Annotated in this window: 65 protein-coding genes and 1 tRNA gene (2 of these 66 only partly in view); 36 read left to right on the forward strand and 30 right to left on the reverse strand. The window is 64.6% G+C overall.

Features of this window, described 5'->3' with window-relative positions; translation table 11 throughout:
- The 15 genes from KXR83_RS05835 to KXR83_RS05905 all read left to right on the forward strand — a co-directional run.
- A protein-coding gene (locus KXR83_RS05835; RefSeq protein WP_437423994.1) for a hypothetical protein crosses the window boundary here: on the forward strand, positions 1-209 show its 3' end. Its footprint begins 691 nt before the window's first position; 209 of the gene's 900 nt are visible here — the last part of the coding sequence; its start codon lies beyond the left edge, outside the window; it ends in the stop codon at positions 207-209.
- On the forward strand, positions 209-1,363 hold the full coding sequence (locus KXR83_RS05840; RefSeq protein ID WP_437423995.1) for a hypothetical protein: 1,155 nt from the start codon (positions 209-211) through the stop codon (positions 1,361-1,363). Before KXR83_RS05835 ends, KXR83_RS05840 begins: the two co-directional genes overlap by 1 nt.
- Complete coding sequence (locus KXR83_RS05845) at positions 1,363-2,436, forward strand: hypothetical protein (protein WP_437423996.1); 1,074 nt, start codon at positions 1,363-1,365, stop codon at positions 2,434-2,436. Before KXR83_RS05840 ends, KXR83_RS05845 begins: the two co-directional genes overlap by 1 nt.
- A gap of 3 nt (positions 2,437-2,439) precedes the next feature.
- Positions 2,440-3,501 carry a hypothetical protein gene (locus KXR83_RS05850; RefSeq protein WP_437423997.1) on the forward strand — a complete coding sequence of 354 codons (1,062 nt, stop codon included), beginning with the start codon at positions 2,440-2,442 and terminating at the stop codon, positions 3,499-3,501.
- 51 nt (positions 3,502-3,552) lie between these two features.
- Positions 3,553-4,152 (forward strand): N-acetylmuramoyl-L-alanine amidase, encoded by a 600-nt coding sequence (locus KXR83_RS05855; RefSeq protein ID WP_437423998.1) that lies wholly within the window; start codon positions 3,553-3,555, stop codon positions 4,150-4,152.
- Complete coding sequence (locus KXR83_RS05860) at positions 4,152-4,733, forward strand: HNH endonuclease (protein WP_437423999.1); 582 nt, start codon at positions 4,152-4,154, stop codon at positions 4,731-4,733. The genes KXR83_RS05855 and KXR83_RS05860 overlap by 1 nt, the downstream gene beginning before the upstream one ends.
- Entirely contained in the window at positions 4,730-5,320 is a 591-nt protein-coding gene (locus KXR83_RS05865; RefSeq protein ID WP_437424000.1) for a C39 family peptidase, read from the forward strand. The genes KXR83_RS05860 and KXR83_RS05865 overlap by 4 nt, the downstream gene beginning before the upstream one ends.
- On the forward strand, positions 5,320-6,330 hold the full coding sequence (locus tag KXR83_RS05870; protein WP_437424001.1) for a DUF4185 domain-containing protein: 1,011 nt from the start codon (positions 5,320-5,322) through the stop codon (positions 6,328-6,330). The genes KXR83_RS05865 and KXR83_RS05870 overlap by 1 nt, the downstream gene beginning before the upstream one ends.
- Positions 6,323-6,742, forward strand: coding sequence for a hypothetical protein (locus tag KXR83_RS05875; protein ID WP_437424002.1), 420 nt, complete (start codon positions 6,323-6,325; stop codon positions 6,740-6,742). The genes KXR83_RS05870 and KXR83_RS05875 overlap by 8 nt, the downstream gene beginning before the upstream one ends.
- The gene (locus KXR83_RS05880; protein ID WP_437424003.1) at positions 6,742-7,089 is read left to right on the forward strand and encodes a hypothetical protein; all 348 of its coding nucleotides are present in this window, start codon (positions 6,742-6,744) and stop codon (positions 7,087-7,089) included. Before KXR83_RS05875 ends, KXR83_RS05880 begins: the two co-directional genes overlap by 1 nt.
- A 71-nt stretch (positions 7,090-7,160) precedes the next feature.
- The gene (locus tag KXR83_RS05885; protein ID WP_437424004.1) at positions 7,161-7,532 is read left to right on the forward strand and encodes a hypothetical protein; all 372 of its coding nucleotides are present in this window, start codon (positions 7,161-7,163) and stop codon (positions 7,530-7,532) included.
- Entirely contained in the window at positions 7,529-7,828 is a 300-nt protein-coding gene (locus tag KXR83_RS05890) for a hypothetical protein (protein WP_437424005.1), read from the forward strand. Before KXR83_RS05885 ends, KXR83_RS05890 begins: the two co-directional genes overlap by 4 nt.
- Complete coding sequence (locus tag KXR83_RS05895; protein WP_437424006.1) at positions 7,829-8,512, forward strand: hypothetical protein; 684 nt, start codon at positions 7,829-7,831, stop codon at positions 8,510-8,512. It abuts the gene before it with no gap.
- 37 nt (positions 8,513-8,549) lie between these two features.
- Positions 8,550-9,473 carry a hypothetical protein gene (locus KXR83_RS05900; protein WP_437424007.1) on the forward strand — a complete coding sequence of 308 codons (924 nt, stop codon included), beginning with the start codon at positions 8,550-8,552 and terminating at the stop codon, positions 9,471-9,473.
- Between the two features lie 62 nt (positions 9,474-9,535).
- Complete coding sequence (locus tag KXR83_RS05905; RefSeq protein ID WP_437424008.1) at positions 9,536-10,804, forward strand: hypothetical protein; 1,269 nt, start codon at positions 9,536-9,538, stop codon at positions 10,802-10,804.
- Here the strand turns inward: KXR83_RS05905 and KXR83_RS05910 are convergent.
- From KXR83_RS05910 to KXR83_RS05925, 4 genes are all read right to left on the reverse strand, one after another.
- The gene (locus KXR83_RS05910; protein WP_437424009.1) at positions 10,801-11,586 is read right to left on the reverse strand and encodes an SGNH/GDSL hydrolase family protein; all 786 of its coding nucleotides are present in this window, start codon (positions 11,584-11,586) and stop codon (positions 10,801-10,803) included. The genes KXR83_RS05905 and KXR83_RS05910 overlap by 4 nt on opposite strands.
- A 398-nt stretch (positions 11,587-11,984) precedes the next feature.
- Positions 11,985-12,263 carry a hypothetical protein gene (locus tag KXR83_RS05915; protein ID WP_437424010.1) on the reverse strand — a complete coding sequence of 93 codons (279 nt, stop codon included), beginning with the start codon at positions 12,261-12,263 and terminating at the stop codon, positions 11,985-11,987.
- A complete protein-coding gene (locus KXR83_RS05920; RefSeq protein ID WP_437424011.1) occupies positions 12,260-12,442 on the reverse strand; it encodes an XRE family transcriptional regulator in 183 nt (60 codons plus the stop codon). Before KXR83_RS05920 ends, KXR83_RS05915 begins: the two co-directional genes overlap by 4 nt.
- An 8-nt stretch (positions 12,443-12,450) precedes the next feature.
- The gene (locus KXR83_RS05925; RefSeq protein ID WP_437424012.1) at positions 12,451-12,681 is read right to left on the reverse strand and encodes a hypothetical protein; all 231 of its coding nucleotides are present in this window, start codon (positions 12,679-12,681) and stop codon (positions 12,451-12,453) included.
- Between the two features lie 94 nt (positions 12,682-12,775).
- Between KXR83_RS05925 and KXR83_RS05930 the strand changes: the two genes are divergently transcribed.
- The 5 genes from KXR83_RS05930 (at position 12,776) to KXR83_RS05950 (ending at position 14,573) form a co-directional block, all read left to right on the forward strand.
- On the forward strand, positions 12,776-12,997 hold the full coding sequence (locus tag KXR83_RS05930; protein ID WP_437424013.1) for a hypothetical protein: 222 nt from the start codon (positions 12,776-12,778) through the stop codon (positions 12,995-12,997).
- A gap of 311 nt (positions 12,998-13,308) precedes the next feature.
- Positions 13,309-13,656 (forward strand): hypothetical protein, encoded by a 348-nt coding sequence (locus KXR83_RS05935; RefSeq protein ID WP_437424014.1) that lies wholly within the window; start codon positions 13,309-13,311, stop codon positions 13,654-13,656.
- The gene (locus KXR83_RS05940) at positions 13,653-14,033 is read left to right on the forward strand and encodes a hypothetical protein (RefSeq protein ID WP_437424015.1); all 381 of its coding nucleotides are present in this window, start codon (positions 13,653-13,655) and stop codon (positions 14,031-14,033) included. The genes KXR83_RS05935 and KXR83_RS05940 overlap by 4 nt, the downstream gene beginning before the upstream one ends.
- Positions 14,030-14,341 (forward strand): hypothetical protein, encoded by a 312-nt coding sequence (locus KXR83_RS05945; protein WP_437424016.1) that lies wholly within the window; start codon positions 14,030-14,032, stop codon positions 14,339-14,341. Before KXR83_RS05940 ends, KXR83_RS05945 begins: the two co-directional genes overlap by 4 nt.
- Positions 14,342-14,405: 64 nt before the next feature.
- Positions 14,406-14,573 carry a hypothetical protein gene (locus KXR83_RS05950; RefSeq protein ID WP_437424017.1) on the forward strand — a complete coding sequence of 56 codons (168 nt, stop codon included), beginning with the start codon at positions 14,406-14,408 and terminating at the stop codon, positions 14,571-14,573.
- Between the two features lie 196 nt (positions 14,574-14,769).
- Here the strand turns inward: KXR83_RS05950 and KXR83_RS05955 are convergent, their stop codons facing one another.
- The 6 genes from KXR83_RS05955 to KXR83_RS05980 form a co-directional block, all read right to left on the reverse strand.
- Positions 14,770-15,873: a tyrosine-type recombinase/integrase gene (locus KXR83_RS05955; RefSeq protein ID WP_437424018.1), complete on the reverse strand. Its 1,104-nt coding sequence runs from the start codon at positions 15,871-15,873 to the stop codon at positions 14,770-14,772.
- A gap of 125 nt (positions 15,874-15,998) precedes the next feature.
- Positions 15,999-16,071, reverse strand: a tRNA-Ala gene (locus KXR83_RS05960).
- 40 nt (positions 16,072-16,111) lie between these two features.
- On the reverse strand, positions 16,112-17,284 hold the full coding sequence (gene sepX / locus KXR83_RS05965) for a divisome protein SepX/GlpR (protein WP_437424019.1): 1,173 nt from the start codon (positions 17,282-17,284) through the stop codon (positions 16,112-16,114).
- Positions 17,285-17,514: 230 nt separating this feature from the next.
- Positions 17,515-18,168 carry a GNAT family N-acetyltransferase gene (locus KXR83_RS05970; protein WP_437424020.1) on the reverse strand — a complete coding sequence of 218 codons (654 nt, stop codon included), beginning with the start codon at positions 18,166-18,168 and terminating at the stop codon, positions 17,515-17,517.
- A 9-nt stretch (positions 18,169-18,177) separates the two neighbouring features.
- Entirely contained in the window at positions 18,178-19,443 is a 1,266-nt protein-coding gene (gene glp, locus KXR83_RS05975; RefSeq protein WP_030170543.1) for a molybdotransferase-like divisome protein Glp, read from the reverse strand.
- Positions 19,444-19,630: 187 nt separating this feature from the next.
- Positions 19,631-20,581: a UTP--glucose-1-phosphate uridylyltransferase gene (locus tag KXR83_RS05980; RefSeq protein ID WP_437424021.1), complete on the reverse strand. Its 951-nt coding sequence runs from the start codon at positions 20,579-20,581 to the stop codon at positions 19,631-19,633.
- Between the two features lie 77 nt (positions 20,582-20,658).
- On the opposite strand from KXR83_RS05980, the gene KXR83_RS05985 reads away from it, so the two are divergent.
- The 4 genes from KXR83_RS05985 (at position 20,659) to mscL (ending at position 23,464) form a co-directional block, all read left to right on the forward strand.
- A complete protein-coding gene (locus KXR83_RS05985; RefSeq protein ID WP_437424456.1) occupies positions 20,659-21,255 on the forward strand; it encodes a 5-formyltetrahydrofolate cyclo-ligase in 597 nt (198 codons plus the stop codon).
- 81 nt (positions 21,256-21,336) lie between these two features.
- The gene (locus tag KXR83_RS05990; protein ID WP_437424022.1) at positions 21,337-21,666 is read left to right on the forward strand and encodes an FmdB family zinc ribbon protein; all 330 of its coding nucleotides are present in this window, start codon (positions 21,337-21,339) and stop codon (positions 21,664-21,666) included.
- Positions 21,667-21,759: 93 nt separating this feature from the next.
- Complete coding sequence (locus KXR83_RS05995; protein WP_437424023.1) at positions 21,760-22,431, forward strand: SAF domain-containing protein; 672 nt, start codon at positions 21,760-21,762, stop codon at positions 22,429-22,431.
- A 91-nt stretch (positions 22,432-22,522) separates the two neighbouring features.
- Positions 22,523-23,464: a large-conductance mechanosensitive channel protein MscL gene (mscL, locus tag KXR83_RS06000; RefSeq protein WP_437424024.1), complete on the forward strand. Its 942-nt coding sequence runs from the start codon at positions 22,523-22,525 to the stop codon at positions 23,462-23,464.
- A 96-nt stretch (positions 23,465-23,560) separates the two neighbouring features.
- On the opposite strand, the gene KXR83_RS06005 is transcribed toward mscL, so the two are convergent.
- From KXR83_RS06005 to mrf, 11 genes are all read right to left on the reverse strand, one after another.
- Entirely contained in the window at positions 23,561-25,381 is a 1,821-nt protein-coding gene (locus KXR83_RS06005) for a DUF222 domain-containing protein (RefSeq protein ID WP_437424025.1), read from the reverse strand.
- Positions 25,382-25,643: 262 nt separating this feature from the next.
- Complete coding sequence (locus tag KXR83_RS06010) at positions 25,644-26,285, reverse strand: MspA family porin (protein WP_437424026.1); 642 nt, start codon at positions 26,283-26,285, stop codon at positions 25,644-25,646.
- A gap of 72 nt (positions 26,286-26,357) precedes the next feature.
- On the reverse strand, positions 26,358-26,960 hold the full coding sequence (locus KXR83_RS06015; protein ID WP_437424027.1) for an MspA family porin: 603 nt from the start codon (positions 26,958-26,960) through the stop codon (positions 26,358-26,360).
- 579 nt (positions 26,961-27,539) lie between these two features.
- On the reverse strand, positions 27,540-28,229 hold the full coding sequence (locus KXR83_RS06020) for a MogA/MoaB family molybdenum cofactor biosynthesis protein (RefSeq protein ID WP_437424028.1): 690 nt from the start codon (positions 28,227-28,229) through the stop codon (positions 27,540-27,542).
- A 3-nt stretch (positions 28,230-28,232) separates the two neighbouring features.
- Positions 28,233-29,837 (reverse strand): S1C family serine protease, encoded by a 1,605-nt coding sequence (locus KXR83_RS06025; RefSeq protein WP_437424029.1) that lies wholly within the window; start codon positions 29,835-29,837, stop codon positions 28,233-28,235.
- Between the two features lie 230 nt (positions 29,838-30,067).
- Positions 30,068-31,498: an ATP-binding protein gene (locus tag KXR83_RS06030; RefSeq protein ID WP_437424030.1), complete on the reverse strand. Its 1,431-nt coding sequence runs from the start codon at positions 31,496-31,498 to the stop codon at positions 30,068-30,070.
- An 84-nt stretch (positions 31,499-31,582) separates the two neighbouring features.
- On the reverse strand, positions 31,583-32,269 hold the full coding sequence (locus KXR83_RS06035) for a response regulator transcription factor (protein WP_023962756.1): 687 nt from the start codon (positions 32,267-32,269) through the stop codon (positions 31,583-31,585).
- Between the two features lie 108 nt (positions 32,270-32,377).
- Positions 32,378-32,998 (reverse strand): trimeric intracellular cation channel family protein, encoded by a 621-nt coding sequence (locus KXR83_RS06040; protein WP_099381720.1) that lies wholly within the window; start codon positions 32,996-32,998, stop codon positions 32,378-32,380.
- A 126-nt stretch (positions 32,999-33,124) separates the two neighbouring features.
- Positions 33,125-33,298, reverse strand: coding sequence for a 50S ribosomal protein L32 (gene rpmF, locus KXR83_RS06045; RefSeq protein WP_023962752.1), 174 nt, complete (start codon positions 33,296-33,298; stop codon positions 33,125-33,127).
- Positions 33,299-33,321: 23 nt separating this feature from the next.
- A complete protein-coding gene (locus KXR83_RS06050) occupies positions 33,322-33,588 on the reverse strand; it encodes a type B 50S ribosomal protein L31 (RefSeq protein ID WP_437424031.1) in 267 nt (88 codons plus the stop codon).
- On the reverse strand, positions 33,585-34,937 hold the full coding sequence (gene mrf, locus KXR83_RS06055) for a ribosome hibernation factor-recruiting GTPase MRF (RefSeq protein WP_437424032.1): 1,353 nt from the start codon (positions 34,935-34,937) through the stop codon (positions 33,585-33,587). Before mrf ends, KXR83_RS06050 begins: the two co-directional genes overlap by 4 nt.
- Before the next feature lie 104 nt (positions 34,938-35,041).
- Between mrf and rpmB the strand changes: the two genes are divergently transcribed.
- The 8 genes from rpmB (at position 35,042) to KXR83_RS06095 (ending at position 38,600) form a co-directional block, all read left to right on the forward strand.
- Positions 35,042-35,278 carry a 50S ribosomal protein L28 gene (gene rpmB / locus KXR83_RS06060; protein WP_437424033.1) on the forward strand — a complete coding sequence of 79 codons (237 nt, stop codon included), beginning with the start codon at positions 35,042-35,044 and terminating at the stop codon, positions 35,276-35,278.
- Positions 35,279-35,443 carry a 50S ribosomal protein L33 gene (gene rpmG, locus KXR83_RS06065; protein WP_023962746.1) on the forward strand — a complete coding sequence of 55 codons (165 nt, stop codon included), beginning with the start codon at positions 35,279-35,281 and terminating at the stop codon, positions 35,441-35,443.
- Positions 35,443-35,748, forward strand: coding sequence for a 30S ribosomal protein S14 (gene rpsN, locus KXR83_RS06070; RefSeq protein ID WP_023962744.1), 306 nt, complete (start codon positions 35,443-35,445; stop codon positions 35,746-35,748). Before rpmG ends, rpsN begins: the two co-directional genes overlap by 1 nt.
- A 29-nt stretch (positions 35,749-35,777) precedes the next feature.
- Positions 35,778-36,023 carry a 30S ribosomal protein S18 gene (rpsR, locus tag KXR83_RS06075; protein WP_023962742.1) on the forward strand — a complete coding sequence of 82 codons (246 nt, stop codon included), beginning with the start codon at positions 35,778-35,780 and terminating at the stop codon, positions 36,021-36,023.
- A 56-nt stretch (positions 36,024-36,079) separates the two neighbouring features.
- A complete protein-coding gene (locus KXR83_RS06080) occupies positions 36,080-36,544 on the forward strand; it encodes a hypothetical protein (RefSeq protein WP_437424034.1) in 465 nt (154 codons plus the stop codon).
- A 13-nt stretch (positions 36,545-36,557) separates the two neighbouring features.
- Entirely contained in the window at positions 36,558-36,845 is a 288-nt protein-coding gene (locus KXR83_RS06085; RefSeq protein WP_437424035.1) for a transcriptional regulator, read from the forward strand.
- Positions 36,846-36,921: 76 nt separating this feature from the next.
- A complete protein-coding gene (locus KXR83_RS06090; RefSeq protein WP_437424036.1) occupies positions 36,922-37,872 on the forward strand; it encodes an AEC family transporter in 951 nt (316 codons plus the stop codon).
- A gap of 95 nt (positions 37,873-37,967) precedes the next feature.
- Positions 37,968-38,600 (forward strand): DUF1707 domain-containing protein, encoded by a 633-nt coding sequence (locus KXR83_RS06095; RefSeq protein ID WP_437424037.1) that lies wholly within the window; start codon positions 37,968-37,970, stop codon positions 38,598-38,600.
- A gap of 2 nt (positions 38,601-38,602) precedes the next feature.
- On the opposite strand, the gene KXR83_RS06100 is transcribed toward KXR83_RS06095, so the two are convergent.
- Both KXR83_RS06100 and KXR83_RS06105 read right to left on the reverse strand, forming a co-directional pair.
- On the reverse strand, positions 38,603-40,606 hold the full coding sequence (locus tag KXR83_RS06100; protein ID WP_437424038.1) for a vWA domain-containing protein: 2,004 nt from the start codon (positions 40,604-40,606) through the stop codon (positions 38,603-38,605).
- 76 nt (positions 40,607-40,682) lie between these two features.
- Positions 40,683-42,107 (reverse strand): sigma 54-interacting transcriptional regulator, encoded by a 1,425-nt coding sequence (locus KXR83_RS06105; RefSeq protein ID WP_437424039.1) that lies wholly within the window; start codon positions 42,105-42,107, stop codon positions 40,683-40,685.
- Between the two features lie 111 nt (positions 42,108-42,218).
- Between KXR83_RS06105 and KXR83_RS06110 the strand changes: the two genes are divergently transcribed.
- On the forward strand, positions 42,219-43,484 hold the full coding sequence (locus KXR83_RS06110) for a CaiB/BaiF CoA transferase family protein (RefSeq protein WP_437424040.1): 1,266 nt from the start codon (positions 42,219-42,221) through the stop codon (positions 43,482-43,484).
- 31 nt (positions 43,485-43,515) lie between these two features.
- Here the strand turns inward: KXR83_RS06110 and KXR83_RS06115 are convergent, their stop codons facing one another.
- Positions 43,516-44,244, reverse strand: coding sequence for a sulfite exporter TauE/SafE family protein (locus tag KXR83_RS06115; protein ID WP_437424041.1), 729 nt, complete (start codon positions 44,242-44,244; stop codon positions 43,516-43,518).
- Between the two features lie 206 nt (positions 44,245-44,450).
- On the opposite strand from KXR83_RS06115, the gene KXR83_RS06120 reads away from it, so the two are divergent.
- From KXR83_RS06120 to KXR83_RS06130, 3 genes are all read left to right on the forward strand, one after another.
- Positions 44,451-45,455: a methionine ABC transporter ATP-binding protein gene (locus KXR83_RS06120; protein ID WP_437424042.1), complete on the forward strand. Its 1,005-nt coding sequence runs from the start codon at positions 44,451-44,453 to the stop codon at positions 45,453-45,455.
- Positions 45,452-46,168, forward strand: a complete 717-nt coding sequence (locus tag KXR83_RS06125) for a methionine ABC transporter permease (RefSeq protein ID WP_437424043.1) — start codon at positions 45,452-45,454, stop codon at positions 46,166-46,168. Before KXR83_RS06120 ends, KXR83_RS06125 begins: the two co-directional genes overlap by 4 nt.
- Before the next feature lie 107 nt (positions 46,169-46,275).
- Positions 46,276-47,187, forward strand: a complete 912-nt coding sequence (locus KXR83_RS06130) for a MetQ/NlpA family ABC transporter substrate-binding protein (protein ID WP_437424044.1) — start codon at positions 46,276-46,278, stop codon at positions 47,185-47,187.
- A gap of 78 nt (positions 47,188-47,265) precedes the next feature.
- Here KXR83_RS06130 and purH read toward each other — a convergent pair whose 3' ends face one another.
- From purH to KXR83_RS06160, 6 genes are all read right to left on the reverse strand, one after another.
- The gene (gene purH, locus KXR83_RS06135) at positions 47,266-48,831 is read right to left on the reverse strand and encodes a bifunctional phosphoribosylaminoimidazolecarboxamide formyltransferase/IMP cyclohydrolase (protein ID WP_437424045.1); all 1,566 of its coding nucleotides are present in this window, start codon (positions 48,829-48,831) and stop codon (positions 47,266-47,268) included.
- Positions 48,828-49,436, reverse strand: a complete 609-nt coding sequence (gene purN, locus KXR83_RS06140) for a phosphoribosylglycinamide formyltransferase (RefSeq protein WP_437424046.1) — start codon at positions 49,434-49,436, stop codon at positions 48,828-48,830. Before purN ends, purH begins: the two co-directional genes overlap by 4 nt.
- Positions 49,437-49,550: 114 nt before the next feature.
- Positions 49,551-51,083: a cell division protein PerM gene (locus tag KXR83_RS06145; RefSeq protein ID WP_437424047.1), complete on the reverse strand. Its 1,533-nt coding sequence runs from the start codon at positions 51,081-51,083 to the stop codon at positions 49,551-49,553.
- 185 nt (positions 51,084-51,268) lie between these two features.
- On the reverse strand, positions 51,269-52,561 hold the full coding sequence (locus KXR83_RS06150; protein ID WP_437424048.1) for a DUF5336 domain-containing protein: 1,293 nt from the start codon (positions 52,559-52,561) through the stop codon (positions 51,269-51,271).
- A gap of 128 nt (positions 52,562-52,689) precedes the next feature.
- The gene (locus KXR83_RS06155) at positions 52,690-54,639 is read right to left on the reverse strand and encodes an acetoacetate--CoA ligase (protein ID WP_437424457.1); all 1,950 of its coding nucleotides are present in this window, start codon (positions 54,637-54,639) and stop codon (positions 52,690-52,692) included.
- A gap of 5 nt (positions 54,640-54,644) precedes the next feature.
- On the reverse strand, positions 54,645-55,360 hold the 3' end of the coding sequence (locus tag KXR83_RS06160) for an AMP-binding protein (protein WP_437424049.1). 916 nt of this gene lie beyond the right edge of the window; 716 of the gene's 1,632 nt are visible here — the last part of the coding sequence; its start codon lies off the right edge, out of view; the stop codon is at positions 54,645-54,647.

The following is a 55,360-nucleotide window of genomic DNA, read 5'->3' on the forward strand; positions in this document are numbered from 1 at the left end:
GCTCGGGCGAGACGCTCACAATGGTCACCGACCCGAACCGACGAGATGTGTTCGACGAGAACGGCAACCGGGCGTGGGACAAACTCGAGGCCCGCCGGTTCGAACCGATCCCCGCAGGCAAAGCACCGCTGGTGGTTGAGACATCCTCTGGCGGTGTCGGCTCGAACGTCCGAGTGTCGTACCAGCCGGCGTATCTGGGTCTGTACTGATGGACCTGCCGATCTTCGCGGTCCGCGACCGCGACAACCGGATGCTCGGCGAGATCCCGTACGGATCGCTCGATGCGACGTGGCGCCGCGACGACGTGGGCACCGGCGGGGTGCGAATCCCCGAAGTGCATCCCCTGTTCCCGCAGCTTGCGGCGATCACTGATCAGGTGGTGCTGGCACGTATCGAACATCGCCTGCTGTGGACCGGTCGCGTCAGTGTCACTGAGCTGGCCATCGACCCAAACAAACGTCAGCGCTCCATCGAACTGACACTCGTCGACGACATGATCTGGCTCAAGGCCTTACTCGGCCGCCAGAACGCACTGGGCGACTTGGCGAATCAGGCGGCCGCCGAGTTCGACGAGCGGACCGGTCCCGCCGAGACGGTAGTCAAGGCGGTGTTTGCCGACGTGATCCAGCGCCTCGGGCTGCCAATGGTTATCGCTCCACCGCCAGATCCTGACCCCTCCCCGATCGTGACGTTGAAGTCGCGAATGACGACCCTGTTCGAACTATTCGCACCGGCGATGGACGCGGCGTCGATGGGCTGGTCCATCCACACCCATCAGACCGGTGACGAGTTGCCACCAACACTCGCCGACTCTGGCGTCACCGCCGGAACCATCGTCGTCGACTGCCTGCCGGCCCGCGCGAACCCGTGGCTCACCTGGGACGAAGCCGAACTGGGCAAGGGCTCAATGACGTTCACCGCACCCACCGGCACCGCAGTCACCATCGGCGGATCCGGTGAAGGTGTCGAGAAGGTCTACAGCGAGATCCGCGACGACGAGCTCGCTGCGTCGCTGGGTCCGTACGGGCTGCCCGAGGTGTACGTCGATGACGGCCAGGACGGCGGCAAAGGTCCCGAGAAGCTCGCCGCAGTGAGCGGCGGCGTATCGGTGAACTTCGATGTCGAAGACGGCCAGCCGTGGATAGCGGGCCGCGACTACCGGGTCGGCGACTTCGGATCCGGGCTGATTGCTGGCGTCCCTTGGCGCGCGCAGATCGGCGAAATCGCACTGTCGGCCGACGTCACCTCCGGGGTGGCCTACGCGCCGAAGCTTGGTCAACCCTCACCACCACCCGAAGTGCTTGTTGCCCAGGCTGTCCGGCGCCTCGCCGCCGACGTACTGGCAGAACGGAGACACCGATAGTGGCTATCACCACGGCAGGCTTTCAGGGCGCCGTCACCGAGAACCAGGAAGCGAATCGTTTCTCGCGCATCGCTCCCCCGTTCCTCGTTGCTGGCCCGACATCGATGGCAGTCACCAGTACGTCGGGGACGCGGGCTGTCTCGGTGTCCACGGGCACCGCGCAGGTGTGTGGTGTCACCGTCACCTCTGACGCGGCAACCGCATTGACGTTCGCCTCCAACTCATCGTCGGCTCGACTCGATGTGGTCGTCCTCCGAATCACGTGGTCCGGCGCCACCTCGTCAGCGGAGATCGCGGTGAAGCAGGGCGCTGCGGGGTCGTCCACTCCGCCAGCGCTGACTCGGTCGGTTGGCGTGCTGTACGAAGCGCCACTCGCTGTGGTCCGTGTGGGCACGTCAGTCACGACCATCACCAACGCCAACATCTTCGGCGTCGCCACCTACGCGGGCGTCGGCGGCCGACTCCGTATTGCGCAAGAGTCCTACTGCACCATCGCCGACGCGGCCACCGGCGCGGAGATGGTCATCGAAGGTTCCTCCCGGGTGTACCGCCGCAACAGCGACGGTTCGTGGACGTTGATCACCGACGTCCTGTCGACGTGGCGGTTCTTCGACCCGATCCTGCGATACAAGGGCGCCGGCTCGTCTCAGCCGGGAACCGCGTTCCTCGGCACCGGTGGTGTCCGCCGGGGCCGGTACAAGATCGTCGACCAGATGCTCCTCGGCGAGATCGAGGTGCGCACCGGTGGCGCTGGCTGGAACTTCGGCCAGGGTGATCTGACGCTTGACCTTCCGCCCGGGTATCCGCCCGACACGTACTTCGCCGACCGTTGGCAGGAGGGGCATCTCTACACCACCCGCCAAGCCTTGATGGACTGGCCGGTGCAGATGCTCGTCAAAGGCGGCGAGACGAACGGCCTGCTGTATGCGCCGACCTCAGGTGCTGACTGTCGGATGAAGCCCATGCGCTCCACTGACGCCAGCGGCAACGTCGGCAACGGTATTCCGTACATCGCCGACAACCACTCCGAGCCCATGGTCATCGTCGTCAACCTTTGCTACTCGATCGGCTGACCGATGGCGATCACGTTTGCCGGCACCGACGGAACCGTCACTCAGTCCACAGGTGCCCAGCGTTGGGCTGCCGCAGGAGTTCCCTTTCTTGTCGACGGCCCAGCGGATCTGAAGGTGACGGCCACCAGCGGACAACAGCGGACCGTCGCAGTGGCTCCGGGCAAGGCGCTGGTGTGCGGTGTGCTCGTCACATCCACATCACCGCAATACCTACAGCTCGCTGCGAACACGGGGAACTCTCGCCGCCTCGACATCGTCGTCCTGCGGATCACCTGGGCCAGCGGTTCCAACGCATCGACCGCAGCATTCGATGTGGTCCAGGGCGCCGTGGGTGGGCCCAGCCCAACTCTCACCCGCAATCCCGGCGTCACGTACGAGGCGCCGCTCGCTGAGATCTCAGTCGCGCCGAACACCGGCCAGTTCACGTCAGCCGCGGTTTGGCCGATCGCACCCTTTGGCGGCCGGGCCGGGCCGCTGCATGTGCTGCAGGGCAATTCGTGGTCCAAGGTCGATGCGCCTGCAGGGACCGAGCTGATCACCGACCACAACAGCTACCGGTACCGCAAGGACAGCACCGGCACGTGGGTGCTTACCGAGGCCACGAACCAGCCGTGGTCGACGTGGGTCCCCACCTTGCGCGCGGCCACCGACGGCGTCATCACCCTCGGCACCGGCGGCCTAATGGCCGGCCGATACAAGATCGTCAAGTCGATGGTCCTCGCCGAACTCGAGGTACGCCGCGGCACAGCCGGATCCGACTTCCATCGCGGCAACATCACCGTCGACCTACCTGTAGCTGCAGGCTCGTACTTCACCGACCGCTGGTGTCCCGCGCATCTCTACACGCACCAAGAGTCGTTCATGGATTGGCGCTCGCAGATCATCATCAAGTCCGGCGCGACCAACGGCCTGGTGATGGTTCCGACTTCCGGCGCCGATTGCCGGATGGTGCCGTGGCGTTCGGCTGATGCGTCGGGCAACTCCGGCACCGGTCGTCCCGCGATCGCCACCGGTTGGAGCGAAGCCGCGACGTTCACTGCGGTCCTGCGCTACTCGACCGACTAATCACCGCGCGACTGAAGCGCGAACACGTCTGAACATCAAGGGAGTTCCCGCATGCCTGTAGCCAACCCCACCACCAAGTGGATGCGCCCACCCTCGCCGAACCGGCACCAGGGAGGTCGCGACGTCGACTGGATCGGCCTCCACACCCAGGAGGGCACCAGCACTGCCGAACAGATCACCGACTACCTCATGCGGGCATCCGCGCAGGTCTCGTACAACACGGTGGTCGGCGACCGCCAGACCATCGAGGTCGTACCGCTCAACGAAAACCCGTGGGCAGCAATGAACGCCAACAGCCGCGCCGACCACCTGCTGTTCGCCGGATCGTTCGCCGGCTGGAAGCGCGACAAGTGGCTGTCGACCGACACCACCGACGGCATCAACGAAGACGCGATGCTCACCCGCGGCGCGATCTGGACCGCGTGGCGCTGCCAAGAACGCGACATCCCCGCCGTGTGGGTCGGCGGCACCGGACGCTTCCCACCCACGAACCGCGGCATCTGCGGACACGTCGACTTCGGCCAGTGGGGCGGCGGCCACACCGACCCGGGACCGAACTTCCCCCGCGACGAGTTCATGGACCGGGTCCACATTGCACTCAACGGCGAAGACAAGACCTGGAACCTGATCATGCGAGAGCTGGTCGGCTGATGGCGAGAACGTGTGTAATCGCCGGCTGCCCCAAACCAAGTAAGTCTCGGCAAGGTTGGTGCGGAAAGCATTACGAGAGGTGGCGCGCGCACGGTGACCCCCTCACTCTTGTTCGCAAAGCCGACACGCTCTCGCAGGCCTTCGAACGGGTGCAGCTCCGTGAGAATGCGGGATGCCTTGAATGGACTGGCCGACAGATCGGAGACGGCTATGGCCGCCTGTTCTTTCGGCGCAACTTGTACGCCCACCGAGTCGCGTTCGAGCTGCGAAATGGGCCGATTCCAGTCGGGATGTACGTCGACCATCGGTGCCACAACAAGCTGTGCGTCAACGCCGATCACCTACGCCTCGCGACCCCGAAGCAGAACCAAGAGCATCGCAAAGGTGCGAACTCAAACTCCCTGACCGGAGCTCGTGGGATTACCTACGACCGCACGCGGCGCCAGTACTGCGCCCGCATCAAGCACAACTACGTCGAACACCACATCGGCAGATTCGACACTCTTGAGGAAGCTGAGGTGGCCGCCTCGCAATACCGCCGAAAGCTGTTCACACACAACGACAAGGACCGTGCGGCATGACCGAACGAGTACTTCCCTACGACCGCTCCATTGCGCCACAAGACACGTACTTTTTCTGTGGGCCCGCATCCACGCAGATGGTGCTCAACAGTCGTGGCATCTTCCGCAGCGAACAACAACTGGCACAGGAGCTCGGGACTACGACGAATGGAACCGATTACGTCGGCCTCATCGAGCGAGTGCTTAACCGCTATCTCGGCGGCGTGTATGTCACGAGGTACACGGCAAATGACCCTATGTCGCAGGCGCAGAAGGATCGGCTCTGGTCTGACATTGTCGCGAGTATTGATTCCGGGTATGGGGTGGTGGCGAATATCGTTGCGTCGCCATCGAATTACCCGCGCGGCGTGAAGGGTAGTGCCTCGCCTGCGTATGGCGGCGGGACTGTGTACCACTACATCGCAGTCATGGGTTACGACGACGAGGCCCGCGCGGTGTGGGTAGCGGATTCCGGCTTTCGCCCGTTCGGCTACTGGTGCAGTCTCGATCAGCTGGCCACCTTGATACCACCCAAGGGCTATTCAGCCGCACTGAATGTCACAGCCGATCCCGCGTGGGATCTGGTCATGAAGGAGCTGGTCGGCTGATGCGTTTCGTCCAAGACCTCACACCTCAAGACCGCTGGGCCGTAGGCGGCACTGACCTCGGTGTCCCGTTCCGTCTCCCCTCGGGCGAGTTCGGCTGGCTCTTCGGGGACACCTTCCAGAATCACGGAGTTGGTGGCCCCGGGTGGCGGTCTCCCGTCATGCTCCGCTCGCCTGCCCCGCGCGGTTCAGAACCAGTCCGGTTCACTTCGGCAGCACGCGGCGGCGGCCAGATCCTCGACTACATCCATGAACCTGACCGAGCGATCTCAACTGTGATCCCCGCTGATGCCATCACCATCGACGGCGTTGCGTACATGGCGTCCACCGTGATGTGGCATCGGTTCGGCAATGTGCTCCAGGTAGACATCCACCGCGCCAATGACGACAGCGGCGAGAACTGGTCGCACGTCACCAAGATCCCGGCCGGTGACCGCGGCGGGATGATGCAGCAGATGAGCTTTGATCTTGATGATCACGGCGTCGTGCACATCCTCACCTCTTCGTTCGGCCGAGACCGCAACGTCCTGTACTTCACGGTGCCTGGCGAACATTTCACCGACGTCGACCGCTGGGTGCAACAGCCACACGAAGGCGTCACGCGGACGATCGGCGAGTTCGGGCTCCGTTACATCGGCGGCCGGTGGCATCTGGGCTACTTCGACGCAGCGAACTACCGGTGCGTCCTCCGGGTCGCCGACACCGTGCAGGGCCTCGCGCATCCAGAACACGAGATCGTGACCGCCCACGGAACCGACTGGCGCAACAACCGTGTCGGTGACGCCCGCGTCGCTCAGCTCTACGCCGGCTACCCGTTCGGTGTCGAAGGCGATATCGGTGTCGTCATCTCGCATTGGAACGTCTCCTATTCCGGGCCCATCCCAGGCGGCCACGTCAACGCGGGCTGGCCGTACCGATCCATGCAGTACCACGTCAACGAACTCGGCGGTGGAAAAGACGCTGCCACATGGAATCTCATCCAGAAAGAATTGACAGGAGAACACAATGGCTAACGCAGACACCGTCCAAGCCGAGCTCACCGACGGAGAGCCGTACACCATCGGCGAGGGCACTGAGTGGGAGCGCAAGACCAAGTCTGTGCGCAACATGGTCGGCACCCTCGTCTGGGATCTGACCCGCGGTCTCCCCGGAATCGACACCGGAAAGGTTCCCGACCCGGACGGCAAGAAGAACCGGGTGTCCCCGGTCGATGCGATCAAGCGCATCGCCTTCGAGATCACCCTGTGGATTCCCCGCCGTGGCCCGTCCGCGCTGAAGGCGAAGCAGGGCAACAAAGAAACCGCTCTGGGCCATGCTGCTGACGCGGCGTCGTTCGGCGCGATCAACCATGCACTGATCGTTGAGGTCGCACGCAAGCAAGGCGTCGATGTCGACAAGGTGCTCGCACAGTTTGAGGTGAAGTGATGACTGCCAGCAACCGATTTGGGCTCGACCCCACCGATTACGAGTTGATTAATGCGGCTCGCGATTACGTCCAGGAGACGCCGCGGCTGCAGAAGTACCGCAAGACCATCACGAACGTGGCTGCGCTGATCGTGAACGTGCTGATGATTGTGATCGTGGTGCCGACCGACATCATCCCCGCTGATGCAGCGGTGGGTATCGCGGCGGCCATCCAGTCACTGGGCGCGCTCGTCTCGTATGCCGCTCCGAACGCGCTTACGCCCGACCAGGCTGAGCGTCTCGCCGGATACCTGGCAGAGCGAAATCGCACAGTCGACGGCCGCACCGGAGAGCACCGGGCCGGATGAACCTCTGGCTGCGGTTCTGGTGGGCCGTTGATCACGGAGGTGTGGTGTGTCAGTTCATCTTCTACCCGTGCATGTTCATCAGCGCAGCCTTGATGATTCGAACCGGCGCGCCGACCGTGGTCCACGACAACATGGGAGCCGCGGCCGGGACCAGTTGGATTCTGACGCTAGGAATCGCCCCGGTCACCTGCTTCGTCGGGGCGATGCTGAAGAACCGGTATTGGGGTGTCGGCCTGCAGATGGCGGCGAACGTGGCGATCACGTTCGCCGTCTTCGCCTACACCGGCGTCCTACTTCCGTATATCTGGCTCAATATCGCGTCCTTCGCCGTCTGGATGAGCATCGCGCTGGGGTTGATGACGCTCCTGATCTCAGTTCGCGATGGCCGCAAGCTCGTTGGGTTTGAGCAGAAAGCCGCCGCCAAGAAGGAGTCGTGCGAATGACCATGTCCACATTCCTTGCCTTCGCCGGTCCAGCCTGCGGTGTTGTCATCGCGCTTATCGCTGGCTGGTTCGGGCGGGCAAATAGCAAGGCGAGTGCTGCGAAGGCGTACACCGATATGTCGATGGATGTGGCCGAGGAGTTGCGGCAAGTGCGCCTGGAAATGCGGGGCCTGCGAGCTGCGACTGAGGAGTTGGTTGGCGTGGTGGGTGACGTGATCCCGTTACTGGAGGGCGAACATCCCGCGGTTGTGTTGAAGCTGGAGCGTGCGCGGTCGCAGGTTCGGAAGGTGATCTGAGTGAAGATCATCCGGGTCCGCGGCATCGGCGAACCACTCAACGGCGGCAACATGCTTACCGGGGTGACGTCGCGCATCCCCGGCGCGCAAGTCGTGGAGCTTCCCTACTCCGCCGCATACGGATTCATTCCCGACCCGCGGGGCACTGCCTACGCGGTGACCCTGGTGTCGGGTGAGAACTTACTGCGGAAGGTCCTCGACGATGGTCCCGCTGTCGTGCTGGGTTACAGCGCGGGCGCGCACATCGTCGGCAATGTCGCCGCGAAGGGCCATCGCAACCTGATCGCTGTGGGACTAATCGCAGACCCGTCGATGCCAGGCACAGGAACGTACGGAATCACGGGGTCGCGGCCTGTTCCGGGTGTGGTGAAGTGGATTGCCAACCCCCTCGACATCATCTGCCAGTGCCCCGACCCATCACCTCTGCGCACCCTGCCTGCGCTGACGAAAGAGGTGTCGGTCGCCCCCGATCGGCTGAAGCTGCAAGACGCGGTCCTCGGCGAGCTGTTGTCCGGTCGCCTCAGCACCTCGCTGCGGTTCTGGCGCGGCGACCGGGCCGCCACGCTGCGGTATTGGGACACCGCACTCCGCGGCGCCCGCGGGTATCTCGACGGCTCGCAGCATCAGCGCGCTTACTGGGGTGCACGACAGTCCGAGCTGGCCGACTGGGTGCGATCGCTGTGATCCGGCATCTCTCGCAACATCTGACAAGGAGCCTTTGATGGCAATCGGTTATTCGACTGTGCGAGTGAACATCACCGCATTTGTGGTCGATGGCATTGACGCTGACGATCTACCCGACACGACACCGCTGACTGGCTTCCTCACGTTGGAGCCGATGATTGCCGCCAAGAAGTTGGTGCAGTACGACGACGGCGGCATCACCAAGCTCAAAGCGATCACTGCGATCGGCCCGATTCCCATCGGCCCCACTGGCGACATTGCGCACCTGGGCCGCGACTACGTGAAAGTCATCGCGCCCACCGCCGATATGAACCTCGGGAGCCTGCAGTGGAAGGCCACGTTCTCGACGATCAAGTACGGCACGACCGCGGTGGCGATCGACCCGATCTACTTCTACGCAGTGGATGGCCTGGAGATCAACCTCGCCGACGAGGTCAACGTGGCGCCTTCATCGACTGCTGTGCAGCTGGCTCGAGGGCAGCGCGGGTACGGAGTTCTCGGCGCCGATGCCACAGAAGACGGTGACCTCGTCCTGATCCTCGACTCAGCCAACGGCCCGGTCGAGTCCGACCCGATTCCGTTGCCCGTCGGCAATGGCGCGTCCGACGCTGACATCGCTGCACTCGTCGTGGATCCAACCTCGGAGACCAAAGCGACCCTCGACACCACTTATGCCCCGCAGCAGGAGACGTACAAACAGCTCGCCCGTACCCCCGAATTGCTGATCGCTGGGACCATCGTCCGCAACTCTGATGAGGCCGCAACGAGTGCGCCTGTCGTGTGGCCCGATGGCGCACCTGGCACCTACACCGCCACCACACTCAGCTCCGCATTCCCCGGTGCTGTCGACGCGTACACCATCACCTACGGCTCGCCCGTGACCAAGACCTATACCCAACCCGCCGTCACCCGCAACGCTTCCGGCGCTGCGACGGCCGTACCCGCGATTGTGGTGAGCTGATTATGGGACTACTCGATCCTCCCGGCCTGACTCCGAAGGCTGCCTCTGAAAGGTTCTCCCCCTTGGTTCGCATATCGACAGACGCCCCGCAGCAGCCGATGGCGCAAGCACCTTCGGGCCGCAACATGATCGGCGTGCATCCAGGCCGCGGCGAGACGCACGCGATCTCATCATTCGGTCTAAGCCAGAACGAGAACATCACGCTGATGAACTCGTGGGTAGACAAAACGCTGCCCTCCGGGGTCAGCGCGTCGAACCTCGGCCTGGCCAAGATGGTGTTCTTCAAGGGCAACTTCTATCTTCAGGCAATGGCCGGTGGCACGACCCCGTCGATCTATCGCGCTGCGCCGATCGCCAACCCCGGCACTTTCACCTGGTCTTCGGCACTTGCGACCATCACCGAGTCCGGCGCGTCGATCATCACGTCCGGCCTGGCGACCGATGGGGACTACCTCTACTGGTGCAGCTACGGCGACCCCGTCGGCGGCCCCCGCGTCCTACGTTCCGCTGACGGAACCACCTGGACAACAACCCTCGGACCAGGCACGTTCGCAGCGCGACACTGCCACGGCGTCTTCCCTGATCCGTTCAACCCCGGCCATGTGTGGATGAGCTGCGGCGACGGCGGCAGTGCTGGCTACTTCTATCGCAGCACCGACCACGGCGAGAACTGGTCCATCGTCCCCGGCGCCCTCGGCACCAACCAGGCGTACCAGGCAGTGCAGGTGTCGTTCTCTGAGACGCACATCTACTTCGGCCCGGACACGACGGCCAACTGGTCAGCCTTCCGCGCAGACCGCGAAACCTTGACGCCGCAATGGCTTTGCCCGCGCACTCACCGCCTTGTCGCCGTTCCAGGTGGTCTGCCAGCACGGCACGTCACCGACCTGGTCACCACCTCGGGGTCATCGACGGTCACCTCGGCCACCGCAGCGTTCACCGCACTCGATCGGGGTTCGCGCATTCGCACAAAGAACCAGCCGGTCATTCCGAGTGATACCTACATCGCGTCAGTCACTAATTCGACCACGGTGGTGCTCACGAAGACCGCGACAGCGACGTCGGCTGGCTGGACCTCTGGCACCATTCTGGGCGGCGAGCATTGGGGCGTGATGGCGTACTACGGCGCCGTCGACCCAGCGAGCGGAATCTATTACTTCGTGTCGATCAACGGTGGCGTGGGCGGCAATGTCGACGGACTGTTCGCTTTGATGCCCAACGGCGAACTGACCTTGCTCGAAGTGCTATCCATCGCACCGGACTCGGTCGTCACCATTGCCAACGGACGCGTCTGGGTTCACGGATTCCAGCGCCCACTGCTCGCGATTTAGTAGCCGTTTTTCGCGCTCTGACCGTCCGCGGCCAGCTCTTTGAGCCCCGCCATCAGGCCCTTCGCAAGAGCGGCATGACCTTCAGTGTGGGGGTGCTTCGTCTCGGGATCGATGATGTCTTCGAGGTTGTCCTTCGAGATCCACCCGCGCACCGTGGGTGACAGGAAGTAGACGCCCGCCTGGTGGGCCGCCCACCCGATGTTCCCGGACATCACCTGTACGACGTCGTACGAACCAATTTCGGCGGGTGCCGGCCCGATGACGACTATGTCGGCGTTGGGATACTTCTCTTTCGCCAGCAGGAATGTGTCACGGGCATTGTTACCGAGGTTGGCTGGCAGATTCAGATCGTTGAGCGCCCCCTGGAACAGGACGAACTTCACGTCGGGATCGTCGGGCCGCTTCTCAAGGCGCTGGCGGTAGGTGCCGAGGTTGGTGACACCGACCGCGTTGTATCCGGTGCTCGACCCGCCCTGCATGTCGGAGGCGGTGCCCAGTTCGCGGCCGACGAGGTAGGTGAAGCCGAGAGTGTTCGGTGCCGCGCTGTACCCGGTCGTCCATGAGTCGCCGAAGAAGATCGCCTTGTCGCCGGGCCGGGGCAGCGTGAGTGGGGGTAGCTGTTCCTCGGCCTCAAGGTCGGCCACCGACACAACGGGCCCCGCCTGTGACACGTCCTTCTTCGATTGGTCGACCCAGACTGCGCCACCGATCATGGCGACGATCAGAACAACGACTCCGGCAATGGCTGCGACTGTGCGCGGAGAGCGCTCCCGAGAACTCATGTCCGTATCTTCCCTTACGGCGGCTGATCACGCCGAGCGGGGTGATCGTGTAGCTCATTCGTACTACCCGCCCTACCCGCCCATAACGCGAAGTATGCCGTCCTAAGCGCCCTCACCCTCGTGGTGGGGGCGCTTGCTTGCGTTGGGCACATAGTGCAAGCCGTCGAGGTGGTTGACCGGCACCCATGTTTCGGGTTCGGCGTAGATTGAGGCGTCGCATTCCCGGCATGTCCAGGAGCGGCATGCTGGGCGACGGGTGTTGCACCAGCCCCAGCATAAACCGCTGCCACGACAAAGCCCCCGGCCTATGCGGTCGGGGGCTTTCTTGTGTCGGTGCCGCGAACACTTCCCGTTCGGACACCGACGACTGACACTGTAGATGAGGGGTACGACAGAGGTCAGTGGGGCACGTGTTCGAGAGCGCGAATCGTGGGGCATGGGTACCGCTGCCAGTTACCGTCGTCAGTGCCGCACCCCGTGCATACCTTCACGATCCGGCTTCGTGAACCGGAGTACATTGCGGCGTCGATGGGCTCGTGGACCTCTCGCACTGCGGCGATTGCCGCTCGCAGTTGAGAGTTCTCCGATTCGAGTCTCGCGACGCTGTCATCGATGCACTGTTGCGCCCGGATGGCGTTGGTACGCGTCGTCGGAGTTGCGCCCTGGCTGATGCTCATCGGTTCGCATTCCATGTGTCGACGGTCTGGGGTAGCCATCCCTTGACGGGTCGGCCTGTGGTGGCCCCGATGATCGCGTCGGGTGGTGGCTGGTTCTTGTGCATGTTGAAGGTGGTCAGCTTCATACCTATCCGCTCGGCTGCTTCTGTCGCAGATAGGTATTCAGCTGGTCTTGGCATGTCCTCCATTATGCGGGGAAGGCGAAGAAGCGATCTCCGACGTGTTCGGATTGATCGATGGTGACGCCAGCGGCTTCGAGGGCGTCGAGCATGTTCATGTAGCTCTGGAAGGTCTGCTTGCGTCCGCGCTCTGCGAGGTAGCGGAATGAGGTGTGGGCTTCGAGGGCCTCGCCGGTGATGGTCTGTCCGGCGAATGTTGCGAGGGCGTCGTCTCGGAGTGTGGCGATGATCTTTGTCATGACTCAAGTATAACATAGGAACCTCTGCACTACAAGCCCAAATCCGTTGGGAATTAACATTGCACCGCATAGGAACCTCTGTTACACTAAACCCATGCCGATGCACCCATCCTTCGCGCAACGCCGCAACATTGTCCGCGCCGAAGGGTGGTTCGAGAACCTCTCAAACTGGGGCGACGAATGGGTGAAAACTCACTGCGCAGAGCTGCACCACCCGAACGGCTACTACCTGCCGCCGACCTACATCTGTGCCGGCGAACCGGGACATACAGGGCCGCACCGTGACTGCCTCGATGCGCGCCACACGTGGTCGTGATGTGTCCCTGTTGCCCGTTCAACACCCACCCCGAAAGGAAACCATGAGCGACCGCGTCCTCCGCGACGAAAATGCATCCACGCTGTGGGGCGTCAAACATTCGCAGGGAATCCGATGGTGCAACAGCGAGCGTGAGGCGCGTGAGTCCATGTTGGAAATGAAAGCTAGGGATCCACACAGGCAAGCGGTAGCACGTGGGCGTGTTCGTTTGGTGAGCCGCGACATCGGACCTTTGGTGTTCGTTGAAAACCCCTACGTCGACCCCCTGTCTGATGCCGGTGTTGTCTGATGCACCGAACGAAAGGAACACCATGACCGACACCGCTGACATCCGAGACCGAGCACGGACGTGGATGGAGGTTGGCCCAGACGATCCTGGCTACGTCGAACCCGAGCGTGAAGTAGTGACGTTAGTGGCTGACCTTCTGGCTGCGCTGGAAACCGTTGAGGCCGAACGGGACGAGTTGCACAGGGACGGCCAGGTTCTCCGCGGATTCCGGGACAACGCACTCGCTGAACGGGATGCTGCCCGTGTCGTCATCGCCGCGGTGCGGAAGTGGAAAAGCGTGAACACCAATGACAACCCTGACTTCACGTCTCTGTCGGAGATCCTTCGGGCCGGCGAGTGGCGTGCTGCCCGCCCTGAGGTGACCCCATGACCCTGACCGACATCCTCACCAAACACCGCTACCGGGAGCAGGACCACAGCACCATCGCATACCGATCGCACTGCTGCTGCGGATGGTGGGAGCACACGAACGGCAAGCGTGAGATCGACGTCCATGCTGCTCATGTTGTGGAGGAGATGGCAGCCGCCAACATCGTGGCCATCGAACTACCCGAGGCGTCCACCCTCGGCTGTTGGGAGGCGGAAGCCAAACTCGCCGCCATCCGGGAGTTCGCCGACGACCTCGCTGCACGGGGGGACGCCATCGCCGAAGCCAACCCCGACCACGTCATCCACATCGAGCAGTGCCGCCAACACGCTTCGATGATCCGCGGCATCCTCGCCGGCAAGGGAGAACCGACAACATGAGCCACAACAACACGGTCCGACTCGAAGTCGGCACCCGCGTCCGCAACTGGAACCACCTGTTCTGGGGGGCGCATTGGTGGGGCACGGGCACAATCACCGAGGTCTTGAAGCAGCACGTCGGCATCGATGACACGTGGGAGTACCTAGTTCGATTCGACTACGACGGCGAGATCCACCAGTGGAACATCGTCGACACCACCGAGGGCAACGAGTGGATCGCCGCCGAGATGGCCGACACTCCCCACGGCATCAAGTACTTGGCGCGGATCGAACGACTGAAGGCCTTACACCCGATTGGCACAAGATAGGCACACTCCGTACCCCCGGAAACACGCCCTGACCTGGAGCCGATGACGGGAATCGAACCCGCGTATGCAGCTTGGGAAGCGGACCTCGGCCGGCGTCCCCTTGCGTCAGGTGCAGCTCTCAGCCAGGCACGCCGACATCAGCACCACCATCCGCCTCTACGACCGCGGCCGCGCGAACCTGGATACCCACAGCGCGCACGCGCTGGCTGCCTACTTCGGTGCGGTCGCGTAATGTTCAAATCTTCGCCCTCGGCGGAGTCACCCTCGGAGCAGAACATGCCCAACCATCACCCCTCCCGATCCTGGCGCGGCTGCGCAATGTGCAAACCACACAAGAGGCGCGGTACCGGTCGACGCCAGAAAGATCCGGTCGCAGTGGCACGCAAGCTCGGTGTCGCCCGCCGCCACACTCGGCGCACGCTCGGCGACTAGTCGAGCATTCTGGCGATCGCGTCTGCCGCAGTCTTTCCGGCGTGACGGTCGAGGTGGGTGTACCTGTCGATGGTTGTCTGGATCGACTCATGCCCCAGGTGCGCCTGCACAACCGGCAACCCCACGCCGGAGTTGATCATCCATGACGCGCACGTGTGCCTCAGGTCGTGCACCCGGGGTTTCTTTGTCAGCCCGTTCTCGGCCGCCCTGATGCGGCCCGGGTTCCAGCCCAGGTTGTAGAACTCCTGCGCCCGTACTGGTGAGCCCGCACCGTTGGTGAACAGGAAGCCGTCTCGAGAGAGATCGATGACGGCCAGCGCCTGTGGAGGCAGGTTGATCGTGCGGTTCGACTTCCGGGTTTTCGGTGGCCCGATCTCCGGGCGGTAGTCGCCGCTGTACTTCCACGCCTTGTTGATCCGGCACGTCCCCGCAACTGGGTCGATGTCGCGTGCGTCGAGTGCTGTCGCCTCGCCAAACCTCATCCCGGTCGTCACGAGCCACGTCGCCAGGTTCTTCCACCTGTCGTGCGGGATGTGCGAGTGCAGCAGATCGAACTCGTCGCGATCGAGGAACACCATCTCCTGCTTCTGCGTCTGCGGAAGCCTGCGGCCGTCGCACGGGTTGGCCGCGATCTTGCCAGCGCGGACCGCGGCCTTGAGCGCCCCGGAGAGGAACGCGTGTTTGTTCTGGATCGTCTTTCCGGCCGGCGCCTTCTTGCCCTTGGGCACCGTCGACATCTCCTGGACCCATCGAGAGATCGACACCTCGGTCACTGCGGACAGGGGCAATCTTCCAATGGACGGCGCGATGTCGCGGTCCCGGTAGGAGATGTACCGATTGATCGTCGCCTGCTCCACACCAGTCAGCGCGTTGATGTGGTCGGTGAGCCATTCGGTCAGCGTGAGCTCGGACCGTGCCGTGTCCTCGATCTCGAGGATCCGCATCGCCTCGACCGGCCCGAACTGGTCGATGTGGTCGCGGAACCGGACGGCGCCGGAGGCCTCCACGAACGTCGCGTTGCGCTGTTTGCCGTCTTGTCGCCACAGAACTCGCCACGTTTCGACGCCATCCTTGCGGGTGCGCGCCTGGATCGAGGCCACTAGATGTTGCCGAGTTCGGGGTTCATGCACCCAATTCTAGCTGCGGGGTTGCTGGAAAGTGTTGCCACGAAATGTTGCCTCCGTGGCGTTCCCGTTCAAAACACCCTCTGACCTGCTGTTTTCTGTGGAGCTAAGGGGAATCGAACCCCTGACCTTCTCGATGCGAACGAGACGCGCTACCAACTGCGCTATAGCCCCTTTGCCGCGTGAGCGACTCGACAAGATTAACAGGGCGGGACTACTGCCCCACCACCCGCCGGTACGAGGGTTCACGGACAACCTCTTCGCGGTGCTCGAACCGCGGCAGGTGGTCGAAGATCGGGTCCTCGTCGTCGATCTCCAGCACGATCGCACCTGGCCTACGGAGTCTGCGGGGCACCTCGGCTCGAGGGTCGACCTCGGGCTGCGAGCGGCGTTCTTCCTCCTGGCGCTTGGCCCGGGCGAGCCGCTGCATCCGCTGACGACGGATGCGCTGTTCGTTCCGCACCGCGCGGCGCAGGAACGCAAGGTAACCGACCAGCGCGACAACCGTGGCCGCGGCGATGACCCACCCGACCGAACCCAGGAAGAAGCCGGCCGCGATGCCGAGCAGCGCCAGCACCCCGAGCACGGCCATCACGCGCTGACGGAACCGGTACCGCTTGTCGCTGCGCTCGCGATCGGCCTCGGGGTCGAAGCCTCCGCGACGTGCACGCCGGGCGACCTCGTCCTGCTCCGCCTGATCCGCAGCCTCATCGGCGCTGATGTCCTCGTCGGTGAGATCGTCGTCGTAGTCCGCGTCTTCGTAGTCCGCGTCTTCGTAGTCCGCGTCCTCTTGGTCGACGTCCTCGTAATCTGCGTCGATCTCCGCGTCATCATGGTCTGCGTCGTCATGGTCCGCGTCTTCGAGCTCAGCGTCATCGATGTTCTGATCATCGTGATCTGCGTCTGCGTCTTCGTCATCGCGCTCTGCAACGGCGTCACGGTGATCGGATGACTCGATGTCAGCGGCTTCAGCCACAACCGTCTTGTCGTCCGTGGTCGCGTCGGCATCACTGTCACTGTTGTCAACAGTCTTCGTCTGAGCCGGAGCTGCAACGGTTTTCACCGAGACCGAGGCAGGCTCGGACTTGGCGGCTGAGACCTTGGTCGTTGTGGCGTCGTCGACGTCAACGGCATCTGTTGCCGCTGTTGCCTTTACGGTCTTGCGGTACTCACGCACGGGGGGTTCCCAGTCGGGATCGTGCGGATGGCGGCCTGCAGCCATGCGACGACGGGTCTTGGCGATGGCCCGGCCACCTCGGTAGAGCACCCGTGTCGACATCGCGGCGTCGGTGGTCTTGCGCACGGTGGGACGCGACTTCACCACCATCGGCACCAGAACAAAGAGCCAGATCGCCACCAGACACACCCACAGCAACGAGTTCGGCATGGGCAGCTCCTTCCTGTCGGCAATCTCGCCCCGACCGGCCGGTCGAGTACGCGTCAGTCACACCAGTAACAGACGATAGGAATCAGGCTATGGCTCACCGCTGCCCAACCACCGCCGACGCGCCGATGTCCCGGCCGATTCGTTCCATCTCTGAGTGATCAAGCGGTGATCGAAGAAGAACGGCCTCCCAGCTCTAGCCGAGAGGCATGCGCGCGCAGGGGTTCAGGGCCTCAGGCGGTGGCGTGGCCGCTGCGGATCAATGTGTCCACGGCACTGCTGGTGAGATCTTCGGTGGTCAACGCGAGCAACAGATGGTCCCGCCAGGCACTGTTGACGTCCATGTAGCGCTTGAGCAGGCCTTCGTCACGGAATCCGACCTTGTGCAGTACCGCCAGTGATGCCGCGTTGGCAGGCTGCACGGTGGCCTCGAGTCGATGCAGACCCGCCGGCCCGAAACAGTGGTCGACGCCGAGTGCCAGTGCGCCCGTTGCCACTCCACGTCCGGCGACTGCGGCATCCACCCAATACCCGATCCATGCGTTGCGCAGCGCGCCACGCTGAATGTTGCCCACCGTCAGTTGTCCGCAGTATTCACCGTCCAATTCGATGACAAACGGCAGCATGTTCCCTGCCTTCGCCTCGGCCCTCAGGACCGAATGCAAACCCGGCCAGGCAGCCGGGTTGTGCCGGGCCGACCACAAGCCGACGCCCGTGGGCTCCCACGGCATCAGCGAATTCTGGTTCTCGATCCGAAGCCTGCTCCACACCCTGGCGTCACGCAGCCGGACCGGACGTACCGTAACCGCGCCTCCCGCAACGGATATCGGCCCGAGCTTGGCAGGCCATCCACGGCGACCGGTGTCACCCCTGCTCCAGGCGCGCACGGTGCACTCTCACCCCCGCTGAGCCAGGAATGCGACGTCCACCTCATCGCCGGCACGCAATTCAACGTCTTCCGGCTCGATGATGACCAAGCAGTTCGCCTCGGCCAACCCCGCCAGCAGGTGTGATCCGCCGTCTGCGGCCGCTATCACCTGGGCGAGGTATTCGCCCGTCTGCTCATCGCGCATCAGCTGTCCACGCAGATATCCGCGCCTACCCTCCACCGAGGTGATGGGGCTGACCGTGCGGGCACGTACCACTCGTCGCATCGGTTGGCGTTTGCCGAGCGCGATCCGGATCAGCGGTCGCACCATCACTTCAAAAGCCACCAACGCCGAAACCGGATTGGCGGGAAGAAGGAAGGTGGGCACCTCGTCACGGCCCAGCTGACCGAAACCCTGGACCGACGCCGGGTACATCGCGATGCGTTCGATCTCCAATTCGCCCAGTTCCGACAGCGCTTCGCGGATCGATTCCGAGGCCGCTCCGCCGACCGGGCCGGTGATCACAACGATCTCCGAACGAATCAGCTGCCCCTCGACGAGTTCACGGAGTTGCGACGGCTCGCTGTCGGCGATGCCGACTCTGTTGACGTCTGCGCCGGCGTCACGAGCAGCCGCGGCCAGCGCGTAACTGTTGACGTCGTACACCTGGCCGCCACCGGCCGTCCGGTCGATGTCGACCAGCTCGCCGCCGATGGAGATGACTGAAAGCCGTGGCCGCGGATGCACCAGCACGCGGTCGCGGCCGACTGCGGCGAGCAGACCCACCTGCGCGGGACCGATGATCGTTCCGGTTCGGACCGCTACGTCACCGGGCTGGACGTCATCGCCGACATGCCGGACGTACTGTCCGCTGCGAACCGCATGACCGATTCGGACCTTGGGCAGTCCGCCGTCGGTCCACCGCTTGGGCACCACGGCGTCGGCCAGTGTCGGCAACGGAGCTCCGGTCTCCACCCTGACCGCCTGCCGGGGCTGGAGCCGCGTGGGCGTCCGCGAACCCGCCTTCAATTCCCCCACCACCGGCAGGACAACGATCACCTGGTCGCCCGGCGACTCCGATTCCTCATCGGCGATGGTGCCTGCTTCAGCGACATCCACACTGCGAACGGCGTATCCGTCGATGGCAGCCTGATCGAACCCGGGCAACGGCTTGTCGGCAACAACCTCTTCGGCACACAGCAGACCCTGTGACTCCGAGATCGCGACGCGCACCGGCCTGGGAGCCACTGCTGCGGCGGTCACTCGGCTCAGGTGATCTTCCACCGAACGCACCGATCGCCTCCTTCAATCACCGTGGCGGCCCGATAGTGCTCGTTCGCCGGGCCAACGGGTCGCCGTGTCGTAGTTCTGACGACTGACGTTAGCTGGTTTGTCGGCGATTTCCGTTCTCTCGCATCCAGGGATCGCCGCGCGTCATCGCACCAACGCGGTCAAACCGGGTGCTATTGGTGGTCGGAAGTCAGTTGCACCCGAGGCGTTCGACCAGCCACTCGCGCAATTCGGGCCCGTAATCCTCACGGTTGAGGGCGATGTCGACCGACGCCTTCAGGTACCCGCCCGGGTTCCCGAGGTCGTGGCGAGTTCCGCGGTGAACCACCACGTGAACCGGATGACCTTCGTCAATCAACAAAGCGATGGCATCGGTGAGCTGCAATTCGCCACCTGCGCCGGGTTCAATTCGTCGCAATGCATCAAATATTGCGCGGTCGAGGATGTATCGCCCGGCCGCCGCATAATTGGAAGGCGCATCTTTTGCCTCGGGCTTTTCGACCATTCCCTTCAGCTTCATCACATTGGGATTGGCAGCATCGGGAAGTTCTTCGACGTCGAATACGCCATACGCGCTGATCTTCTCGGTCGGGACCTCGATGGCGCAGAGCACCGTGCCGCCGCGCTTGGCGCGGGTACGGGCCATCACCTCCAGGACGCCGTTGGGAAGCACCAGATCGTCGGGAAGCAGAACCGCGACAGCATCCTCGTCGTCGTCGAGCTTGGCCTCGACGCATCCGACCGCATGGCCGAGTCCGAGGGGCTTTTCCTGGATGACCGACGCGACCTCCAGCAACGATGGCGCGTTCCGCACCTTGGCCAGCATGGTGTCTTTGCCGCGTGACTCGAGGGTGTGTTCGAGCACAAGGTCTTCGACGAAGTGCGCGACAACGCCGTCTTTACCCGGCGACGTGATGATCAGCAGTCGCTTGGCACCGGCCGACTTGGCCTCTTCGGCCACCAATTCGATACCGGGCGTGTCCACCACCGGAAGGAGTTCTTTCGGCACGGTCTTGGTCGCCGGAAGAAAACGGGTACCCAAGCCTGCGGCCGGCACAATTGCGGTACGCGGAATGGGCGGCGTGCCCGGAACGGACTCGTATTCGACCTCGTTGGCCGGGCTGGTCTGCGCTTCAGTCATTTTCCCACCCTAGGTTGATCACACTGGTGTGTGAGTAAACCTATCGGCTGAACGCCAAACATGAGAGGGGCGTACCGATTTTCACCGACAAAGCAACCTGGAGAATGCGTGTCCTCGAGCGTCGCGACAGCCTGTCTCCCCAGGTTAAGGCGAGCCTGGACGCCTCGATTGTGACGTGGATCGCGAACCTCCCCGAGGGCGGTCCATGGGTGGGGCCTGGCGCCACGATCGCGGCTTACGTCCCGATCGGTAGCGAACCGGGCACCACCGCGATGTTGGAGGTTTTGCGTAAGGGAGGCTTCCGGGTCTTGCTACCGAAGGTGGCGCCCGGCCCGCCTGCCCCGCTGGAATGGGCTTGGTACGACGGACCGGAGTCATTGCACGCAGGACGATTTGGACTGTTGGAGCCCAGTGGGAACAGCGCCTCACCGGACGCACTCGGTGACGCCGCTCTGATCCTGGTCCCGGCCCTGTCGGTCGACCGCCACGGTATTCGACTCGGTCGCGGAGCCGGCTACTACGACCGGTCGATATCAGAGGTGGACACAGACAAACTGGTTGCCGTGGTGTTCGACGACGAGCTGGTGGACGAGCTGCCATCGGACGAGTTCGACGTGCCGATGGGCTGGAGCCTGACACCGGATGAGGGGTTCAGACGGCTGGGAACAAGCTGACCTTGGCACTCGTTAACGATGAGTGCCAGTTCGACGGTAGAATCCACAACGTTCTCGGCTTAACACCTTCGGAGGTCTTCGGTGCCCACATATTCGTACGCTTGCACACAGTGCGACAACCGCTTCGACATCGTGCAATCTTTCAGCGACGACTCGCTCACCGAATGCCCCAAATGCGCCGGTAAGCTGCGCAAACTGTTCAATAGCGTGGGCATCGTGTTCAAGGGCAGCGGCTTCTACCGCAACGACAGCCGCTCCACCACCACGAGCAGCGAGTCGAGTTCGAGCGACTCGTCGAAGTCCGACTCCGGCAGCAAGGAATCGGCGCCTGCGGCGAAGTCGACGGATTCGAGCAGCAGCTCATCGAGCAGCACGTCCAGCAGTTCGACCACTGCCAAGGCTGCTTCCTGAGTTCTATCCACACACAGTGGACTGTGCACAGGCAACCTCATATCGGTGCCTGACCAAGCGGACGATGGATGGCAATCGCCATAACGTTCGCTCATGGCCGCGCGCAATGCTCTGACCCCCACACTCGCCGACCGCGTCCGTCATGCCGTCAGGCCCGGATGGACACGGTCGCTACTCCTCCGTCGCGCCTGTGCCATCGTGCTGCTGACGGTCGCGCTAGTGGCCGCACTGACGGCGGGCCGCACCGAGGAACTGCGGCCGGCGGTCATCGCGGCCCATGACATCAGCCCTGGGCAACCCCTCACGATCGGCGACCTGACCACGCGCGAGTTCCGTCCCGGCGACCTCCCGGTGGGCACAGTCGACGACGCAGCCGACTTCCTCGACAAGACGGTGACCGGTCCGGTGCGGGCGGGTGAGGTACTGACCGATTCGCGCGTTCTCACCAGTCGCCTGCCGGCTCAGATCCTGCAGCGCCCCGACGCGCGCCTGGTTCCGGTCAAGGTGGCCGACACAGCGGTGATCGATCTCCTCCGCGAAGGAGACGTGGTCGACGTGCTGAGCATCGACGATGCCGACACCGCTGATGGGTCATCGGCGACAAAGGTTTTGGCCAAGGGAGCAGTGGTCGCACTCGTGTCGCAGGAATCAGGTTCGCGGGCGGGGTCGAATGCCCGACTTGCCGTTCTTGCCCTGCCGGAGCGCGACGCGCACGTGGTCGCGGCGGCCACCCTCACTGCTCCGATCACACTCGTTTTTCACTGACTGCATGTTGTGAACGGCAATTTCCGCGACCGCTGGTTAGGATCAGCGGACTGCAATTAGAGCTCGTTTCCCTCGTGGGAAGGGTCACTACATGTTCAAGGGCTTCAAAGATTTCCTCATGCGGGGAAACGTCATCGACCTCGCTGTCGCCGTGGTCGTCGGTGCTGCTTTCACCGCGATCGTCACAGCGTTCACCACCAACATCATCCAACCGTTGGTGAACTCGATCGGTGGCACCGATTCCGCGCAGGGGCTGGGATTCACCATCAGGTCCGGCAATCCGGAAACGTTTGTGGACATCGGCGCCCTCATCGCCGCCGCCATCAACTTCCTGATCGTTGCCGCGGTTGTCTACTTCCTGATCGTGATGCCGTACGAGAAACTGAAGACGCTCGCAGCGCGCGACGGCGACGACGCCGCGGCCCAGACGGAGTCGGAGTTGCTCGCCGAGATCCGCGACATTCTCCAAGGCAAGGATCCCGCGGAGGAGAAGGCCAAGATCGCCGGCGCGACGAGCGAGAAGGATCAGGCTCTCATCGACCGGCGTGGCGACGACGGCCCGCAGTCTGGTCCTCTTTACTCGGGTCCGGCCGCCGCCGGCGCAGGCGCGTCTTCTGCCGGTACGCAGCAGTTCTCTTCGCAGCTCTCTTCGCAGCAGTCGGACCGAGTCGGTGGCGCCAACGTCTACCCGACCCAGGGTCCGCCTACCGGTGGCTCAGGACCGATCGGCCAACCCTTACAGGGACAGCCGCCCCAGGGCGGTATGCCGCCGCGGAGTCAGCCGCCGCTGGGTGGACCGCCTCCCGGTTATCAGCAGCCGCCGGGTCCGCCGCCCGGATACAGTCCGGCGCCGCCGCCGCGCCCCAACCCGCCGCAGCATGAGGGGCAAGACCAGGGTCAGGGTTACCGTCCCGATCCGTTGACCGGCCCGCCGCCCAACTACGACCCGCTCACCGGCCCCCAACCGAACTACGGTCCCCCGCCGGGACGTCGCGACGACCACAACGGCGGCGGCAGGCACAGCAGCCCGTAAACACTTCGAGATGACCTATCGCCCCGGCTCACGCCGGGGCGATAGTTTTGTCGGGGGTCCAGCGATCTCGGACCCGAGCACGCCGTCCCTGCTGTTTTACAGGCCCCCAATTTCGGAGGAATCCACGTTCTGCGAGGTACATGGAGGGGGCGGGGCTTCTGGCGGGAGGTTGTTCTCCGACGATCTGGTCGGTAGTGGATCTGGTGGTGGGGCGCCGAGTTCTCGATTGCGTTGTTCGAGTTCGGCTTTGCGACGCGCAAGCATGGCCTGACCGGCCTCGATGATGGCTTCGTCCGGGTGGTGGGCACGGTTGACCCGGGGTCGTCGCTCCGGATCCAATAGTGCCGGTGGGATCCAGGCACACCTCCCTGCGTCGGGGCCGTCGGTGATCATCACCGTCTGCCACTGATGCTCCCCCGGCCCGACGAGTTGGTGGTGCTGCGGGCATGCCGGGGCCAGGTGAGTGATGTCGGTGAACCCGCCCTGCGCCCATTCGCGGACATGATGTGCCTCGGCCCACAACGCCGGATTCGAACAGCCCGGATGCGAACACCCGCGGTGCGCGGCAAACATCGCCAGACGTTGCGCCTCACTGGCCAGCCGCCGAGCTCGACCCAGGAACAACGGCTCATTCGAATGGTTCTCGAAAATGGCCAACGTCTTGTCGGAGCGCACTGCAAGCCTCAACGCATCAGCGATCGGCAGCACCGCACCGGTCGCCGTGTAGACCAGACCCGTCCCGTACGGTCGCGACGGCCCACCAGCGAGCGAAGGCAACCAGCCCGGATCCTCCCAGTGCGTCTCCGGGTACGGGTGAACGCCCATCGCTTCACGGTCTGGCTCTGCCTCGGGGTCTGGCTCTGACTCGCGGTCTGATCCTGCTGCTAACGCCGACGCTCTACCGGGTTCACCCTCAGACCTCGAGAAGCCCTCTCCGTCAACGCCTTCTGGCGGCACCTGCTCACGCATGTACTGGTCGAGCTGGTCTTTGGTCATGTTGATGATCACCTGCACGGGCAAGCCATGATGTGTTTTGCCCAGCTGCCCCGATTCGAGCAGGTACATCAGCATCGACTTCACCGCATCGTGATTGCGCTGCGCCGCACTGCGGGTGTCGTTGTCTGCCGCAGCCTGCAGCAGGTCTCTGTCCAACGTCGGATCGTCGGCGGCACCTGAGGGTGACAGCGGATCATCAGGATTGTTCATCCCCGGAGCGGCCCACACCGCGAGCATCACATCCAGCAAGGCCCGGGTCACCGGGTCCAGATGCCCCGCTACCGTCGACATGAGATCCGTGGCCGGTTTCCCCAAGCTGAATCCACGTTTTCGAGCTCTGTCGGTGTCATCGGCCAACGTCCCGTCGGGATCCAAGTATTCGACGATGCGCTCGCCGATCGCCTCGACCTGGCCAGGAGTGTGCTTGCGGCACAAATCAGCCAGCGCCACCTCTGTGTTTGTCCGCTTCTCCGCGTCGACCTTGTGCGGAATCTTTGCCATCACCCTCGCCACCACTCCAGCGTGATCAAGTCCGATCACGCCCGCGCGCAGCGCTTCTGCGGTGTTCGGGAACCGAGCATCGACTACTTCACCGCTGGGAGTCACCGACGGCGTCAGCGCGTCCATCGCTTCCACCCGAGCTCGGGCAGCACCAGGCCGCAGCCGCGCCAACGCGGTCAACATCGCAGCCGGCGAGGAGCATCCGACTTTCGAATACGCGCGTCGCACAACCACTTCCCGCAACACCGGCAACCCTGCGGACTGCAACCGCCGCGACGCGACCTCCAGCCGGTCGACCAGACGTACACAATCCTCGTCGGACAGCGCCGTCAGATTCACCTCGGCGAGCTGATCGATCGCCGACTCCAGTCCCAACACCGCGCCCACCACAGGCGAATCGATGACAGCACCGTCGGACATGATGACCCCCCAGTCAACCGAAAAGCGAACGCTGACAACCAGATGCAAAGTGCCTCAGTTGTCAGGACGATTCCCTTACTTCGATTATAGTCCAATCACTTCAATTTGTCGAACACATGTTCGACTCTTCGCTCACGGCCTCTCCACCTCCCCGGCTAGCACCGGGCAATCTCATCATCCTGGTGAAACGCCGAAAGCCGGAACACCTTGCGGTGGTCCGGCTTTCGGGTTGTTCAGTTGTCAAGCAGTAGGGATCTGCCTATCAGCCGAGGCTGAACTTGGAGCCCCACAGGGTGACGATGCCGGTGACCGACGGGGTGTCGACGGTGACCTTGACGTACGCCTGTCCTTCGGCGTATCCGGCGCAACCGTCGATCTTGACGGTTTCCTGGCTGTAAGCGATGCCGCCGGCGTTGCCCTCGAAGCTGAAGTCGGTGGCGTCGTCGGACGACAGGATCGGCACGTAGGTGGCCTCACCGGGTCCGAGGGTCAGGCCGGCGCCGATCGCAGCTTCAGGGGTGGCCCACGGCGAGCCGGGATCGGACAGATCCAGCGAGGTCCCGATACCGGCTTCGCCGCCGGCACCGAAGGTCAGCTGGCAGCCGACAACGTAACCGGCTTCGACGGTGGCGCCTTCGGCTTCACCGTCGACGGTGACGAGCACCTTGCCCGACAGCCACACGTTGCGGCTGGTCGGAACCGCCACGGTCGACGGCTGGATGTTGACGAACTCGTCCTTCAGCGTGACGGTGACGTTGGAGCCGTCGATCAACTTCTGGGTGGCGACGCCACCGGGCAGAGCACCGGCAGCTGCGCCGCCGGCACCCATGGAGGACAGTGCGATCGCCGAGACACCGGCGATGCCGGCCACCGCGGCGAGACGACGCGAGAGTTTGTTGCGCATGATTCCCCTTCAGGAATATGAATCTGCTTGCGGCAGATAAGATTTCAGACTAGTTGGTTTATCTGCCGACGATCAGTTCAGGCTGAACGGGGCGCCGTAGAGGGTCGATTTGATGACGTAGTTGCCCTCGGTCTGCACGGTGGTGAAGGCGCGAGCCTGGGCGTATCCGCCACACTGCTGCACCTCGATGCCCTGACGCTTGTACTGGACGCTTGCAACGCCACCCTCAAAGCTCTTGGTGCCGAGCGGAACGAATGCCGCCTGGCCGGGAGCCAGCGGGAACGAGAGCGAGCCGTCGACGCCCAGGCTCAGAGAAGAATCGATGGAGGCGTTCAGGCCACCTTCGAGACCGGTGATGTCGACCTGGCAGCCGACGATGTAGCCGGTGGTCAGGGTTCCGCTGGCGCCACCGGCGGTGACGGTGACGAGGCCGGAAACCTCTGCGGCGCGGCCTGCGCCGTTGTTCGCCAAGGACGGGACCGGGTAAGCGGCCTCGCCGGTGCGGCTGATCTTGACGACGGTGCCGTCGACACCCTGGGTTACCTTGCTGCCGCTGGGCAGGGGTCCTGCGGCGGCGTTTCCTGCACCCATGCTGGCCAGGCCAATGGCGGCAACCGCGGTAATCGCACCAACGCCGACAACGCGGCGCAGACCGAACATGCTGAACTTGCTCATTCGTTCCCTCTCACAGGATTGCTGTGTAATCCAAGCTCAACCAAATCGTGAGCTCGAAGTGACCAAAAGGTTCAGCGGAATCTTCTACCGGGGCAATTAACGGGCTTGTATGCCCGAAGTTTCCAGTAGGTAAATCTCAGCCGAACACCTTGCCCACACCGCGGTCGCCATTGGGGACGTCGCACGGGATACGCCCAACCCCCGCACTGGTACTGGCCGTATCGAGCGGAACGTTAGCCCCAGGAACAGGTGCGGGCAACAGTTCGCAGCAGTCGTGTCCGAAAAGGGAACTTCGCTAAAGCGAATGAATAATTATTGATCTTGCAGCAAATTCAGTGAATTATCAGGAAAAGCCCAGGAACCAGGCCGTGACCTAATTGCGATTCAGCCGTGATGTGGCGGGCGATTCTCGATAAACCATTCGTCCGCACGCATATCGGCGTTACTGTGACCTTCATCACTTCGACCGATCGGTCGCTCATCGCTGCTGGTCGAGGGCAAATCCTCGCCAAAAACCTTCTCTAGCTCGGCTCGAGTCTTGGTTCGCTTTCGGTCTTTCGAGTCGCTCATCTGACCCGATCAGAAGTTGCTGATCGAGGAGATCAGGTGTTTGGCCATCGGGGTGATGGTGGCCATGCCGTCACGAACAGCGGCCCGCGAGTTGGCCAAGTTGACGACGATCGTCTGCCCGGAGACACCCGCAAGCCCGCGTGACAGCCCGGCATCCATCGCGCCGGCAGCCAATCCGGAACTGCGCAAGGCCTCTTCGATACCCGGCAGTTTGCGGTCGAGTAGATCCGCGGTCGCCTCGGGAGTCACATCGCGACCACCGACCCCGACGCCGCCGACCGAGATCACCAAGTCCACCCCGCCGATGACCGCGGTGTTGAGGGCGTTGCGGATCTCCACCTCGTCGGACTCCACCGCCACCACCGCGTCGACGTGGAACCCTGCTTCTTCGAGCAACTCCCCCACCAGTGGGCCGATCAAGGCTTGGTCCTCACCATGGGCGGCTCGGTCATCGACGATCACCACCAGGGCTCGACCCAGATCCTCTTCGGCCAAGTTCAGTGACCTCATGCGCTGTCCTTCCGCTTCGATCTCCCCTGTGCGGACGGCGAGCTGTTCCGCCGCGGCGTCCGCGGCGACGACATCTGCCTCGCCGATACCCAGGACTGAGATGGCACCATCTCCGTCAGGAACTCTATCGGTCGGGATGGGGATGACTGCCCGCAGTCGGGTACCAATCTGATCGTCGATGTGTTTCACGGTCTAACGTCCTCCGGTGTCCAGGGTGTCGAGGGTGACCTGCGCGGTCTTTGTCTGTCCGTTGGTGACGTACGTGATGGTCACCTGGTCGCCGGGAGCGTGAGACCGCACCGCCGCGATCAGCGCGTCTCCGGAGGCGATCACGCGATCGTCGACCTTGGTGACCAGTGCACCACTCGGGATGCCCGCCTTCGCCGCGGCTCCACCCGACGTCACCTCGTTGATCAGCGCGCCGGGGCTGTCAGCTGACGGTGCACCCGACCGCACCGTGACGCCGAGCCCCGCCTGTGTCGCCTTACCGGTCTTCTCGAGCTCATCGGCGATGCGCATCGCCTGGTCCACAGGGATGGCGAAGCCGAGGCCGATGCTTCCGCCGGACTCGCCCTGGGACAGGCTGGCGATCGCGGTGTTGACGCCGATGAGGGCGCCGTTGGCGTTGACCAGTGCGCCACCGGAGTTGCCCGGATTGATCGCCGCGTCGGTCTGGATGGCATCCATCACCGATGCCTGGCCACCCTCCTCACCCTGTGTGGACACCGGGCGGTTGAGCGCGCTGATGATTCCCGTGGTGACCGTGCCGTTCAGCCCGAGCGGCGACCCGATCGCGATGACCTCCTGACCGACCACGAGATTGTCGGAGCGACCGACGGCGATCGGGGTGAGGCCGGACTTGTCGACCTTGATCACGGCGATGTCGGAGATCGGGTCGGCGCCCACGATCTGCGCGGCTGCCGTGCTGCCGTCACTGAAGGTGACCGTGAGGTCTGGATTGTTGCCCGCACCGGCGACGACGTGGTTGTTGGTCATGATGGTGCCGTCCGCGGTGAGCACGATGCCGGATCCGGACCCGGACGCCTGGCTGCCCTCCACCTCGATCGACACGACCGACGGGGTGACCTTTTCCGCGACTTCCTGAGTCGAGCCGGCGGGGGCCTGCACCGGTTGGCTGTTGTCGCGGTCGCCGCCGAGCACACTCTCGCTGGTTGATCTCGAACCGGATGAATCGTCGGCCACATTGGCTCCGACCACACCTCCGATGCCACCGCCGACGAGCACCAAAGCGATTGCGGCAGCTGCCAACCCGGCTTTGGCTCCGCCCGAACGCCCGCTACGTGCGGGCACCGGGGCTCCGAACTGCTGTGGCGAGCTCCCGTACGGGTTCTGGCCGGCCCCGGGGGCCGGGATCTGACTGGTGGGATTGGTACCCGTCCCCCCGCCGTGGGCGTAGGCCCCATACGGGTTCGGCTGCGCGAATCGCCCTGACGGGGCATACGGATCAGGTTGGGCGCCATAGCCGTAACCCGCCGGACCACGATTTGCGGAAGTGCCTTCCGATGACTGCCCGTAGGGGGCGGAAGGTCCGGAAGGTCCGTTCATGCCGGAGGTACCGAATTGTGCCGTCTGGTCACCCGAGGAATCCTGCTGCCGGGGCTCGAACGCCGAGGTTCGCCCGTAGGGGTTGTCCTGCGGTCCGGCGTTGCTCGGCCCGTCCGGCCGATCAGCGGACCCACTGGGATGCGATTGTCCCGGTGATTGCGAGATGCCCTCCCGCGGAAAGGAACTGGTGTCGCGGTTGGTCCCGCGCTCGTCATCGTTGCTGCCGACCATGTCGATTTTTGCTTTCTGCCAGGCGCACCCTGCGCTCCCCGATGCCGCAACATTTACCGGCACTGAGGAATACCTTGCTGTGTCGGCCTGAGACGGGGCTGAGACAGTGCTGTTTGTTTCCCCTTCATTGTTCCCCGCAGGGACTTCGCCAAACAAAGCCGTCAATCGACGGACAGAGAAGTTCAACCCTTCGAACGACCGCCGAACTCCCGACACGGCTCGATCAGGACCTATTGCTGGACCACCTGGGGCGCGATCTCGGCCGGTACCGGCGACCCGGGAAGGCTGATCGTCACCAGGGCGCCTCCGAGTTCGGACTGACCCGCGGTCACCGTGCCGCCATGTCGGTCCACCACCTGACGGACTATCGCCAGCCCGAGCCCCGAGCCGGGCATGGATCGGGATGCGGTGGACCGGTAGAACCTCTCGAAGACCAATTGCCGGTCTTCGGGAGGGATACCGGGACCGGCGTCGGCAACGGTCAGAATCGCGCGATCCTGCTCGATCTGAGCCAGCCGTACCTCCACGGGTCGACCGGGCGGACTCCACTTGGCAGCATTGTCGAGCACATTGAGCACGGCCCGCGACAACCCAGCACTCTCACCGAAGACGAACCAGGGCGTGACGTGCACTTCGAAATCGACGTCGCTGCGCCGGCGGCGGACACGCTCGAGAGAGCGGTCCACCACCTCGGAGAGGTCGACCTCTTCGTGCACCACCTCGGGCGCATCCTCACGCGCGAGATCCACGAGATCGCCCACGAGCGTGGAGAGTTCTTCGATCTGGGCCATCACGTCCGTCCGCAGCTCCGCCATGTCCGACTCGGGCACCGCCCGCGCACCCGGCTGGCTCGACGCGATCATCAACTCCAGATTCGTGCGCAACGACGTCAGCGGCGTGCGCAATTCGTGACCGGCGTCCGCGACGAGCCGGCTCTGCCGGTCTCGCGACTCGGCAAGCGCCCGCAGCATCAGGTTGAAACTCTCGGTGAGCCTGGCCAATTCGTCGTTACCGATGACCGGGATGGGCGTGAGGTCGTCGGTACGTGCCACTCGCTCGGCGGCCCGGGTCAACCGCGCCACCGGCCGCAGTCCGGCACGCGCCACGGTCGTTCCGGCGACTGCGGCCAGGATGATCCCGCAGCCACCGATCACCCCCAGCACCCAGGCCAATCGATGCAGCACGTCGTCGGTGTCGCGAAGGCTCTGCGAGATGATCAGGGTGTTGCCGTCGTTGAGCTTGCGGGCAAGCACCCGCTGATTCTTCGCGGTCCGCAGCGACGACTCCGCTTTCCCGTCCACCACATCGCGTTCGGACTCGCCGTAGGGAACGCCGCCGATCTGGAAGCCACGGCCGCCGGGCATCACCAGGGCTACCGACATATCCGTGGAGAACACCGTGCCGGCAACCAGCGACTCGGGCGAGTCGTCGAGGACCCCGATCCGGGCCAGCTCGGTCATCCCGTTGGCCCGGTTGGTGAGCTGCGAATCGACGTCGGCATACATGGCCCGGTAGACGACCGCAAAAGCCGCTGCTGCCATCACGGCAACCGCGATACCCACCACCGTGGCGGACAGGATCGTGATGCGCCAACGCAGCGAGATGGTCCGGGTCAGCGGCGTCGGCTTACGCATCTGCCGGGGCAGATCCGCTGATGCCATCTGTGTGGGCCGCTGTGCGGTCACCACGCCTGCCGGCGGGGCTTCGCCGGGGACCGGCGGGTGACGGTGATAGAAGCTCACGGTTTACGGAGGGGTCTCCCGCAGGACGTATCCCACGCCCCGCACGGTGTGGATGAGGCGCGACTCGCCTTCGGCCTCGGTCTTGCGCCGGAGATAGCCCACGTACACCTCGAGTGCGTTGCCCGACGTCGGGAAGTCGTAACCCCAGACCTCCTCGAGGATGCGACTGCGGGTGAGCACACGGCGCGGATTGGCCATGAGCATCTCCAGCAAGGCGAACTCGGTGCGGGTCAAGCTGATCGGGCGCTCGCCTCGGGTGACGTCGCGAGTGACCGGATCCATCGTGAGGTCCTCGAAGGTCATCGCCTCCGAGTCCGGCAGCGGTTCGGCGGTCGCGCGGCGCATCAGGGCCCGCAGGCGCGCGAGCAGCTCTTCGAGCGCAAAGGGTTTGGGCAGGTAGTCATCGGCCCCCGCATCGAGTCCGGCGACCCGCTCGGACACCGAGTCACGAGCGGTGAGGACCAGGATGGGGAGATCGTCGCCGGTGCTGCGGAGACGACGGCACACCTCGAGCCCGTCGAGGCGCGGCATCATGACGTCCAGCACCACCGCCTCAGGACGGTCGGAATTGATCTTTTCGAGGGCTTCGACGCCATCCCCCGCCGTGAGCACCGTGTACCCGTTGAACGTCAGGGACCGGCGCAGAGACTCGCGAACGGCACGATCGTCGTCCACAACCAGTATGCGCATGACAACAGTCTTACTTCCACGACTGAGAGTGCGCTAAGTAATCCCCTGCGACGCGCCAGTTTTCTTGTTCCGGAGCCATCGCACGCGGACTTCGTACCCGTCGCGCGCTCATCCTCCGACGCGGCGCGTCGGGGCCATCGGCAGTCGCCATCGGAATCGCAGGCTTCCCACACGCAACAGGAAGGCCAGGGTCGCCCCCGCCACCAGACCGGTCCAGATCGGCAGCCCTGTGCCGTCGGCGATCACCACGGCCAGAGCTCCGCACATCGCAGGGACGGCGTAGAGGTCGGCGGGTCGGAGCAACAGTGGGACCTCACCGGCGAGCACGTCGCGGATCACGCCACCACCCACCGCGGTGGTGATACCGATGAGCACCGCAGCCATCGAACTCGAGTCTCGTTCGAGTGCCAACAACGCACCCGATACCGCGAACACACCCATTCCGACCGCGTCGAGCATCAACACGGCCGGGAACAACGCCCGGAACGCGGGGTGGAAAAAGAAAGTGATCAGACCGGCGATCAGGGCGATGGTGAGGTTGGGCCAGTGTTGTACCGATGTCGGCGGGGTGATGCCGAGGAGGAGGTCGCGCACGATCCCACCACCGACACCCGTGGCCGCACCCATCGAGAGAATGCCCCACAGGTCAAAATCCTTGCGGACGCCGACCAGTGCGCCCGAGCAGGCGAACACTGCCACGCCGGCGTAGTTCAGGACGTCCTGCAGCATCGCAGACTCCCCGTTCTCGATCTGTGCGGCCCCGACGAGTCACCACGCTTTCCGGGGCACCCTCTGGACACAACAAAGGACTGACCGTCGATCGACGGCCAGTCCCTGTTGTCGGCTGTGTGGCTGTTAGCGCTTGTCGAGGTCGACGATGCCCAGCTTGACCGCCTTGACCAGGCGACGGGGCACGCGATGAGCGACGCCACCGACCTTCACCTCTTGCAAGGCGGGGTTGTCCGCTTTCCACTGCGAACGGCGGCTACGAGTATTCGACCGCGACATCCGGCGCTTCGGTACAGCCATGATTCAGCCCTTCATTTCTTCGTTTAAGTTCCCTGGTTCGTGCGAGTCCGGCGACCGTATCGGCGTTCGAACTTCTGCACACGTCCTGCGGTGTCCATCACGCGCTGCGCACCAGTCCAGAACGGGTGCGAGTCGGACGTGACATCGACAACCACTAGAGGATACCGGTTACCGTCCTCCCATTCCAAAGTGACGTCGGACGTCAGTGTGGAACGGGTCAGGAACGCCTTGCCTGTCGACGAGTCCTTGAAGATCACCGGATGGTAGTCGGGGTGGATGTTCGCCTTCATGGTTTGTCCTTCCGTTCCGGGTTCGTCTGCTGTCCAGCCGAGCCCTCTGCCTGTTTGAACCATTCGATGGGTGGGTCTGTTCCCTCCAGCAGAGCGCGCTCGTCGAGCACGTCCTGGCAGGGGTCGGCGTGGGCCACGCCGAACGGATCGGTGAACCGATCCCAGCCCTGCTGACCCTCTGACAGCTCGTCGTCGGTCAGCAGTGCACTGTTCAGTGCCCACCTGATCCGTGCGGGTTCGGCGCGGTACGAGATCGCGACGATGGAGCTGCTGCGGTCGCCGTAGAGGGGATGCCAGCGCAGCGACGCCATCGCGACGCGCTCTGGGTCGGCGGCAGCGGTCTCGTCGTCGGACATCGCCGCGAGCCAGGTGCCGCCGATAGCGATGCGTAGGCCGCCGCCCGCACTCTCGAGCCACAGCGCCTCATCGGGCTGGGTGGCCAGCCACAGCCGACCGCGAGAGGCGACAACACCGTCGAGCAGTATGTCGATCGCGTCGTGCAGGCGTTCCGGATGGAACGGCCGATCGGCTTGGAACTCGACCACAGCGACTCCGCAGTCGGCATCGAGGGGCGGCTGCCCGCGCAGCAGCGGGTCGTGCGGCCCGGTGATCCGGCCGCGACGCGCGCCGGGCGGGATGGCCGAGATCAGGTTGCGCATGATCGAGGCGGTCAGTGGGCGCCTCGGCAGTTCCATGATGATCGGTGCTGTCGGGTTGAGCCGCTTGAGAACGGCGAACAACTGCGCCCCGGCCCATCCGTTGTCCGCCTGCCCGTGGACCACCAGGGCGTCGGCGAAATCGACGTGCCCGACCGCCAGCTGGGCGATGGTCCGCTCGTCGTCGGCGGTCTGGAAGCGATCGTCCTCGTCGAGGGTCTCGTCGCCGGTCGCGTCGCGCAGCCACTCACCTTCGTTGACGCACCCGATGACCGCCTCGATCTCGACGTCGAGACCGGCCGGGCCGTCGACCTGTCCGGGGACGCCGGACACCACCGTGCCGGCGATGGCAAACGCCATGGGTTCGGGTTCGATGGCCGGGTCGAGGGCCAGAACGATCCGGTCGACGTTGGAGCGGCGGTGCAGGGCCCGCAGCAAGGGCAGCACGTCTTCGCGCAGGGCACACGACAGACATCCGTGATCGAGTGCGGTTTGCGTTGTGCGCGAGTTCTTCTCACCGTTGAAGTCGATCGACGTGACCGTTCTCACGATGGTTCCGGCCTCCACCAGGCCTAGATCGTGATGCACAACAGTCGTCCCCGGCAGGCCGAGCGCCTCCGCACTGCGCACCGTCGCCTCGCGGTCGAAGCCGGTCACGATCACCAGCGGGGTCTTGTTGACCAGGCGGGTCACAGGCAGCTCCTATCGGGAATGGTTTTCATTTGGTCGAGGTTGAATGTACAGTCCAATTCGCACGTTGTCGACAATCATTCCCATTAGAGACAGGAGGCGCGCCCATGTCCATGCACTGCCAGGTCACCGGCCGCAAACCAGGTTTCGGCAAACAGGTGTCGCATTCACATGTGCGCACCAATCGCCGCTGGAATCCGAACATCCAGCGTCGGCGCTACTTCCTGCCGAGCGAACACCGCACCGTCACGCTGACCGTGTCCGCCAAAAGCATCAAGACCATCGATCGAATCGGAATCGAGGCGGCAGTCGCCCAGATCCGCGCACGAGGAGAACGAATCTGAATGGCACGCAATGAGATACGTCCCATCATCAAGCTGAAGTCGACAGCCGGGACCGGCTACACCTACGTCACGCGCAAGAATCGCCGCAACGACCCCGACCGCATGGTGATGCGCAAATACGACCCACGGGTCCGGCGTCACGTCGACTTCCGAGAGGAACGCTGATGGCAAAGAAATCGAAGATCGAGCGCAACGAACAGCGCAAGGTGATCGTCGCCCGCTACGCCGAACGCCGTGCGGCACTCAAGGACATCATCCGGCGGCCGTCGTCCACCGACCAGGAACGAGCGGACGCACAGTTGGCCCTGCAGCGCCTGCCCCGCGACTCCAGCGCCACCCGGGTCCGCAATCGCGACGCCGTCGACGGCCGTCCCCGCGGCTACATCGGCAAAGTCGGCCTCTCGCGTATCCGGCTGCGTCAGATGGCGCACAACGGGGAACTGCCCGGCATCACCAAATCCAGCTGGTGACAATCACTCTCACGACAAGGACCTGATCGATGGCACGACGCCCCGCAAAAACCGACCTCCCGGCCAAACGCAAACGCAACATGTTGCTGGCCGCTGGTGTGACCACGGTCGATTACAAGGACACCGCACTGCTGCGCCAGTTCCTGTCCGACCGCGGCAAGATCCGCAGCAGGTCCATCACCGGACTCGACCCGCAACAGCAACGGCAGGTCGCCACCGCCATCCGCAACGCCCGCGAGATGGCGCTGCTCCCCTACCCCGGTTCGTCCCGATAGTCCGACGGATCGCTTTCCAATTGCACAAATGGAAAGCGATCCATAAGCTTTCCATCATGGAAAGTGAAGAGGCACAAGAGCTGCTGCGGGTGGCCGAGCGAGCAGAGGCCGCCCCTTACCTCGACCATCCCCCGACGCCCTGGTGGTACTACCCGGTGATCGGCGCCTGGGCGGCGGGAATGATCGGTGCGTTCGCCTGGTGGCGCGAGAGCATTCCACTCTTCCTCGGGACGCTGGCAGTCCTGATCGTCCTCGAAATCGTGTTCATCAACTGGATGCAACGCCGTCACGGGTCTCTGCCCCAGCCCGGCCGCGGACGACCGCCTGCGGAGATCGGCGTCGTATGGCGCGGGTACTTCATGGCGCTGCCCGCCGTTGCGGCGCTGGTCGCGGTGTCGTGGTGGCTGGGGGGTGTCGTGGTGGCCGCCGCAGCGGCTTTTGTCCTGGTGATCGGCGGATTGGTGATCTACGAAAAACGATACGAGCGCGCCGCGGAGGCGACCCGAGCCCGGCTTGCATGATGGCCCGACACTTATGATCGAAGGTCTCGATCCGGTCATCCACGCCCCGAAACGACTGGCGGCCATGGCGATTCTCGTCAACAGCTCGTCGACATCGTTCCGATTCCTCAAAGAACATCTGGGCCTGACCGATTCTGATCTCTCGAAACAGATGTCGGCACTGGAGTCGGCCGGGTACGTCCGCGCGTCGAAAGAGGGCCACGGACGAGGCAGTAGCACCACCTACCGGGTCAGCACCACAGGACGGCGGGCGTACGAGGCACACTCGAACGCCCTCCGCACCCTGCTCGATCCCCGATAGTGGGCCCTTTTGGCGACGCAAAACCCTGGTGACCCCCACCAAAAGGGCACATCTTCGGGGTCCATAGACTGCCCGAATGTCCGGCGTCATCCAAGGGTTCACGGTGATCTTCATCGTGGTCGCCGTCGGATATGTCCTCGGCCGTACCGAGGCACTCGGCCCGGGCGCGGTGATGGTGTTGTCGCGCTTGGTGTTCTTCGTCTGCACGCCGGCACTGCTGTTCTCGTCGCTCGCGAAGGCCGACCTCGCCGACGTGTTCTCCACCACTCTTGTGGTCGCCGGTGGCAGCGCATTTGTGGTGGGCGCCATCTACTTCGCCCTCGCGCGACTGCTTCTGCGTCGCGCGATTCCCGAAGCCGTGATCGGCGCGTTGTCTGCTTCCTACGTCAACAGCGCGAATCTCGGGATACCGATCGCCATCTTCGTGCTCGACGACGCATCGTTTGTGGCGCCGCTGCTGCTCTTCCAGATCATGGTGTACTCGCCGCTGGCCTTGACCACACTCGACCTGACCGCGTTGCGCGACTCCGACGAATCAGGCTCACGTCGCCGAATCTCACTGCGCGACACCGTGGTCACCCCGTTCACGAACCCCATCGTGCTCGGCGGTGCGGCCGGTCTCGTCGTGTCGCTGATCGGAGTGACACTGCCCGCGGCGGTGATGGAACCGTTCGACATGCTCGGGGACGCCTCGGTTCCCGGCGCACTGCTGGTGTTCGGTCTCTCACTGACCGGAGTCTCGGTGTTGCAGAAGGGCGAGAGCCCACGCCGCGACGTCGCGCTGGCATCGGTGCTGAAGATGGTGGTGCAGCCGGTGCTGGTGTACCTGGTCGCCCGCTACGCCTTCCACGCCACCGGGCACGAACTCTTCGCGCTGGTGGTGATCGCCGCATTGCCCACCGCACAAAACGTTCTGGTGTACGCGAACCGCTACCAACGGGGCGTGGTGCTCGCGCGCGATTCCGCGCTGGTGACCACCCTCCTCTCGATCCCGGCGATCATGCTCATCGCGCTTCTGCTCGCCTGAACCGGTCATGGTCACGGGCATCGGACGAACCCTTCGCACGACGAACCATCCTGTGGCGGTTGGCCACAGCCACCGGTGGGACTAACCTCGTAGCGGTGAGTGATCTGGTACCGAATGATGATGAGCGCGAAGGCCGCAGCCGCCTCCGGGCCAGCGACGCCGACCGAAACTTCGTTCATGACATTTTGTCATCTGCAATGAGTTCCGGTCATCTCAGTCCCGTCGAGTACGAAGAGCGTGCCGCCAAGGCGGTTGCCGCCAAGACATTCGGAGAGCTCGACGAACTCACCGACGATCTGCCGGTCAACCAGCTGACCACCGCTGGGGTCGCGACCAGCCGGCGGGTCACCACCCCGTCGGCAGGTGTGGAGGTGATCACCAGCCGCATCGCCATCATGAGCGGTTCAGAACTCAAGGGTCCGGTCGCGGTCGGAGAACATCTCAACGCGTTCGCCCTGATGGGCGGTGTCGAGATCGACCTGCGCGACGCCGAGTTCACGGCCGACCACCTGACCATCCGCGCCAACACCATCATGGGCGGGATCGAGATCGTGGTTCCGCACGACGCGACCGTCCGGATCACCGGGATGGGCATCATGGGCGGGTTCGGAAGCAGTCGCAACGCCGAGGGCAAAGGCATTCCGGGAGCCCCCATCATCACCGTCAACGGCCTGGCCATCATGGGCGGGGTGGAAGTGGTGCGGCGCCGTCCACACGACGCGACCTGACGTCAGCGACGTCCGCGACGCCGTTTGGTGCCCAGATAGTCGCCGACCACGGCGGCTCCTAGGCCATCGAGATCCGGTGCCACCACCCGACCCGATGCCCGTCGTGCCATCTGGTCCACAAAATGCACCAGTCCGGGGTCGTCACCGAGCCGGAAAAAACTCACCTGGGCACCCATCCTCGCGACGTTGTCCAATTCGCGCACCGTCGCCGACAACGTCGCCGGGTGCGGCGGGTAGTAGAAGAACGGTTCGCCGCCGGGCAGCAGATGTGCTGTCGGCTCGCCGTCGGTGACGATCAGCACCACCGGCTGCGCGTTGGGGTGGCGACGAAAATGCCGCTGTGCCAGGAGTAATGCGTGGTGCAGGTTGGTCCCCTGCTGCCGCATCCCGTCGAGCCCGATAAGTTCGGACATCTCCAGCGTCTTGGCGTAGTGGCCGAAGGAGATCAGCTGCAGTTCATCACTGCGGAAGCGTGTGGAGATCAAATGGTTGAGCGCCATCGCTGTGCGCTTCATCGGAGTCCACCTGTTCTCCAGCCACATCGAGAACGAGGTGTCGACCAACAGGGCGACCGCGGCCTGACTGCGGGCCTCTGTCTCACCGACCTCCACGTCACGGACGTCGATCCGAACGCCGTCCCGGAGCATCGCGTTGCCTGCGTGCAGCTTGTCGCGATCCTCGGACATGGTGCGCAACACCGCGTTCGACACCGTACGGGTGACATCCCAGGGTTCGGTGTCACCGAACTCCCATTCCCGGCTTGAACCGGTGGGTTCGCCCGCCAATCCCGAACGCCGGGTCTGGCGGTCGCCACCTCGACCCGACAGCTGTTCGGCGACATCCCGGAAGATCGACTGACCCAGCTGACGCATGGCCTTGGGAGACAGCCGGAGTTGACCGTCGTTGCCGCGTTCGAGGAGACCCTGTTCTTTGAGTGCCTTCTCGAGTTCGGCAAGTGTCCGGGCGTCGACAGCAGCATCGTCGCCGAGTTGACGGGCCAGTGCGTCGAGGTCCACATCGTCGAGGTGGGCGCCCGAATACTGTTGCGCCAGTTGCTCCGACAATGACTCGAGCTCGGCGAGGTCCTGAAGCGCGCCTGCACCCTCGCCCATTCCCATGCCTTGCTGGCCCTCGAAGCTCTGACCTTCGTCCCAGCCCATGCCGGGCCGGGCGGCACGCAATTGCGAATCCATCTGCGAGAGTTGGTCCATCAGGTCGGGTGAACCGAAAGCCTGCTGCGCCAGCTGATCGAGTTCGGCGCGCTGTTCCTCCGACAGCGAGTTGTAGAACTGCTGGGCCGCAGCACTGCGAGCTGCCAGCGAGTCGATCAACTCGTCTGTGTTGCGGGGGTTCTCGGGGAAGAACTCGCCGTGCTTGTCCATGAACTCACCGAACTGTTCGGTGGTGTCCTCGCCGTTGTTGTGCGCAGCGAGGAGCTTGTTCAGGTCCTTGAGCATGTCAGCGATACGTTGCCGGTCCTCTTCGGTGGCGCCCTCGAGCGCCTCCTTCATGCCGGAGAATCGCTGATCGAGGAGTTCCCGACCGAGGAGGTCCTTGATCTTCTCGTAGTTCTCTTTCGCCGCCGGACTTCGCCAGTCGTAGTTGGCCAGGTCCTGCACCGCCTGGGCGGTGGACGGAGGTAGGTTCTCGATCTGCATCTCGGCGAACCGGGCCTCGTCGTCGAGGTCGCGGGCGAGCTGCTTGCGCTCCTCGAGGACCGCCGAGTCGAGCAGCTCACGGATTTCTTCGAAGGTGCCGTTGAGGTTGCGCGATTTGAGCAGTTCTTCGCGACGCTTGTTCACCATCTCGCGGAGCTCGTCCAGGCCCCGCATGTCCGAACTGCCGCGCCGTAGGAACTCGCGCATCGCAGACTGCGGTGACCCACCGGCCATCACATCGTCGCCGATGGCGTCCAGTGCCTCACGCAGGTCCACCGGCGGCGCCAGGGGGTCCGGCCCTCCGGAGTAGCGGAGATACCGAGCGCGATGGAAATTATTGCGGGCCATGCTTTTTCCCGTCCAATATGTCTGAATAACCGACCGACACCGGTTCCGCGGACCGGCCGCGGAACCCGATGTCGACCTAGCCGTACACGGTCCGGCCTGCCTCGTCGGCTTCCTTGCCGATCCGGCGGGCCAGAAACAATCCCTCCAATGCGAGCTCCAGGGCGCTCGCCCGTTCACCGTCGTCCGTCGCCTCGAGGCGCTCGGCGATCTTTGTCACGACGGGGTCGGTGCCCTCGGGCATCGAGGTCAGCAGTTCCTTCGCCGACACCCGATCACCGGTGATGATCGGGTCGCTGGCTTCCAGCGCGGTGACCAGCGTGGCCAGGTCGACACCACCGAGATGTGCACGCACGGTGTCGGCCGTCGACTTACGAAGCAGGTGTTCGAGGATTTCGATCTCTCGGCCCTCTTCACCCGACTCGAACTCGACCTTGCCACGGAGTACCTCGATCACCGAGGACAGGTCCACGACGCGCGCGACCGCGAGATCCTCGCCCAGGATGGTGGCGCGATGCAGAGCTGCGGCGGCAACCGTTTCAGCGCCCGCGATGGCGAACCGCGCGGAGACGCCGGAGCGCTGATCGATGGACGGGTGGTCGCGCACGTACCGCGTGAAGCGAGCGATGATCTCGACGATGAAGGTGGGTACCGACGCGGTGAGGTCGGCTTCCTGCTCGATCACCGCGATCTCGTCGACCAACTCGATCGGATAATGGGTGCGGATCTCGGCGCCGAAACGGTCCTTGAGTGGCGTGATGATGCGGCCACGGTTGGTGTAGTCCTCGGGGTTGGCACTGGCCATCAGCACCACATCCAGCGGCAGTCGGAGGCTGTACCCGCGGACCTGGATGTCGCGTTCTTCCATCACGTTGAGCATGGCGACCTGGATGCGCTCGGCGAGGTCGGGCAGCTCGTTGATCGCCACGATGCCGCGGTGTGCGCGCGGGATCAACCCGAAGTGGATGGTCTCGGGATCACCGAGACTGCGGCCCTCGGCGACCTTCATCGGATCGACGTCGCCGACGAGATCGCCCACCGAGGTGTCAGGGGTGGCGAGCTTCTCGCTGTAGCGCTCGCTGCGGTGGAGCCACCCGATGGGCAGGTCTTCCTGCAGGTTCGCGGCCTTGCGGATGGAACCGGGAGTGATGGGCTCGTACGGATGCTCGGCGAGCTCAGAGCCGTCGATGACCGGGGTCCACTCGTCGAGCAGGCCGACGATCGTGCGCAGCAGACGCGTCTTGCCCTGACCGCGTTCACCGAGCATCACCACGTCGTGGCCGGCGATCAGCGCACGCTCGAGCTGGGGCAGGACGGTGGTCTCGAACCCGAGGATCCCGGGCCAGGGGTCGGTGCCCGACCGGAGTGCGGACAGCAGGTTGTTGCGTATCTCGTCTTTGACGCTGCGCTGTACGTGACCGGAGGCACGCAACTCCCCCAGGGTCCGTGGAGAGGGGTGGGCAGAGCGGGTGTTCGTGGTGTGGGGTGTGCTCACCGTGTCCACGCTACGAGCCTCGTCGCCGGAGTGCACTTGTTTACGCCCGCAGAGGAACACGGGGGCAGCTCCGGCGTACCCCATTGGGTGCGGGTTCGTGCCATTGGCGACACTTGACCGATGACGCCACCCACACCGTCGGAATCGGCCGAAGAGTCGAGCACTTCCCCCAGCGGTGGTACGCCGCCGGCGGGCGCTCTGGACGGCGTCCGGGTGCTCGAACTCGGTTCCCTCATCGCGGGGCCGTTCGGTGCCCGCCTGATGGGTGACCTCGGCGCCGACGTCATCAAGATCGAGGCACCCGGGTTGCCCGATCCGCTGCGCGGGTGGGGTCAGGCCGAACGCGATGGGCACCGGTTCCTGTGGACGGTGTACGCGCGCAACAAACGTGCGATCACCCTCGACCTCCGCAGCGAGCGCGGACGCGAATTGTTCCTCGAACTGGTCGACCAGTCCGACATCATCGTGGAGAACTTCCGTCCGGGCACCCTGGAGAAGCTCGACCTCGGCTATGACGTCCTCCGCGAGCGCAACCGCGGCATCATCCTCGTGCGGGTGTCGGGTTACGGGCAGACCGGACCGGACTCCGGACGGGCCGGGTACGCGTCCGTGGCCGAAGCGGTGAGCGGCCTCCGCCATCTCAACGGATATCCCGATCAGCCTCCGCCACGGATCGCGCTGTCGCTGGGTGACACCCTGGCAGGGATGTTCGCGGTGCACGGGGCTCTCGCGGCGCTGTACCGCCGCACCGTCACCGGGGAGGGCCAGATCGTCGACACGGCTCTGAACGAGGCATGCCTGGCGATCCAGGAATCGACGATCCCCGATTACGACCAGGGTGGCGTGGTCCGTGGGCCCTCGGGCACCCGGCTGGCCGGCATCGCGCCGTCGAACATCTACCCCACCGGAGACGGCTCGCTTGTTGTCATCGGCGCGAACCAGGACACCGTGTTCGCCCGGCTGTGCACGGCGATGGGCCGGCCCGAACTCAGCACCGACCCCCGTTTCGCCACACACGGTGCGCGTGGCGAGAACCAGGACGAGCTCGACGAGCTGATCGCCCAGTGGACTGCCGAGCAGCCGCGCGACGCGCTGATCCAACTCCTCACCGCCGCGGGAGTGGTTGTGGGGCCGATCAATACGGTTGCCGAGGTGATCCGTGATCCACAACTCATCGCCAGGGGCATGATCGCCGAGCACTTCGATGAGCGCATCAACGACACCGTGCTGGGTCCCGGTATCGTGCCGCACCTGACGGGTACCCCTGGCAGTATCCGTAACGCCGGCGCTCCCGTTCCCGGCTACCACAACAGCGAAGTCCTCGGCGCCCTACTGGGTTTGAGCCCGGACGCAGTGGCAGCCCTGCACGACGAAGGCGTTGTCTGAGTCGCCACTCAAGCGCCGAGTTCGGCGCTCGTCAACGCAGTCCGAGCCAGGCGGCCAGACCGAAACCCGCCAGCGCGATGGCAACCCGGAGCACCGCGACGGGCAGCCGGTTCACGACGGGCGGCCCGATCCAACCGCCGGCGAGACAACCGATCCCCATCGCCGCTGCCGATGACCAGTCCACGTCGCCGAAGATGGCGAAGCCCAATGCGGCAACAGCATTCGATGCACACAACAACACCGACTTGATCAACGTCGCCTGGCCGAGGGGCTGCGCGGTGAGGATGAGGGCAAGTGCGGTGAAGATGATGCCCGCGCCTGCCCCGAAGTAGCCTCCGTAGACGCCGATCACCACGATGCCCGCCACGAAAACCCGGGGCGCGTCGCGATGGCCGGCGATCCGCCGGATCAGTGGCTGGCCGAGTACTGCCAGGGCGGCGGTGGCCACCAGGTACGGCACGATCGCCTCGAAAGCCCCCGCCGGGGTCAACAGGAGCAGAACCGATCCCAGCACTCCCCCGACCGCCGCGGCTACACACCAGAGGCCAAGACGCCTGTCGAAGGTCAACGAGTTCCGCGCCTGAGCGGTGCTTCCGACCCCGACGGGGATCAACGCGACCGTGTTGGTCATGTTCGCGGTCAGCGGGGGCAGTCCGGCGATCAGCAATGCGGGATAGCTGACGAGTGAGGCGATTCCCGTCACGTAACCCACCACACCGGACAGGAAACCGGCGGCGATCAGGAATGCCAGTTCTGCCACAGCGGCAATCTACTCCGCCTTGCCCGAGCGAGTACCAGCCAGCACCCCGGCACATCGGGCTGTCCGCAGTCCACTTGGAGTCACGATGATCGCAAAGCTGTGCCAAACACGCACCCTTGCGCACCATTTCCGTCATACCCGACGCCCCCGGCGCATCCACTGTGCTCCGGGGACGCCCGTCCCTGTCTCCTGGAAAGAACCACCTCGTGATCGAAGTAGAAAAGCTCGGGAAGATCTACGGCACCGGGCCGACGGCCGCGACCGTACTCGACGACGTCAGCTTCACCGTCGACCCCGGCGAGATCTTTGCCATCGTCGGACCGAGCGGCGCCGGCAAGAGCACCCTCGCGCACTGCCTCAACCTGCTCGAACGGCCCACGTCGGGCAAGGTTGTCGTGAACAACCAGAACCTGACCGAGTTGAGCACCCGGGCCCTGCGTGATGCCCGCCGGCGCATCGGCACCGTCTTCCAGTCGTCCAGCCTGCTCTCGCGGCGGACGGCAGCCGAAAACGTGGCGCTGCCATTGGAATTCCTCGGCGTCACCAAGGGGCAGACACGCGACCGCGTGGCCGAGCTCCTCGACAGGGTCGGCCTCACCGACCGCGCGGACCTGTACCCCCACCAGTTGTCCGGAGGGCAGCGACAGCGTGTGGGCATCGCCCGTGCCCTGGCCCTGCGACCCTCGGTGCTGCTGTCCGACGAGGCGACGTCGGGCCTGGATCCGCAGACAACCGACTCCTTCCTCGAACTGCTGCGCGAGGTGCGCGAAGAACTCAACCTGGCGGTGGTGTTCATCACCCACGAGATGGACACCATCGTGAAGGTCGCCGACAGCGTCGGCCGCCTGGATGCGGGCCGGATCGTCGAAAAAGGTTCGCTGGTGGACCTTCTCACCGACTCCACCTCCGTCCTCGGGCGATCGCTCCGTCCTCGGGGGACCTCTGCCGATCCCGAGCCGGGCCAACGCTCGTTCGAACTCACCTACAACTCGGCATCGGTGCCTGCCGACTGGATCAGCCGCATCGGATTCGAGCTGTCCGTGCCGATCTCGATCCTCGGGGCGGCCGTACAGGTGGTCGACGGTGTGTCCGTCGGCGAGATCACGGTGTCGGTTCCGAACGAGCTCGCCGGAGCATTCCTGGAAAGCGCAGCCCGCCATGGTCTCTCGACGAGCCTGCCCGCCAAGGCCGTGGTCGAGGTAGCGGCATGAGCGACACCACACACCTCGCAGCGATCACCGTACCCACCGACGAGATCCCAGATCTGCTGATCCCGGCGTTTGTCGACACGCTAACGATGGTGTCGATCGTGATGGTGATCGTGCTGCTCGTGGGTGTGCCGCTGGGCGCGACGATCCACAATCTGGCGCCCGGCGGCCTCTTCGAGAACAAGGTCTTCCACTCACCGCTGTCGTGGGTCATCAGCATCGGCCGCTCGTTGCCGTTCCTCGTGCTGATGACGTCGATCATCCCGCTCACCCGACTGATCACCGGCACCAACATCGGGATCCCCGCAGCCGTTGTCCCGATGTCGTTGGCGGGCATCGCCTTTTTCACCCGAATCGTGGAGAACTCGCTGCGGTCGGTGCCGCCGGCGGTGATCGATGTGGCCCGCGCGTCGGGCGCATCCAACAGTCAGGTGATCTGGAAGACGCAAGTACCCGAAGCACTTCCGAACATCGTCGGTGGTCTCACCATCAACACCATCGCGATGATCGAATACTCGGCCATCGCGGGAACGATCGGCGCAGGCGGTCTTGGCTACATCGCCGTCACCTACGGCTATCAGCGATTTGACCACGGCGTGATGATCGCGACCATCGTGACGCTGGTGATCACAGTGGCACTCATCCAGATCGTCGGCGACGCGCTGGTCCGCCACCTGACGCCAGGACAGACCATCCGCGCCCGGTCACACGCCTGACCCGTACCCGCTCGACCACCGGACGCGGGAACACAACACCCACCGCGCGCACCGCCGTGCCGTTTTCATCTGCACACCCCCTGTTTCGCACCGATGAGGAGATAACCATGACGTCCACAACTGAGCGCCCCACCGGAAGCGGTGACCCCGGCGGCTTCGACATCAAGTCTCGCAGGCGACTTCCGCTGTACATCGCGATCGGTGTTGTCGTCGCGGTGGTACTCGCGTTCGTCGGGTGGCGGTTCTGGGGCGGGTCGGATTCGAAGTCACCCAACGAAACCGCCGGTGCAACACTCGAGATCGCCACGGCCGAAGGCAATGCCGCCGAAGAGGCGCTCGTCGACTTCATCGCCGAGGAGGTCGCCCCGAAGTACGACCTCAAGATCAAGTTCAAAGGGCTGGCCGACAGCACCACCATCAACCGAGCGGTGAGCGACGGCGAGGTCGCCGGAACCATCTACCAGCACAAGCTGTGGCTGGGCCAGGTACTCGAAGCCAACCCCGACTTCAAGGAAGAAGCCGCAACCCCGGTCTTCCGTTGGGGATTCGGCATCTGGTCGGACAAGTACACCGACCCCGCGCAGCTGCCCAACGGCGCCACCGTCTCGCTGTACTCCGATCCTGCCAATGAGGCGCAGGGCCTGTGGCTGCTCGAGCGTGCTGGCCTGATCGAGCTGAACCCGGCAGCCGACAAGTGGAAGGCCACCCAGAAGGACATCGTCTCCAACCCGAAGAACCTGCAGTTCACACTGCTCGACTTCGCGGCGCAGTCGCGCGCACTGCCCGACATCGATGCCGCCGTCGGCTACACCGAGTACTACCTCGCCGCCGACATCGACATCAAGAAGCAGATCTTCGCGCCGCCGGCACCCGACGAGTTCGCCGGGCAGCTGACCATCGGCACCAAGTGGAAGGACACCGAGAACATCAAGAAGCTGGTGCAGGTGTTCAAAGACCCTGCGGTACAGGAGTACCTGGCCACCGATCCTCAGGTGAAGAACATCCTGCTGCCCATCTGATCACGCCGATGCGGTGTCCTCGTGGCGGTCCCGTCCTGGGAGCACCGCCACGAGGGCGCCGCGTCGTTTGTCAGTTTGTCAGTGGGCGAAGTGACGTGCACCTGTCAGGTACAGCGTGATGCCGGCATCGTGTGCGGCACTGATGACCTCGTTGTCGCGGATCGAACCACCCGGCTGCACAACGGCTTTGACTCCCCCGTCGATCAACACCTGGAGACCGTCCGGGAAGGGGAAGAAGGCGTCGGACGCCCCCACGCTGTTCATTGCTCGTTCGCCGGCTCGCTTGACTGCCAAGTGGGCCGAATCCACCCGGTTCACCTGGCCCATCCCGACGCCGACCGACGCCTGATCACTGGCCAGCAGGATCGCATTCGACTTGACGGCGCGGCATGCGCGCCAGGCGAACACCAGATCGGCGAGGGTCGAGTCATCAGCCGGGTCACCGGCCACCAGCTGCCAGTTCTCGGGCGAATCGCCAGTCGCGTCGAGGATGTCGCGCTGTTGCACGAGCAGCCCGCCCGACACGGGACGCAGTTCCAGGCCCGCGCGTTGCGGGGGCTGCGCGAGAAGCACACGTACGTTCTTCTTGCGGGTCAGCACCGAGAGTGCGCCGTCCTCGAAACCGGGCGCCACCACCACCTCGGTGAAGATCTCGGCGACCTGCTCGGCCATCTCCATACTCACCGGGCGGTTGGCGGCGATCACACCGCCGTATGCACTCACCGGGTCACAGGCATGCGCCTTGCGATGCGCAGCTGCGATGTCGTCGTCGACCGCGATGCCACAGGGGTTGGCGTGCTTGATGATCGCGACGGCAGGTTCACCGAAGTCGTACGCGGCCCGCCACGCTGCGTCGGCGTCGGTGTAGTTGTTGTAACTCATCTCTTTGCCGTGCAACTGTTCGGCCTGGGCCAAACCGGGGGCTTCGGAGCCACCGACGAACAGCGCCGCGGACTGGTGCGGGTTCTCGCCATACCGCAACACCGACGACCGTTCCCAGCTCTTACCGATCCACGTCGGCAACGAGCCTTCGGGTTCGGGCGCCACAACCGAACTCATCCACGAGGCCACAGCCACGTCGTAGTCGGCGGTGTGTCGAAATGCCTTCGCCGCGAGCGCTTGCCGTTCGGTCAACGTGAAGCCACCGTCAGCGACCGCGGTCAGGACCGTCGCGTAGTCCCCCGGATCCACCACCACCGCCACCGATGGGTGATTCTTCGCGGCACCGCGCACCATCGACGGACCGCCGATGTCGATCTGCTCGACGCATTCGTCCGGACTCGCGCCCGATGCCACCGTCTCGGTGAACGGGTACAGGTTCACCACCACCAGCTCGAAGGCCTCGATGCCGAGTTCCTTGAGCTGGTCGAGGTGGTCGGGTTTGCGGGTGTCGGCGAGGACGCCCGCGTGCACCCGGGGATGCAACGTCTTGACCCGGCCCTCGAGGCATTCCGGGAAGCCCGTCAGTTCGGAGACCTCGAGCACCGGTACACCGGACTCGGCGATCTTCTTCGCGGTCGAGCCGGTCGACACGATCTCGACGCCGGCGGCGTGCAGCCCCTCGGCGAGCTCCGCGAGCCCGGTCTTGTCGTACACGCTGACCAGTGCACGTCGAAACGGTTTGCGCTGCAGGTCACTACTCACGGAATGTGGGCCTTTCGTCCTTCGATGACAACACCTTTGGTGGCAATCGAACGCACAACCGCTACCAGCAGCACTCGCTCGACCATCTTGATTCGTTCGTGCAACGTGATCTCGTCGTCGCCTGGGCTGATCGCGACGGGCGCCTGGGCGAGTATCGGGCCGGTGTCCACCCCGCCGTCCACGAGGTGGATTGTGGAACCGGTGACCTTGACGCCGTGCTCCAATGCGGCGGCCACAGCATGCGCGCCCGGGAACGAGGGCAGGAGTGCCGGATGCGCATTGATCGTCCGGCCGCCGAAACGTTCCAGGAAGTGCGTGCCCAGGATCTTCATGAACCCGGCGGACACCACCAGATCGGGGGCGTAACCCGCGACCGTGTCGGTGAGTCGGCGGTCCCATTCGGTGCGGTCGCCCTCCAGGGGCACCACCGCGGTGGGCGTACCTCGCCGGCGCGCGGATTGCTCCGCAGGACAGTCGCGGTCGCAGATGACCGCCGCCACGTCGGCTGGATACTCGTCGTCCTCTGCGGCGTCGAGCAGGGCCGATGCCAGGCTGCCGGCGCCCGACGCAAGGATCACGACGGTCACCGGTGTGGCTGACGGCATGGCGTCCAGGGTGATTCTCCTCGAACTCGGTGGGGCGTAGCCGGGTCCGCCATCTGAAAACAGGACCTCGGGCGGGCGGCTGCGTCGCTCGGACCGAGCCTAATGGCCGCCGATTCAGCGGGTGCGCCGGGTACCGAAGTCGTCGGTCGACACCAGTTCTTCGCCTTCGGCGGCGTCGATGGGCTCGTCGACCACCACACTGCCGGTGTCGTCCCATACCTCGTCCAGGGCCCAGTCCTCCGGGTCCCAGCCGTCCACGATCACCTCGGGTCGGCCCGGCTCCGGCGAGAACTCGGGGTCGTGGTCGTCGTCGAGCGGGGTCTGTTCGTCGACAGGGACGAACTCGATGGCTGCTTCGTCGACCACCGGAATCGACTCGACGCCCTCGTCGTCGGTGTCCGAACGGCCGTCTTCGCCACGGTCGTCGTCGTAGTAGTCATCGTCGATGATGGTCGACCGGGCGCGGCGTCTACTCGGCAACGCGCTGTACACCAGGGCCGTCACCGATCCGATCACGGCGATCCACCCGAACATGAACACTCCGGCCACCGGCAGGTTGGCACCGACCCTGCCCAGAACGCCCAACTCGCCACCAGCCAGCACGCTGGCGATCACCAGGAAGAGTGATGAGGTCGCGGCGGCGACCACCACCATCCGGATGTTGCGTAGCAGCGAATCGTCCAGACAGAGCCGGCCCACGAAGAGCGCTGTGCCCGCGATCCCGATCAGCAGCAGCGCTGTCCAGTGCCCGGCTCCACCATCGGGAAGCGCGGCGAGTACCGGCAGTGGCGGAACCTGACCGCCCTGTGATCCGAACAGGTCGACGGTTGCCCCGCCGACGGCCACCGGCGCACCGACCAGGGCGCCAGCCGCACCGATCACCATGTTCGGCAGGTACAGGATGGAGAGCAACGTCAGCCCGAGACCGCCGATCCAGCCGTTCCCGGCCGCGAGCAGGTCGCCGGCGACCGACCAGTTGATCACCAGCCGCACTGCCACCACCATCGCGCCGAGCGTCATGAGTGCGTTCACCGCAACGACCCCACAGCGAAGTCCTTTGAGGACCCAGTCGGCAACCCCGGCGCGCACGACCAGGGTGGACCACCATTTGAGGCCCACGCCGATCCCGGCGCCGACTGCATGGACTGCGAACGTGCAGGCGAAGGCCAGCAACGCATCCGGGCTCTGGATGGTCATCACGGTGGATGCGTCCATCACCACCGCCAGGGACAGGATGGTGGCGAGCAGGGGCCCGCCGATGGCCGAGAGGATCACGGCCGTCACCTCGCTGTGAGGACGGTCGACATCTGTTGCCCGCGTGGTGGCCCGTGCCACCGCAGCCACCATCAGCAGGGTCGGGGCCAACGGCAGGACCCCGATGGTGACCTCACCGATCGTGAGTGGGATCTGATGGATGCCCAGCCACATGGACGCAACGGTGGCAGGCAGACTGCCGAGCCCGTCACCGACCGCCACAAGGGTCAGCGCGGCGATGACAACCAGGATCGCGAGCGTGATCGCAGTGGTCCCGAATGCCAGGCGAACAAGTGCCCGTGCCGAATCCGCGGCGCCCACCTCGTCGGCGCGGCGGGTCCGGCGCATCTCACGCAGACGCGCGGCGAGATTTTCCGCTGTAGAGCTGGCCACCCTTGTCAGGGTGTCATTTGCCCGGCGAACAGATGGTCAGGCGCGCCGAGCGGTCGGCAAGACGAGCGGCCTCCCGTGCGCCCGTGCGGTGGCAGCCGTCACGGACATACGAAAAAGCCGGCCACCACACATCGTGTGGTGGCCGGCTCGTCCTGACTGGTCCTGACCTGGACCGAAGTGCTTGCTCAGCGCTCCGGCGACTTGAACTGCATGGTCTGGTCGCCGTAGGGGTTCTGCTGATCACCCGACGGCGCCGACGGGGCCTCGTACGGCGCGGAAGCACCGGGCTGAGCGCCGAAGCTGCTGGTTCCCGGAGCCGACGACGGCGTACTCGGCTGACCTGGACCCGTGGACGGCGACGACGGGCTCGACGGGACCACCGTGGTGGCATCCGACGATCCGGCAGGCCCGGAATCGGACTTGCCCAGTCCGATCGAACCCGAGTCGGTGCTTTGCTGCCCGTAACCCGACTGCGCGTAAGGATTGCTCTGACCGGGCGCAGCCTGGTGACCACCGGAATGCTGGTCACCTGAGCCGGCAGCAGTGGCTCCGCTGCTCTGGCCGTAGGAGGAGGCCGCGCCGTATCCGCCTGCCTGGCCGTATCCGGTGCTCTGGTCGCCTGCCTGGCCGTAGCTGGTGCCCTGGTCACCGGTCAGGCTGCTGTTCGAATGCTGACCTGTGCTGGTCGACGCGGTGTCCGCGCTGGCGTTCGAGGCGCCAGAACCGGCGGTCTTGATGATCCCGGCCTCGGTGAGGAGCCACGCGATGGCGACGGCAGCCTGCAGGACGGCGAAGACGATCGCGAGGATGAAGCCGATTCCGGCGTCGATGTCACCCTTGGTGAAGAACTGGAACAGCAACACCAGCGCGCCGATGACCGACAGCGCCGCAACGATTCCGCTGAGCTTGGCATTCTGCCGGAGGAGCGCCGTGGTGAGCGCGATGAGACCGGCTGCCCCGAGGAGCGCGATGGCCGTGGGGAGTCTGAGGAACAGATTGTTCTGGTCGACGTCGAAGCCTTCGGCGTCGAATGCAGGCGCGAAGCCGAGGAAGAAGTTGATCAGGCCCAATGCGCCGACGGCATAGGCGAGGTACTTCGCCAGATCGGCGGGCAGACCCTTGGGCCCCTGTGACTGGCCGTAACCCTGCTGTCCGTAACCCTGTTGTCCATAGCCTTGCTGGGCGTATCCCTGGGCCGGCTGCTGGCCGTAACCCTGCTGACCGTATGGCTGCGACGGTTGTCCGTATCCCTGCTGACCGGCGGGCTGCTGACCGGCGGGCTGCTGGCCGTAACCCTGTGCGGGCTGGCCGTAGCCCTGGCCGTAACCGGGATTCTGCGCCTGCTCGCCACCGGGCTGCTGGCCATAGCCGGGGTTGTACGACGGCTGTCCTGATTCGTGCTGCCCCGCGCCGGGGTACTGCGAGCCCTGGTACGGCTGCTGCGAACCGTAGCCGGACCCACCGGGTTGATAGCTCATGTTCACTCCTGCTGTTGAGGGTGTTCGTCCCGCGTGCTGCTCGGCGGATTTATATGTCGCGCCTTACGCTAGTACATCCACTGGTGACGACAACCGTTGATTTCGACTGCGACAACAAACGGACTACGTCACTTCCAGCTGTGTTCGCGGCCCTGTTGTCGATACCAATCGAGCAATTCCGGTGCGTCCACCGACCGTGGGTCCACCGCGACATCGGCGCGACCAGCCAAGATCGCGGTCACCGGTACCTCCAGCTTCTTGCCGGTCCGGGTGTGTGGGATGCCCGGTGCCACGATCACCTCGTCGGGGACGTGTCGCGGCGACAGCCTGCGCCGGATGTCCGAACGCACCTGCGCGACGAGTGATTCGTCGAGGGACGCACCCGGGGTGAGGGTGACGAACAACGGCATCCAGTACGCGCCGTCGGGGCCGTCGACCCCCACCACGAATCCCTCGGCGATCTGGTCGATGCCCTCTACCACCTCGTAGATCTCGGCCGAGCCCATCCTGATCCCGTTGCGGTTCAACGTCGCGTCACTACGACCGTGGATGATGATCGATCCGCGTTCGGTGACGGTGACCCAATCGCCGTGTCGCCACACGTGTGGACGAGGGCCGGCGGCCCACTGATGATCGAAATACGCCTTCCGGTAACGCTCCCCGTCAGGGTCGTTCCAGAACCCCACGGGCATGGACGGCATGGCGGTGGTGATCACCATCTCCCCGACCTCGCCGATCAGCGGTTCGCAGTGCGCACTCCAACTGGCCAGCTCGACACCGAGATACCGCACCGACAGCTCGCCCGGCACCACCGGGACACCTGGCGAGCCACCTGCGAAGGCGGTCACCACATCGGTCCCGCCGCTGATCGAGGACACCGGAATGCCTTCTCTCACATGCTGATCGACCCAGATGAACAGATCTGCCGCGAGCGTGGACCCGGTGCTGCCGATGGTACGTAGCGCGCTGAGGTCGTGATCGGCGCCGGGATGGAGCCCGGCCTTGCGTGAGGCCTGCAGCTGTCCGGGACTGGTACCGAAGTAGGTGACCTTCTCCGATTCGACCAAGCCCCACAGCCTGTCCGCATCCGGATTGAGTGGGTGGCCGCTGTAGCAGATGATCCTGGCACCCACCAGCAGTCCGGCGACCTGGTAGTTCCACATCATCCAGCTCAGGGCCGTCTGCCAGAAGAACACGTCGTCGCGGTTCATCGCACCATGCAGCCCAACGGCTTTGAGGTGTTCGAGCACCACACCACCGTGGCCGTGCATGATGCCTTTGGGCTTTCCGGTGGTGCCGGAGCTGAACAGCACCCAGAGCGGATGGTCGAAAGGTACCGGTTCGGGCTTCAGGTCTGCCGGACGGCGTGCGGCGACGGAGAACTCGACGGCTCCGTCGGCCGAATCCGCATGTTCCGGGTCGGGTTCGGCGGTACGCACGACCAGCTGCCCGGTCAGCGTCGGCAGCATTCCGGCCAGCTCCGCACTGTCGCCGCGTTTGTCGATCCACTTGCCGCCGTAGTGATAACCGTCGGCCCAGATCATCACCACCGGATCCAATTGGGAGAAGCGGCCGGCTGCACCGGCCGGCGCGTAGTCCTGGCCGCAGCCGGAGAACACTGCCCCGAGCGAAGCGGTGGCCAGGAACGCGATCACGGCCTCGGGCACATGCGGCAGGTAGGCCACCACCCTGTCGCCTCGCCCGACGCCCATCTCACGCAATGTCGCTGCAACACCGGCGATCTGCTCCGGCAACTCACTCCACGTGATCTCGGTACGGCGGCCGTCCTCGCTCAGCCCCACGATGGCGACGCCGTCCTGGTCGGTGTGCGACAGGATCTGGTCGACATAGTTGAGCGAGACGTCCGGGAACCACCGTGCACCCGGCATCTCGGGATCGCGCAGTACATCGGAGTCGGCGTCGCCGAGCGTGCTACCGCCGGTTGCTCGCACGCCGAAGTGGTCCCACACCTCGCGCCAGAACTGCTCGGGCCGGTCCACCGACCACTGCCACAGCTCGTCGTACCCGTCGAACGTCAGTCCGCGGGCAGCACCGACCGCCCCGGCGAACTCGTCCATTCGACTCATCGGCCGATTCCGAGGATGTCCAGGGCACTCTCCCGCATCTGGATCTTGCGGATCTTGCCCGTGACCGTCATCGGAAACGCTTCGACCACGTGGACGTATCTGGGGATCTTGTGCCGCGCGATTTTTCCGTCGGCGAACGCACGGAGATCGTCGACGGTGAAATCGCTGACACCGTCACGCAATTGCACCCATGCCATCAGCTCCTCGCCGTATTTCTCATCCGGCACCCCGATGACCTGGGCGTCGAGGATGTCGGGATGGGTGTACAGGAACTCCTCGATCTCGCGGGGGTAGATGTTCTCACCGCCGCGGATCACCATGTCTTTGATGCGGCCCGTAATTTGGACATAGCCGTCATCATCCATGACTGCCAGATCGCCGGTGTGCATCCAGCCGTCGCCGTCGATGGCCTCGGCCGTCTTGTCGGGCTGGTTCCAGTATCCGATCATCACGCTGTAACCACGGGTGCAGAACTCGCCGACGTCGCCGCGGGGCACGGTGTCCCCCGAGACCGGGTCGACGACCTTGATCTCCAGGTGTGGTGCAACCCGGCCGACGGTGCCCACTCGCCGGTCGAACGTGTCATCGGAGCGCGTTTGTGTCGACACCGGCGACGTCTCGGTCATGCCGTAACAGATGGACACCTCCGACATGTGCATCTTGTCGATCACCTGCCGCATCACTTCCGCCGGGCACGGCGATCCTGCCATGA

Source organism: Williamsia muralis (assembly GCF_051487485.1).
Classification (GTDB): Bacteria; Actinomycetota; Actinomycetes; order Mycobacteriales; family Mycobacteriaceae; genus Williamsia; species Williamsia muralis_B.

What these genes read in the sequence shown, in the direction of transcription:
- KXR83_RS05840 (WP_437423995.1), top strand. Translation starts at nt 209, where the DNA reads ATGGACCTGCCGATCTTCGCGGTCCGCGACCGCGACAACCGGATGCTC.
- KXR83_RS05850 (WP_437423997.1), top strand. Translation starts at nt 2,440, where the DNA reads ATGGCGATCACGTTTGCCGGCACCGACGGAACCGTCACTCAGTCCACA.
- KXR83_RS05855 (WP_437423998.1), top strand. Translation starts at nt 3,553, where the DNA reads ATGCCTGTAGCCAACCCCACCACCAAGTGGATGCGCCCACCCTCGCCG.
- KXR83_RS05860 (WP_437423999.1), top strand. Translation starts at nt 4,152, where the DNA reads ATGGCGAGAACGTGTGTAATCGCCGGCTGCCCCAAACCAAGTAAGTCT.
- KXR83_RS05865 (WP_437424000.1), top strand. Translation starts at nt 4,730, where the DNA reads ATGACCGAACGAGTACTTCCCTACGACCGCTCCATTGCGCCACAAGAC.
- KXR83_RS05870 (WP_437424001.1), top strand. Translation starts at nt 5,320, where the DNA reads ATGCGTTTCGTCCAAGACCTCACACCTCAAGACCGCTGGGCCGTAGGC.
- KXR83_RS05875 (WP_437424002.1), top strand. Translation starts at nt 6,323, where the DNA reads ATGGCTAACGCAGACACCGTCCAAGCCGAGCTCACCGACGGAGAGCCG.
- KXR83_RS05880 (WP_437424003.1), top strand. Translation starts at nt 6,742, where the DNA reads ATGACTGCCAGCAACCGATTTGGGCTCGACCCCACCGATTACGAGTTG.
- KXR83_RS05885 (WP_437424004.1), top strand. Translation starts at nt 7,161, where the DNA reads ATGTTCATCAGCGCAGCCTTGATGATTCGAACCGGCGCGCCGACCGTG.
- KXR83_RS05890 (WP_437424005.1), top strand. Translation starts at nt 7,529, where the DNA reads ATGACCATGTCCACATTCCTTGCCTTCGCCGGTCCAGCCTGCGGTGTT.
- KXR83_RS05900 (WP_437424007.1), top strand. Translation starts at nt 8,550, where the DNA reads ATGGCAATCGGTTATTCGACTGTGCGAGTGAACATCACCGCATTTGTG.
- KXR83_RS05910 (WP_437424009.1), bottom strand. Translation starts at nt 11,586, where the DNA reads ATGAGTTCTCGGGAGCGCTCTCCGCGCACAGTCGCAGCCATTGCCGGA.
- KXR83_RS05915 (WP_437424010.1), bottom strand. Translation starts at nt 12,263, where the DNA reads ATGAGCATCAGCCAGGGCGCAACTCCGACGACGCGTACCAACGCCATC.
- KXR83_RS05920 (WP_437424011.1), bottom strand. Translation starts at nt 12,442, where the DNA reads ATGCCAAGACCAGCTGAATACCTATCTGCGACAGAAGCAGCCGAGCGG.
- KXR83_RS05925 (WP_437424012.1), bottom strand. Translation starts at nt 12,681, where the DNA reads ATGACAAAGATCATCGCCACACTCCGAGACGACGCCCTCGCAACATTC.
- KXR83_RS05930 (WP_437424013.1), top strand. Translation starts at nt 12,776, where the DNA reads ATGCCGATGCACCCATCCTTCGCGCAACGCCGCAACATTGTCCGCGCC.
- KXR83_RS05935 (WP_437424014.1), top strand. Translation starts at nt 13,309, where the DNA reads ATGACCGACACCGCTGACATCCGAGACCGAGCACGGACGTGGATGGAG.
- KXR83_RS05940 (WP_437424015.1), top strand. Translation starts at nt 13,653, where the DNA reads ATGACCCTGACCGACATCCTCACCAAACACCGCTACCGGGAGCAGGAC.
- KXR83_RS05945 (WP_437424016.1), top strand. Translation starts at nt 14,030, where the DNA reads ATGAGCCACAACAACACGGTCCGACTCGAAGTCGGCACCCGCGTCCGC.
- KXR83_RS05950 (WP_437424017.1), top strand. Translation starts at nt 14,406, where the DNA reads ATGCAGCTTGGGAAGCGGACCTCGGCCGGCGTCCCCTTGCGTCAGGTG.
- sepX (WP_437424019.1), bottom strand. Translation starts at nt 17,284, where the DNA reads ATGCCGAACTCGTTGCTGTGGGTGTGTCTGGTGGCGATCTGGCTCTTT.
- KXR83_RS05980 (WP_437424021.1), bottom strand. Translation starts at nt 20,581, where the DNA reads ATGACTGAAGCGCAGACCAGCCCGGCCAACGAGGTCGAATACGAGTCC.
- KXR83_RS05995 (WP_437424023.1), top strand. Translation starts at nt 21,760, where the DNA reads ATGGCCGCGCGCAATGCTCTGACCCCCACACTCGCCGACCGCGTCCGT.
- mscL (WP_437424024.1), top strand. Translation starts at nt 22,523, where the DNA reads ATGTTCAAGGGCTTCAAAGATTTCCTCATGCGGGGAAACGTCATCGAC.
- KXR83_RS06005 (WP_437424025.1), bottom strand. Translation starts at nt 25,381, where the DNA reads ATGTCCGACGGTGCTGTCATCGATTCGCCTGTGGTGGGCGCGGTGTTG.
- KXR83_RS06010 (WP_437424026.1), bottom strand. Translation starts at nt 26,285, where the DNA reads ATGCGCAACAAACTCTCGCGTCGTCTCGCCGCGGTGGCCGGCATCGCC.
- KXR83_RS06015 (WP_437424027.1), bottom strand. Translation starts at nt 26,960, where the DNA reads ATGAGCAAGTTCAGCATGTTCGGTCTGCGCCGCGTTGTCGGCGTTGGT.
- KXR83_RS06025 (WP_437424029.1), bottom strand. Translation starts at nt 29,837, where the DNA reads ATGGTCGGCAGCAACGATGACGAGCGCGGGACCAACCGCGACACCAGT.
- KXR83_RS06030 (WP_437424030.1), bottom strand. Translation starts at nt 31,498, where the DNA reads ATGGCATCAGCGGATCTGCCCCGGCAGATGCGTAAGCCGACGCCGCTG.
- KXR83_RS06035 (WP_023962756.1), bottom strand. Translation starts at nt 32,269, where the DNA reads ATGCGCATACTGGTTGTGGACGACGATCGTGCCGTTCGCGAGTCTCTG.
- KXR83_RS06040 (WP_099381720.1), bottom strand. Translation starts at nt 32,998, where the DNA reads ATGCTGCAGGACGTCCTGAACTACGCCGGCGTGGCAGTGTTCGCCTGC.
- rpmF (WP_023962752.1), bottom strand. Translation starts at nt 33,298, where the DNA reads ATGGCTGTACCGAAGCGCCGGATGTCGCGGTCGAATACTCGTAGCCGC.
- KXR83_RS06050 (WP_437424031.1), bottom strand. Translation starts at nt 33,588, where the DNA reads ATGAAGGCGAACATCCACCCCGACTACCATCCGGTGATCTTCAAGGAC.
- rpmB (WP_437424033.1), top strand. Translation starts at nt 35,042, where the DNA reads ATGTCCATGCACTGCCAGGTCACCGGCCGCAAACCAGGTTTCGGCAAA.
- rpmG (WP_023962746.1), top strand. Translation starts at nt 35,279, where the DNA reads ATGGCACGCAATGAGATACGTCCCATCATCAAGCTGAAGTCGACAGCC.
- rpsN (WP_023962744.1), top strand. Translation starts at nt 35,443, where the DNA reads ATGGCAAAGAAATCGAAGATCGAGCGCAACGAACAGCGCAAGGTGATC.
- rpsR (WP_023962742.1), top strand. Translation starts at nt 35,778, where the DNA reads ATGGCACGACGCCCCGCAAAAACCGACCTCCCGGCCAAACGCAAACGC.
- KXR83_RS06080 (WP_437424034.1), top strand. Translation starts at nt 36,080, where the DNA reads ATGGAAAGTGAAGAGGCACAAGAGCTGCTGCGGGTGGCCGAGCGAGCA.
- KXR83_RS06085 (WP_437424035.1), top strand. Translation starts at nt 36,558, where the DNA reads ATGATCGAAGGTCTCGATCCGGTCATCCACGCCCCGAAACGACTGGCG.
- KXR83_RS06090 (WP_437424036.1), top strand. Translation starts at nt 36,922, where the DNA reads ATGTCCGGCGTCATCCAAGGGTTCACGGTGATCTTCATCGTGGTCGCC.
- KXR83_RS06100 (WP_437424038.1), bottom strand. Translation starts at nt 40,606, where the DNA reads ATGGCCCGCAATAATTTCCATCGCGCTCGGTATCTCCGCTACTCCGGA.
- KXR83_RS06110 (WP_437424040.1), top strand. Translation starts at nt 42,219, where the DNA reads ATGACGCCACCCACACCGTCGGAATCGGCCGAAGAGTCGAGCACTTCC.
- KXR83_RS06125 (WP_437424043.1), top strand. Translation starts at nt 45,452, where the DNA reads ATGAGCGACACCACACACCTCGCAGCGATCACCGTACCCACCGACGAG.
- KXR83_RS06130 (WP_437424044.1), top strand. Translation starts at nt 46,276, where the DNA reads ATGACGTCCACAACTGAGCGCCCCACCGGAAGCGGTGACCCCGGCGGC.
- purN (WP_437424046.1), bottom strand. Translation starts at nt 49,436, where the DNA reads ATGCCGTCAGCCACACCGGTGACCGTCGTGATCCTTGCGTCGGGCGCC.
- KXR83_RS06150 (WP_437424048.1), bottom strand. Translation starts at nt 52,561, where the DNA reads ATGAGCTATCAACCCGGTGGGTCCGGCTACGGTTCGCAGCAGCCGTAC.
- KXR83_RS06155 (WP_437424457.1), bottom strand. Translation starts at nt 54,639, where the DNA reads ATGGACGAGTTCGCCGGGGCGGTCGGTGCTGCCCGCGGACTGACGTTC.